Annotated in this window: 44 protein-coding genes and 6 pseudogenes (2 of these 50 cut by a window edge); 24 read left to right on the forward strand and 26 right to left on the reverse strand. The window is 70.7% G+C overall.

What is annotated here, in order from left to right; translation table 11 throughout:
* The 9 genes in view from ACF09C_RS29065 to ACF09C_RS29105 are tightly spaced (at most 55 nt apart) and all read right to left on the reverse strand, a layout consistent with a single transcriptional unit that may run on beyond the window.
* Nucleotides 1-536, reverse strand: partial view of a PDR/VanB family oxidoreductase gene (locus tag ACF09C_RS29065; protein ID WP_392095728.1) — the 5' portion only. It extends 418 nt beyond the left edge of the window; 536 of the gene's 954 nt are visible here — the first part of the coding sequence; its start codon is at nt 534-536; the stop codon falls past the left edge of the window.
* 44 nt (nt 537-580) lie between these two features.
* Nucleotides 581-2,206: a thiamine pyrophosphate-binding protein gene (locus ACF09C_RS29070; RefSeq protein ID WP_392095730.1), complete on the reverse strand. Its 1,626-nt coding sequence runs from the start codon at nt 2,204-2,206 to the stop codon at nt 581-583.
* A 9-nt stretch (nt 2,207-2,215) separates the two neighbouring features.
* Complete coding sequence (locus tag ACF09C_RS29075) at nt 2,216-3,004, reverse strand: SDR family oxidoreductase (protein ID WP_392095732.1); 789 nt, start codon at nt 3,002-3,004, stop codon at nt 2,216-2,218.
* Between the two features lie 19 nt (nt 3,005-3,023).
* Nucleotides 3,024-3,764: an SDR family oxidoreductase gene (locus tag ACF09C_RS29080; RefSeq protein ID WP_392095733.1), complete on the reverse strand. Its 741-nt coding sequence runs from the start codon at nt 3,762-3,764 to the stop codon at nt 3,024-3,026.
* Complete coding sequence (locus ACF09C_RS29085; RefSeq protein WP_392095735.1) at nt 3,757-4,278, reverse strand: cupin domain-containing protein; 522 nt, start codon at nt 4,276-4,278, stop codon at nt 3,757-3,759. The genes ACF09C_RS29080 and ACF09C_RS29085 overlap by 8 nt, the downstream gene beginning before the upstream one ends.
* Complete coding sequence (locus ACF09C_RS29090) at nt 4,269-5,087, reverse strand: alpha/beta fold hydrolase (RefSeq protein ID WP_392095737.1); 819 nt, start codon at nt 5,085-5,087, stop codon at nt 4,269-4,271. Before ACF09C_RS29090 ends, ACF09C_RS29085 begins: the two co-directional genes overlap by 10 nt.
* On the reverse strand, nt 5,084-5,881 hold the full coding sequence (locus ACF09C_RS29095; RefSeq protein ID WP_392095738.1) for an aspartate dehydrogenase domain-containing protein: 798 nt from the start codon (nt 5,879-5,881) through the stop codon (nt 5,084-5,086). The genes ACF09C_RS29090 and ACF09C_RS29095 overlap by 4 nt, the downstream gene beginning before the upstream one ends.
* Complete coding sequence (locus ACF09C_RS29100; RefSeq protein ID WP_392095739.1) at nt 5,878-6,834, reverse strand: VOC family protein; 957 nt, start codon at nt 6,832-6,834, stop codon at nt 5,878-5,880. Before ACF09C_RS29100 ends, ACF09C_RS29095 begins: the two co-directional genes overlap by 4 nt.
* 55 nt (nt 6,835-6,889) lie before the next feature.
* Nucleotides 6,890-8,374, reverse strand: a complete 1,485-nt coding sequence (locus ACF09C_RS29105) for an aldehyde dehydrogenase (protein WP_392095740.1) — start codon at nt 8,372-8,374, stop codon at nt 6,890-6,892.
* 271 nt (nt 8,375-8,645) lie between these two features.
* Here ACF09C_RS29105 and ACF09C_RS29110 point away from each other — a divergent pair, with 271 nt between their 5' ends.
* Nucleotides 8,646-10,013, forward strand: a complete 1,368-nt coding sequence (locus ACF09C_RS29110; protein ID WP_392095742.1) for an MFS transporter — start codon at nt 8,646-8,648, stop codon at nt 10,011-10,013.
* Between the two features lie 120 nt (nt 10,014-10,133).
* Nucleotides 10,134-10,664 carry a MarR family winged helix-turn-helix transcriptional regulator gene (locus ACF09C_RS29115; protein WP_392095744.1) on the forward strand — a complete coding sequence of 177 codons (531 nt, stop codon included), beginning with the start codon at nt 10,134-10,136 and terminating at the stop codon, nt 10,662-10,664.
* 60 nt (nt 10,665-10,724) lie between these two features.
* Here ACF09C_RS29115 and ACF09C_RS29120 read toward each other — a convergent pair.
* Nucleotides 10,725-11,134, reverse strand: a pseudogene (locus ACF09C_RS29120) (lysophospholipid acyltransferase family protein); the annotation flags it as partial.
* A gap of 1 nt (nt 11,135) precedes the next feature.
* Between ACF09C_RS29120 and ACF09C_RS29125 the strand changes: the two are divergent.
* A pseudogene (locus ACF09C_RS29125) lies at nt 11,136-11,372 on the forward strand (phosphatidate cytidylyltransferase); the annotation flags it as partial.
* Between the two features lie 78 nt (nt 11,373-11,450).
* Here ACF09C_RS29125 and ACF09C_RS29130 read toward each other — a convergent pair.
* Both ACF09C_RS29130 and ACF09C_RS29135 read right to left on the reverse strand, forming a co-directional pair.
* Complete coding sequence (locus ACF09C_RS29130; protein ID WP_392095746.1) at nt 11,451-11,855, reverse strand: FKBP-type peptidyl-prolyl cis-trans isomerase; 405 nt, start codon at nt 11,853-11,855, stop codon at nt 11,451-11,453.
* 55 nt (nt 11,856-11,910) lie between these two features.
* Nucleotides 11,911-12,480, reverse strand: coding sequence for a HutD family protein (locus ACF09C_RS29135; protein ID WP_392095747.1), 570 nt, complete (start codon nt 12,478-12,480; stop codon nt 11,911-11,913).
* 384 nt (nt 12,481-12,864) lie between these two features.
* Between ACF09C_RS29135 and ACF09C_RS29140 the strand changes: the two genes are divergently transcribed.
* Together ACF09C_RS29140 and ACF09C_RS29145 are read left to right on the forward strand one after the other, a co-directional pair.
* Nucleotides 12,865-14,001 (forward strand): PQQ-dependent sugar dehydrogenase, encoded by a 1,137-nt coding sequence (locus ACF09C_RS29140; RefSeq protein WP_392095749.1) that lies wholly within the window; start codon nt 12,865-12,867, stop codon nt 13,999-14,001.
* Nucleotides 14,002-14,070: 69 nt separating this feature from the next.
* Entirely contained in the window at nt 14,071-15,405 is a 1,335-nt protein-coding gene (locus tag ACF09C_RS29145; RefSeq protein ID WP_392095750.1) for a geranylgeranyl reductase family protein, read from the forward strand.
* Between the two features lie 40 nt (nt 15,406-15,445).
* Here the strand turns inward: ACF09C_RS29145 and ACF09C_RS29150 are convergent, their stop codons facing one another.
* On the reverse strand, nt 15,446-16,687 hold the full coding sequence (locus ACF09C_RS29150) for a PP2C family protein-serine/threonine phosphatase (RefSeq protein WP_392095752.1): 1,242 nt from the start codon (nt 16,685-16,687) through the stop codon (nt 15,446-15,448).
* 199 nt (nt 16,688-16,886) lie between these two features.
* Between ACF09C_RS29150 and ACF09C_RS29155 the strand changes: the two genes are divergently transcribed.
* Nucleotides 16,887-19,013, forward strand: a complete 2,127-nt coding sequence (locus ACF09C_RS29155; protein ID WP_392095754.1) for a SpoIIE family protein phosphatase — start codon at nt 16,887-16,889, stop codon at nt 19,011-19,013.
* A 93-nt stretch (nt 19,014-19,106) separates the two neighbouring features.
* Here the strand turns inward: ACF09C_RS29155 and ACF09C_RS29160 are convergent, their stop codons facing one another.
* A complete protein-coding gene (locus ACF09C_RS29160) occupies nt 19,107-20,249 on the reverse strand; it encodes a tryptophan 7-halogenase (RefSeq protein WP_392095756.1) in 1,143 nt (380 codons plus the stop codon).
* On the reverse strand, nt 20,246-23,248 hold the full coding sequence (locus ACF09C_RS29165) for a LodA/GoxA family CTQ-dependent oxidase (RefSeq protein WP_392095757.1): 3,003 nt from the start codon (nt 23,246-23,248) through the stop codon (nt 20,246-20,248). The genes ACF09C_RS29160 and ACF09C_RS29165 overlap by 4 nt, the downstream gene beginning before the upstream one ends.
* Nucleotides 23,249-23,428: 180 nt before the next feature.
* On the opposite strand from ACF09C_RS29165, the gene ACF09C_RS29170 reads away from it, so the two are divergent.
* The 4 genes from ACF09C_RS29170 (at nt 23,429) to ACF09C_RS29185 (ending at nt 29,603) form a co-directional block, all read left to right on the forward strand.
* Nucleotides 23,429-23,878 (forward strand): hypothetical protein, encoded by a 450-nt coding sequence (locus tag ACF09C_RS29170; RefSeq protein WP_392095759.1) that lies wholly within the window; start codon nt 23,429-23,431, stop codon nt 23,876-23,878.
* Nucleotides 23,879-24,092: 214 nt separating this feature from the next.
* A complete protein-coding gene (locus ACF09C_RS29175; protein WP_392095761.1) occupies nt 24,093-25,952 on the forward strand; it encodes a hypothetical protein in 1,860 nt (619 codons plus the stop codon).
* 876 nt (nt 25,953-26,828) lie between these two features.
* Nucleotides 26,829-28,862: an RICIN domain-containing protein gene (locus tag ACF09C_RS29180; RefSeq protein ID WP_392095763.1), complete on the forward strand. Its 2,034-nt coding sequence runs from the start codon at nt 26,829-26,831 to the stop codon at nt 28,860-28,862.
* Between the two features lie 114 nt (nt 28,863-28,976).
* Nucleotides 28,977-29,603, forward strand: a complete 627-nt coding sequence (locus ACF09C_RS29185; RefSeq protein WP_392095765.1) for a hypothetical protein — start codon at nt 28,977-28,979, stop codon at nt 29,601-29,603.
* A 509-nt stretch (nt 29,604-30,112) separates the two neighbouring features.
* Here the strand turns inward: ACF09C_RS29185 and ACF09C_RS29190 are convergent.
* Together ACF09C_RS29190 and ACF09C_RS29195 are read right to left on the reverse strand one after the other, a co-directional pair.
* Nucleotides 30,113-32,146 carry a S8 family serine peptidase gene (locus ACF09C_RS29190; protein WP_392095767.1) on the reverse strand — a complete coding sequence of 678 codons (2,034 nt, stop codon included), beginning with the start codon at nt 32,144-32,146 and terminating at the stop codon, nt 30,113-30,115.
* Between the two features lie 457 nt (nt 32,147-32,603).
* A complete protein-coding gene (locus ACF09C_RS29195; protein ID WP_392095769.1) occupies nt 32,604-34,994 on the reverse strand; it encodes a PEP/pyruvate-binding domain-containing protein in 2,391 nt (796 codons plus the stop codon).
* 109 nt (nt 34,995-35,103) lie between these two features.
* On the opposite strand from ACF09C_RS29195, the gene ACF09C_RS29200 reads away from it, so the two are divergent.
* Complete coding sequence (locus ACF09C_RS29200) at nt 35,104-35,688, forward strand: TetR/AcrR family transcriptional regulator (RefSeq protein WP_392095771.1); 585 nt, start codon at nt 35,104-35,106, stop codon at nt 35,686-35,688.
* A gap of 100 nt (nt 35,689-35,788) precedes the next feature.
* On the opposite strand, the pseudogene ACF09C_RS29205 reads toward ACF09C_RS29200, so the two are convergent.
* Nucleotides 35,789-38,211 (reverse strand): annotated as a pseudogene (locus ACF09C_RS29205) (phosphoketolase).
* Here ACF09C_RS29205 and ACF09C_RS29210 point away from each other — a divergent pair.
* The 3 genes from ACF09C_RS29210 to ACF09C_RS29220 all read left to right on the forward strand — a co-directional run bounded on the left by ACF09C_RS29210 (nt 38,183) and on the right by ACF09C_RS29220 (nt 40,013).
* Nucleotides 38,183-38,572, forward strand: a complete 390-nt coding sequence (locus tag ACF09C_RS29210) for a hypothetical protein (protein ID WP_392095773.1) — start codon at nt 38,183-38,185, stop codon at nt 38,570-38,572. The pseudogene ACF09C_RS29205 and the gene ACF09C_RS29210 overlap by 29 nt on opposite strands.
* Before the next feature lie 292 nt (nt 38,573-38,864).
* Nucleotides 38,865-39,086: a hotdog domain-containing protein gene (locus ACF09C_RS29215; RefSeq protein ID WP_392095774.1), complete on the forward strand. Its 222-nt coding sequence runs from the start codon at nt 38,865-38,867 to the stop codon at nt 39,084-39,086.
* Between the two features lie 321 nt (nt 39,087-39,407).
* Nucleotides 39,408-40,013 (forward strand): dihydrofolate reductase family protein, encoded by a 606-nt coding sequence (locus tag ACF09C_RS29220; RefSeq protein WP_392095776.1) that lies wholly within the window; start codon nt 39,408-39,410, stop codon nt 40,011-40,013.
* Between the two features lie 1,190 nt (nt 40,014-41,203).
* Here ACF09C_RS29220 and ACF09C_RS29225 read toward each other — a convergent pair.
* Nucleotides 41,204-43,189, reverse strand: a complete 1,986-nt coding sequence (locus ACF09C_RS29225) for a PIG-L family deacetylase (protein WP_392095778.1) — start codon at nt 43,187-43,189, stop codon at nt 41,204-41,206.
* Between the two features lie 484 nt (nt 43,190-43,673).
* Here ACF09C_RS29225 and ACF09C_RS29230 point away from each other — a divergent pair, with 484 nt between their 5' ends.
* From ACF09C_RS29230 to ACF09C_RS29240, 3 genes and pseudogenes are all read left to right on the forward strand, one after another.
* A complete protein-coding gene (locus ACF09C_RS29230; RefSeq protein ID WP_392095780.1) occupies nt 43,674-44,312 on the forward strand; it encodes a hypothetical protein in 639 nt (212 codons plus the stop codon).
* Between the two features lie 97 nt (nt 44,313-44,409).
* Nucleotides 44,410-45,084, forward strand: a complete 675-nt coding sequence (locus ACF09C_RS29235; protein ID WP_392095781.1) for a 2,4'-dihydroxyacetophenone dioxygenase family protein — start codon at nt 44,410-44,412, stop codon at nt 45,082-45,084.
* Nucleotides 45,015-45,727: pseudogene (locus ACF09C_RS29240) on the forward strand (SDR family NAD(P)-dependent oxidoreductase). Before ACF09C_RS29235 ends, ACF09C_RS29240 begins: the two are co-directional and overlap by 70 nt.
* Here the strand turns inward: ACF09C_RS29240 and ACF09C_RS29245 are convergent.
* Together ACF09C_RS29245 and ACF09C_RS29250 are read right to left on the reverse strand one after the other, a co-directional pair.
* Nucleotides 45,724-46,164 carry a transposase gene (locus tag ACF09C_RS29245; RefSeq protein ID WP_392095782.1) on the reverse strand — a complete coding sequence of 147 codons (441 nt, stop codon included), beginning with the start codon at nt 46,162-46,164 and terminating at the stop codon, nt 45,724-45,726. The pseudogene ACF09C_RS29240 and the gene ACF09C_RS29245 sit on opposite strands and share 4 nt — an antisense overlap.
* Entirely contained in the window at nt 46,146-46,559 is a 414-nt protein-coding gene (locus tag ACF09C_RS29250) for a MarR family winged helix-turn-helix transcriptional regulator (protein ID WP_392095783.1), read from the reverse strand. Before ACF09C_RS29250 ends, ACF09C_RS29245 begins: the two co-directional genes overlap by 19 nt.
* 203 nt (nt 46,560-46,762) lie before the next feature.
* On the opposite strand from ACF09C_RS29250, the gene ACF09C_RS29255 reads away from it, so the two are divergent.
* From ACF09C_RS29255 to ACF09C_RS29270, 4 genes and pseudogenes are all read left to right on the forward strand, one after another.
* Nucleotides 46,763-47,674 carry an SDR family oxidoreductase gene (locus ACF09C_RS29255; protein WP_392095785.1) on the forward strand — a complete coding sequence of 304 codons (912 nt, stop codon included), beginning with the start codon at nt 46,763-46,765 and terminating at the stop codon, nt 47,672-47,674.
* Between the two features lie 124 nt (nt 47,675-47,798).
* Nucleotides 47,799-48,641: an amidohydrolase family protein gene (locus tag ACF09C_RS29260; protein ID WP_392096057.1), complete on the forward strand. Its 843-nt coding sequence runs from the start codon at nt 47,799-47,801 to the stop codon at nt 48,639-48,641.
* Between the two features lie 11 nt (nt 48,642-48,652).
* A pseudogene (locus ACF09C_RS29265) lies at nt 48,653-50,185 on the forward strand (long-chain fatty acid--CoA ligase); the annotation flags it as partial.
* A 75-nt stretch (nt 50,186-50,260) separates the two neighbouring features.
* Nucleotides 50,261-50,719, forward strand: a complete 459-nt coding sequence (locus tag ACF09C_RS29270) for a MaoC family dehydratase (protein WP_362009522.1) — start codon at nt 50,261-50,263, stop codon at nt 50,717-50,719.
* Here the strand turns inward: ACF09C_RS29270 and ACF09C_RS29275 are convergent.
* The gene (locus tag ACF09C_RS29275) at nt 50,710-50,901 is read right to left on the reverse strand and encodes a hypothetical protein (RefSeq protein ID WP_392095787.1); all 192 of its coding nucleotides are present in this window, start codon (nt 50,899-50,901) and stop codon (nt 50,710-50,712) included. The two genes, ACF09C_RS29270 and ACF09C_RS29275, sit on opposite strands and share 10 nt — an antisense overlap.
* Before the next feature lie 49 nt (nt 50,902-50,950).
* On the opposite strand from ACF09C_RS29275, the pseudogene ACF09C_RS29280 reads away from it, so the two are divergent.
* The 3 genes and pseudogenes from ACF09C_RS29280 to ACF09C_RS29290 form a co-directional block, all read left to right on the forward strand.
* Nucleotides 50,951-51,121: pseudogene (locus ACF09C_RS29280) on the forward strand (transcriptional regulator); the annotation flags it as partial.
* 223 nt (nt 51,122-51,344) lie between these two features.
* Nucleotides 51,345-52,145 (forward strand): DUF4389 domain-containing protein, encoded by an 801-nt coding sequence (locus ACF09C_RS29285; RefSeq protein ID WP_392095789.1) that lies wholly within the window; start codon nt 51,345-51,347, stop codon nt 52,143-52,145.
* 167 nt (nt 52,146-52,312) lie between these two features.
* Nucleotides 52,313-53,812 (forward strand): DHA2 family efflux MFS transporter permease subunit, encoded by a 1,500-nt coding sequence (locus tag ACF09C_RS29290; protein WP_392095790.1) that lies wholly within the window; start codon nt 52,313-52,315, stop codon nt 53,810-53,812.
* A gap of 85 nt (nt 53,813-53,897) precedes the next feature.
* Here the strand turns inward: ACF09C_RS29290 and ACF09C_RS29295 are convergent, their stop codons facing one another.
* The 4 genes from ACF09C_RS29295 to ACF09C_RS29310 form a co-directional block, all read right to left on the reverse strand.
* A complete protein-coding gene (locus ACF09C_RS29295) occupies nt 53,898-54,554 on the reverse strand; it encodes a hypothetical protein (RefSeq protein WP_392095792.1) in 657 nt (218 codons plus the stop codon).
* Between the two features lie 228 nt (nt 54,555-54,782).
* Nucleotides 54,783-55,523, reverse strand: a complete 741-nt coding sequence (locus tag ACF09C_RS29300) for a class I SAM-dependent DNA methyltransferase (RefSeq protein ID WP_392095793.1) — start codon at nt 55,521-55,523, stop codon at nt 54,783-54,785.
* A gap of 334 nt (nt 55,524-55,857) precedes the next feature.
* Nucleotides 55,858-57,381, reverse strand: a complete 1,524-nt coding sequence (gene adh, locus ACF09C_RS29305; protein ID WP_392095795.1) for an aldehyde dehydrogenase — start codon at nt 57,379-57,381, stop codon at nt 55,858-55,860.
* Nucleotides 57,382-57,426: 45 nt separating this feature from the next.
* Nucleotides 57,427-57,671, reverse strand: partial view of a GAF domain-containing protein gene (locus ACF09C_RS29310; protein ID WP_392095797.1) — the 3' end only. It continues 1,036 nt past the right edge of the window; the window shows 245 of its 1,281 coding nt (coding positions 1,037-1,281); its start codon lies beyond the right edge, outside the window — the gene reads right to left on this strand; its stop codon occupies nt 57,427-57,429.

Genomic DNA, 57,671 nt, shown 5'->3' on the forward strand with positions numbered 1-57,671 from the left:
TCCAGGTCGATGTGGCCGGCCTCGTCCTGCGGTACGAACGTCACATCGCCGCCGAGTGCGGTGAGTTCGGAGACGAACGCCATCGACGCCCGGCTCCGGCCGCCGTAGACCATGCGCCAGGGGGCGCCGCGCCGCGCGGCCTCCCGGGCCATCGCGAGGAGCGGTGTGATCCCGATGCCGCCAGCGACGAAGACGTAGGCGTCGGCGTCCTCCAGGGCGAAGTGGTTGCGCGGCTCGGAGACAGTGACGGTCTGGCCGGGACGGAGCGTCGTGTGCACGTAGCGCGAACCTCCGCGTGAGGAGGGCTCGTTGAGCACCCCGATTCGGTACGCACCCACGTCCTGCGGGTCGCCGCACAGGCTGTACTGGCGGACCTGGCCGCCGACGTGGACGTCGACGTGGGCGCCTGTCGTCCAGGCGGGCAGGGGCTTGCCGTCGGCGTCGGCGAGGTCGACGGACAGGACGCCCTCGGCTTCCCAGGTCATACGGCGGACGATCAGCCGCAGCGCGTTCTCGTTCAGTGCGTTCTCACTCATGGTCTGTGCCTCCTTCCGGTGAGGGAGCGGTACGGGGGTGCGGACTACTGGCCCGGAATCCGCACCGGCGGGGTGAACGGGTTCTTCATCGGCCCCAGGGCCGCGAGGTCGACCTCGACGAGCGTCGGTCCGTCCGAGGCCACGGCCTGACGGACGACGGGATCGGCGTGCTCCTCGGCGGTGATCCGCAGATAGGGCAACCCGCAGGCGCGCGCGAGGAGTTCGAAGTCGGGGGTCGTGAGGTCGACGCCCGAACGCCGCTCGCCGTAGCGGTCCTGCATGTTGCGCAGCACGCCGTAGCCGCCGTCGTTGAAGACGATCAGGGTGAGCCGGGGCCGTTCCTGGGCGAGGGTGAGGAGTTCGCCGAGGTGTACGGCGAGCCCGCCGTCCCCCGCCATGACGACCGTCGGCGTGTCGGGCCGGGCGAGCGCCGCGCCGATGCCCATGCCGAGGCCCTGCCCGATGCCGCCGCCCCGGGGGAAGACGTTGTCCCGCGTGCCGTACATCTCCAGGAGCCGGTTGCCCCAGCTGCTGGAGGCGATCGTGACATCGCGAGCGACGACCGCCTCGCGCGGAAGAGCGGCGCGGATGGCGTCGCAGATCGCGGCCTGGGGGCCGATGGAGGTGTGGAGTGCCTCTCGTACCTCGGTACGCACGGACGCGACGCGCTCGCGCCAGCCGTCCTCGGCGGGCCGGGCGTACGCGGCCAGACCGGCGAGGGTGGTCGCGGCGTCCCCGTGCAGCGGGTGCGCGACCGGGTACACGCGGCCGAGCGCCGCCGCGTCGACGTCGATCTGGATGTGTGCGGCGGGGAGACCGAGCGTGTAGTCGGCGGTCTCGTTGGAGCGGAAGTGCGTGCCGATGGTGACCAGCACGTCCGCGTCGGCGAGCAGGGCGCGCACGGCCGGGGTGGTGGCGAAGTTGCCGATGACCTGCTCATGGTCCTCGGGCACCGTGCCCCGCCCGGAGTTGGAGGTGAGGAGTCCCGCCCCGGTCGCCTCAAGCAGGGGCGTGAGCTGGTCGCGGGCGCCGGCGGCGCCTCCGCCCGCCCAGATCAGCGGGCGACGGGCCGAGGCCAGGAGGGTGCCGGCGGCCGCGAGCTCACCCGCCGTGGGCGCGGGACGGACCTGGGATGAAAGCTCCACGGGAGCGTCCGTCTGCGCCGCGTACTGGAGGTCGATCGGCCACTCGACGCTGACCGGACCGCCCGGCGCGGCAAGCGCCGCCCGCGCCGCCTCGCGCAGGATCCGGCCCGCCTGCTCGGCGTCGGGGACGCTCGCCGCGTACGCCGAGACGGCCGTGAGCATGCCCAGCTGGTCCTTGGTCTCGTGGATGAACCCCCGCCCGCTGCCCAGGAATTCGCTCTCCACCTGGCCGGTGACGTGGAGGACGGAGCTGCCCGCGCTGAGCGATTCGATCAGCGAACCGGCGGCGTTGCCCGCCCCCGTACCGGTCGACGTCAGCGCGCAGCCGATCGAGCCGCGGGCCCTCCCGTAGGCGTCCGCCGCGTTGACGGCCGAGGCCTCGTGCCGCACGGGCACGAACCGCAGTTCGCGGTCGACGGCCTCCACCAGCGGCAGGTTGTGCACGCTGACGATGCCGAAGACGGTGTCGACGCCGAGCTCGCGCAGAACGGCGACGAGGAGGTCTCCTCCGTTGTCGTAACGCATGGTGTCTCCTCAGAGGATGGAGCGGCCGACGCCGCCGCAGACGTCGATGCCGGTGCCGGTGATGTACGAGGCGCGGGACGAGAGCAGGGTCACGACCGCGTACGCGACCTCCTCGGCCCGGCCGAGGCGGCCGAGCGCGATCCCGCGGTCGGCGGCCAGTTCGGCCTGCCAGTCCTCGTAGCTCTCCCCGGTGCCGGCCGCGGCGTGGCGGCGGGTCCACTGGCCGGTGTCGATGAGGCCCAGGCACACGGAGTTGACCCGGATGCCGTCGCCGGCCAGCTCGATCGACAGGGACTTGGAGAGGTTGAGGATGCCGGCGCGTGCGGCGCTGGTGGTGATCAGACGGGTCTCGGGCTGCTTCGAGAGAACCGCGTTGATGTTGACGACGCTCGCCGCGTCGGAGGCGGTGAGGTACGGGCGCGCGGCGTGCAGCGGGTTGAGGACCCCGGCGAACTTGAGCTCCAGCTCGTCGCGCCAGTCCTCGGGCGTCGCTTCGTCGAGCCCCTTCATCCGGGACTGCCCGGCGTTGTTGACGAGCCCGTCGACGCCCCCGAACTCCTCGGCCGTCCGGCGTACGAAACGGTCGACCGCGTCACGGTCCCGTACGTCGCAGACCTCGGTCATCAGCCGGTCACGTCCGGCGCCGAGCCCTGCGGCGGCCTTGTCCATCCGGTCGGCGTCACGCCCGCAGGTGGCGACGCGGGCTCCTTCGTCGAGCAGGGCCCGGACCGTGGCCAGGCCGACACCCGAGCTGCCGCCGGTGACCACGATCGTGCGGTCGGCGAGGCCCAGATCCATAAGTCGTCACTCCTACAGCTCAGTTCATGGTGAATCCGCCGTTGACGGCGATCACCTGTCCGGTCAGATAGCGGGACTCCTCGCCGAGCAGGAAGGAGACGACGCCGATGAGGTCCTCAGGCTGCTGCGGCCGGGAGACGGCCCGGTTCGCGCGGTAGAGGTCGTGCCGCTCGGCGGGCACGGTCTCGGTGGCCTCGCACTCGGTGAGCCCGGGGGCGAGCGCGTTCACGGTGATCCCCTTGTCGCCGAGCTCGCGGGCCATCGCCCGGGTCAGCGCGAGGACCGCGCCCTTGGAGGCGATGTAGTGGGCCAGCCGCGGCGAGCCGTAGAGGGCCGCGTCCGACGCGATGTTGACGATCCGGCCCGGCGAGCCGAAGAGGGGGTACAGGGCCTTCGACACCAGCCAGGGACCGCGGGCGTTGACCGCCATCAGCCGGTCCCACACCTGGATGTCGATGTCCTGGAACTCCTTTCCGCCGACTCCGTTGGCGAGCGCCGCGTTGTTGACGAGTCCGTACAGCGGTCCGGTCTCGCGCACGGCCGCCGCGAGCCCGTCCACCGACGCGGGGTCGGCGACGTCGCAGCGTACGAAGCGCGCGTCGACGCCCTCCGCGCGGAGCAGTGCGGCGGCCCGCTCTCCCCGCTCCCGCTCCAGCTCGGCGACGACGACCCGGAAGCCGTCCTCGCCGGCCCGGCGGGCCATGGCCATGCCCAGGCCACGGCCCGCCCCGGTGACGACGACGACCCTCGGGTCAGTCACGGGTGACACCGTGCATCGGCGAGTACTCGGGGTACGTCGGCACCTGCGGCTTCCGCGTGCCGATGACGACGCAGAACAGGGCGTCGGTGTCGCCCTCGTTCTTCAGCGAACGGGTCACGCCGGCCGGGACGACGATCATGTCGCGGTAGCCGAGCGTGCGGTACTCGACCTCGTCGGGCCCGCGGTGGATGCCGACCTTGACCTCGCCCTCCAGGACGAAGAAGGCCTCCTCGACGTCGTGATGGGTGTGGGCCGGGCCCTCGGCGCCGGGCGGGAGCAGCATGTTGGAGAAGGTGAAGCCGCCGGACGGGAGGATGCGGCTGTCGCTCTCGTGGTTGCCGGTGGCGCCCGAACCGACGTAGCGGATCTGGCCGCGGCGGTACTGCGGTCCTGCCTTCTCCTGGAAGGACAGGGTGCCGAAGTCCGCCACGCGGGATGCCTTGGTGGCGATGAGCGAGTCGGTGTACGCGGCGAGGTCGCCGCCGTTGTCGTACGCGGCGGTGGTCAGAGGCATGGGAATGGGCTCCTGTTCGGGGATTCGGGGATGCGTGCGGTGATACGGAGGTGGGAGAGGACCCAGGCGTTGAAGCGCCCGGGCTGCTCCTGATTGGCCAGGTGACCGGCGTCCTTGACGATCACGAAGGCGGTCCTGCGGAGGGCTCCGGCGATGGTCTGACTCGCCTCGATGCCGGTGACCCGGTCCTGATCGCCGCAGAGCACCAGCGAGGGTGCGGCGACCGAGGGAAGTTCGGCGCGGAGGTCGGCCGAGGCCATGGACTCGGCGGCGTACGCGTAACCCGGCAGCCGCACCGAGGCCGCCATGGTGTCCACGACCCGCCGGACCAGCTCGTCCGGGGCGTCGGGCGACACCAGGCGCGGACCGCGTGCCTCGGCGAAGGCTCGCGGGCCGCGTTCGGCCAGCTCGGTGACGCGGGCCCGCATGCCCGCGGCCGTCTCCTCGTCCGTGCCCGAGCCGGGGCTGGAGTCGGCGACGATCACCGAGGCGACGAGCTCCGGGTGGCGGGCCGCGAGCCGCAGGGCGATGACGCCGCCCCACGAGACACCGAGCACGTGGCCGCGTCCGCCGCGCTCCCGGATGAGGCCCGCCGCCGTGTCCGCGAAGTCGTCGAGGGTGAGCGGGACTTCGGGGTCGGGCGACTTGGCGTATCCGGGGGCGTCCCAGGCCACGACTCGCGCGTACGACGAGAGTTCGGCGAGCTGCGGCGCGAACGCGGCCGACGACGAGCCGATGCCGTGCAGGCACAGCAGGAGCGGACCGTGATCGCCCGCCTCCTCGACATGCACGTCGAAGCGGCCGCTCACAGGATCTGCCCCGTGCGCCCGGCGATCGCGGCGAGGCTGCGCAGCACCGCGTACGGCACGACCTGGCTGGTCGCGGGGTTGTCCGCGTCCGGCACGTGCTCCATCTCGAAGCGGTACGCCCCGTGGGGTCCGGACGCCTCGATCACGTGCCGCGTGCGGTGCGCCGCCGGGTCGGCGACGACCCGGACCCGCACAGCGTCCAGGTCGCCGACGGCGAGCGCGACGGAGGCGGCGACGTTCGTCGACCGGGGGAACTTCACCGGAACCTCGCGCGCGGTGCCCGACATGACCTCGACCGGACCGGTCGCCGTCCGCATCCGGAGGAGCAACTCCTCGCCCATCCACGGCTGTTCGAGTGTCGAGGGCAACTTGGTGGTGGTCAGCCGGACCTCGTCCACGGGACCGAGGGACCGTACGGCCTGGAGCAGGTCGAGGCCCCCCACCGCGCCGCCTGTGAAGTACACCCGGCCGGGGCCCGCCGCGAGCAGCCGCTTCGCGAGCTCCTCGTCGGTGAGCGCCCCGGTCGAGGCGACCAGCAGATCGGTGCCGGAGGCGAGGACCCGCTCGCCCCACTCCCGTACGACACCCTGGCCCGCGGCCTCCACGATGAGGTCGCACTGTTCCAGGGCCTCCTCGAAGGTGACCTGAGGGGCGGGCGCGGCCTCGCCCAGTGGGCGGTTGTCGACGACGCACACCAGCTCGGCGCCGCTCACCTCTCCTTGCGTGAGCGCGGTGCCGACGACGCGGCCGATCGCGCCCCAGCCGACGATGCCCACCTGGCGTACGGTGCTCATGCGAAATCCTTCCGGGAGTCGGTGACGGTGGGGGCAGCGGCGAGCGGGCCGGGGTCCGGCGTGCCCGCCATGTGGCAGCGGATCTCCTTCGACGGCGGGCCGGCCGTCCCCCACAGGTCGGACAGCTCCGGCACGCGGCGCCACACCCTGGCGATCCAGGCGTCCTCGACGATCTGGGCCACCTCGGAGGTGTACTCGCAGACAAGGCCGGACGGATCGGTGAAGTAGGAGAACGTGTTGTTGCCGGGGCCGTGCCGGCCGGGGCCCCACTGAGGGGTGATGCCGTGGTGGCGCAGCCGCCCCAGGCCCCGCATGAAGTGGTCGACCGAGTTCATCTCGTACGCGACGTGGTTGAGGGAGGTCCACTCGGCCTGGTTGAAGGCGATGCAGTGGTGGTCGGCGTTGCACCGCAGGAACGCCATCTGGTGCTCGGACCAGTCCGAGACGCGCAGCCCGAGGACGTCGCAGTAGAAGGCGACCGCCGCGTCGATGTCGACGGTGTTGAGCACCGCGTGGGTGACGCCGACCGGTACCGAGCCGTCCCGGCCGCGCGGGGCCACCGCCTCCACCTGGGCGCTGATCTCGATCAGGCGCCGCTCGGGGTCGGTGAACCGCAGCCCGTAGCCGCCGCCCGCCTGGTCCAGCGGTCCGGGGCCGAGGACGGGGACGATGCCCCGGGCTTCGAGGCGCCGCGCGGCCTCGTCGACCTCGGCGGGCGTGGCGACGGAGAACGCGATCCGGCCGAGGCCCACGCGCTCGCTCTCCGTGAGGTGCAGGACATGGTGCTCGTCGCCGGTCCCGCGCAGCCAGCGCGCGCCGGTGTCGGACGCGACGGTCTCGAGCCCCCACACCTCCTCGTAGAAGTCGGCGGCCTCCGTGAAGGCGGGCGTGTGCAGCTCGACGTAGCGCAGGGAACGGAGCCGGGCGATCGGACCGGGCGGTGTGCGGTGCATGAGTCTCTCCAGAGGGCGGGCGTGCCGGGACAGGTGGCCCAGGGAACGTGCCGGGTCAGTTGGCCCAGGGAAGGGGAGCGTCGGAGGTGCCCCAGTACAGGGACTTCTGCCGTTGGTAGGCGCGGATCGCGTCACGGCCCTTCTCCGTCCCGAGGCCGCTCTCCTTCCAGCCGCTGAACGGGGTGGCGGCGCTGAACTGCTTGTACGTGTTGATCCAGACCGTGCCCGCGTCGATCCGGCTGGCCAGCCGCCAGGCCGCTCGCGCGTCGCGGGTCCAGATGCCGCAGGCGAGGCCGTAGACGGAGTCGTTGGCCTGGCGGACCAGGTCGTCCTCGTCGTCGAAGGGGAGCGCCACGAGGACCGGGCCGAAGATCTCCTCCTGGCAGGTACGGGAGGAGTTCGGCAGGCCGTCGAGGACGGTCGGCAGGTAGTACGCGCCGTCCCGGTAGCGCTCACCGTCCGGCGCGGATCCGCCGCACAGCACCCGCCCGCCCTCGGACCGGGCGAGGTCGACGTAGGCGGCGACGGCGTCGCGGTGGCGGTGGTGCACGAGGGGGCCGACCTGGGTGGACGGGTCGGTGCCGGGCCCTACGCGCAGTTTCCGGACGCGCTTGACGAGCTCGCCGACGAAGGAGTCGTAGATCGCGCGGGCCACGAAGAGCCGAGAGCCCGCGATGCAGGACTGGCCGCTGGACGAGAAGATCCCGAACAGCACACCGGCCAGGGCCTGTTCGACGTCGGCGTCGGCCCGGACGATGGTCGGCGACTTGCCGCCCAGCTCCAGCGAGGCGGGGATCAGCTTCTGTGCCGCGATCGCGGCGATCGAGCGGCCCGTCGAGGTGCCCCCGGTGAACCCGATACGGGCGACGAGGGGGTGGCGTACGAGGGCGTCACCGACCACCCGGCCGCTGCCAGGCAGCACGGACAGGAGCGCGGTGGGCAGGCCGAACTCGTCGAGCGCCCGGGTGATCAGCCGGCCGAGAGCGAGGGAGACCAGGGGCGTCCAGGCGGCCGGCTTGAGGAGGACGGCGTTCCCGGCGGCCAGGGCCGGGGCGATCTTCTGCGCGTCGCTGGCGATGGGGGAGTTCCACGGGTTGATCGCCCCGACGACACCGATCGGCTCGTGCACGCTCATCGTCAGGTACGCCCCGCGCGGCGGGGTGAGCGCGTCCTCGGCCGTCTCCAGGGCCGCCGCGATGTACCGGAAGGTGCCCGCGGCACTGAGGGCGAGCGCGCGGGTCTCGGCGAGGGTCTTGCCGGTGTCGGCGGTCTGGAGGGCGGAAAGCTCGCCTGCGGCCTCCTCGGTCAGCTCGGCGATCCGGTGCAGCAGCCGGGCGCGCTCGTGGGGGAGGAGGTTCCGCCAGGCCGGGTCCGCCACCGCCGCCGCGGCGGCCTCGGCCGCTTCGGCGACCTCCTCGGCCGATGCGGAGTGGACGGTGGCGACGATCCGTCCGGTCGCCGGGTCGACGGTGTCGACCGGGTCGCCGGCACCGCGCCGCCACTGGCCCGCTATGAGGATGTCGGTGGGGAACTGAGGCACGGCAGAACCTCCGGTGAGGCGGCGGACGTTGGGCTTCGGCGGAGGGGGACTCCCGGATTGCCGAAGCGCTTGAAATCTAAGGGCTTAAATATCTCCGCGCAAGAGTCGAAGGGAAAGTCGTTACTGTGGTGGCCCTGAGCGGGGTGTCGATCGCGCAGCGGGTCGATGGCGGTCAGGTAACGGGGAGATTCCTAAGGCCTTAACCATTGACCCCTTAGGTAGTGCCCCTTACTGTCTCGGCAACTCCTCTGTTCGCGGAAGGACTCCCTCCATGACGACTGTGGCCGGCAAGCCAGGCCTCGGCTCCATAGCCGCGCGACTCGAACGGCTGCCCCACTCGCGCTGGCACGTCAAGGTCCGCTTCCTCATCGGCGCCGTCACCTTCTTCGAGGCGTTCGACCAGCTGCTCGCCGCCTCCGCGCTGCCCGTGCTGATGAAGGAATGGCACCTGACCACGGGCCAGGCCACCCTCGCGGTGACCTCCGCCTCCCTCGGCATGCTCATCGGCGCCCTGGCCGCCGGATGGATGGGCGACCGGATCGGCCGTGTGCGTACGGTCGCCCTCGGCGTCGCCGTCACCGGTCTCGCCAGCCTCGCCGTCGCCTTCTCCGGCACCATCGAGACTTTCTCGCTCTTCCGGTTCGTCCAGGGCCTCGGCATCGGCGGAGTCGTACCCGTCGCCGCCACCTACATCAACGAGATCGCCCGCTCCGACAAGCGCGGACGCTTCGTCCTGCTGTACGAGATGATCTTCCCGGCCGGCCTCGCCGCGGCGACGCTGGTCGCGGTGTGGGTGGTACCGAACTTCGGCTGGCGTGCGATGTTCGTCATCGGCACCCTTCCCGTACTGATCGCCGCCCTGCTGCCCCGCCATGTCGCCGAGTCGCCGCGCTGGCTCCTCTCCCGAGGGCGGACCCAGGAGGCCGAGGAGACCATCGCCCGCATCGAGGCGGAGGTCGCCCGCGCCACCGCACAGCCGCTGCCCGCGCCGGACCCGCACGTACGAGAGGAGTGCACGACCCCGGGGCGCTGGGGCGACCTCTTCCGCGGGCGCTATCTGCGGCGCACGGCGGTCCTGTCCGGCCTCTGGTTCGTCGCCTACTACGTCAACCACGGCATCTCGACCTGGCTGCCGTCCCTGTACACGAAGCAGTTCGGCCTCGACCTGACCACGGCACTCGTCTACACCCTGCTCAGCAACGTCACCGGCCTGCTCGGCACCCTGATCGTCGCGCTGCTGGTCGACCGGATCGGCCGCAGGCCCGCACTGATCGCCGCGCTCACCGGCGGCGGGCTCTCCCTGGGGGCGCTCGCCCTGGCGGGCGCGACCTCGGGCGGCCAGGTCGCCGTCTTCGCGTCCTGCACGACCTTCTTCCTCTACGCGATCAACGCGGGGCTCTACCTGTACTCGCCCGAGCTGTACCCCACCGCCAACCGGGCCAAGGGGGCGGCCTTCGGCGGCCTGTGGAACCGCCTCGGCGTGATCATCGGCCCGGTCACCGTCGGTGCGGTCATCGCCGCGGGCGGCAGCCTCTCGGTGGTCTTCGCGCAGCTCGCCGTGGTCGCCACGGTCGGTGCGGTGATCGCCTGGTTCGCGGTCGAGACGAAGGGCAGGACGCTGGAGGAGATGAACGCCTGACGTACCCGGAAGGGGGTGGCGGTCCGAGCGGAGATCACCGCTCGGGCCGCCACCCCCTTCCGCCCAACCCCTCAGGGGTAAGATTCTCAGCACCGTGAGAACTCGCACGAGGGGCTGGGGATGGCTGCATCGAAGTCGGCGGACCAGGACGCCGTGGCGAAGGTGATCGAGGACTGGGCGCGCGAACGCCCGGACCTGGACACGAGCCCGCTCGAAGTACTGGCCCGGCTGCACCGCTCCTTCCTCCGCTACAGCACCCGGCTCACCACCTCCATCGAGCGGCACGGCCTGTCGGTGGCCGGCTTCGACGTGCTCACCGCCCTGCGACGGGCGGGCGAGCCCTACCGGCTCACCGCGGGACAGCTCGCCGACTCCGGCCTCGTCTCCTCGGCCGGCGTGACCCTGCGGATCGACCGGCTGGAGAAGGACGGCCTGATCGTCCGCGAACGCGACGCCGACGACCGCAGGATCGTTTACTCCCGTCTCACCGACAAGGGCCTGGCGACGGTGGACGCCGTCTTCGCCGAGCACCTCGACAACGAACGCAGGATGCTCGCGGGCCTGTCACCGGCCGAGCGTCGCCAGATCGCCCGCCTCCTGGGCAAGCTGGAGACGTCCATCCTGGCCTCGGACGAGCCCCAGGCCCAGTGAGCCCGCGGTGGCAGGTGGTGGGTCAAGCAATCAGGGACTTGCGCCACGCGGTGGTCACGGGAGGCCGGCGAGCTGCTTGGCCGTACCACCCGAGACCACCCGGTGCGTGCCTGCCTGGCCGACCGGCACGACGGGCGCGCCGGTACGGAGCGACAGCCGGGCGATGCCGGTGCGGAAGGCTTCCGGCGGCTCTTCGCCGCGTTCCTGCGGGTGGACAGGCCGCCTTCGCCGTAGATGAGGACGAGCCGCCCGGCGCGCAGGGCCTCGGCGGCGAGGTCGAGGGCGTCGGCGGCGCGGGCACTGTTGCGGTACACCGGGATATGGCCCTCGCGGGTGAGCGCCCGGCCCAGCCACGGGATGCGCCACAGGCCGGCCATGGCGGCGACGACCGGCTCGATGCCGAGGCGGTGCAGCGCGGTGAGGACGATCGCCGGGTCGGCGAGCGAGGTGTAGTTCGCGACGACGATGCTCGGCACTCTGGCCGAGGCGGCGGCCGGCCTCTGCGCGCTCGCCGTCCTGTCCTCCCTGACGTGGCGGACGGCGCTGGCGGTGGCGGTCGGTGGGCCATTCGGCGACCTGCTGGAATCGAAGGTCAAGCGGGGTGCCCGCGCGAAGGACGCGGGTAGTTGGCTGGCCGGGGCGGGCGGTCTCCTGGACCGAATCGACTCCCTCCTCGTCGCCCTGGCGGTGCTGCTGGTGCTGGGCTGAGTCCCACGCCGTGGAGGCGGAAACCGGAGATGCGGCGAAGGGCCCGGCATGATCGGCGAGACACACCCTAGAAAAAAACTAGGTGTTGCTCCACCCGGCCGTGCTGGAATACGAGTCCAGCAGATCCACCACGAAGACCAGGGGCGAGCCGGCCGGGATCAGTGGCGAGGGTGACTGATTGCCGTAGCCGAGACGCGGGGGAACGATGATCTCGCGCCGGCCGCCGCCCTTCATCCCCCTCACCCCCCGGTCCCAGCCCTTGATGACCCGGCCGCTGCCCAGGGCGAACGTGAACGGCTCACCTCGGTCCCAGGAGGCGTCGAACTCCTTGCCCGACTCGAAGGCCACCCCGACGTAGTGGACCCTGACCACCATGCCCGGCTTCACCTCGGCCCCGTCCCCGACGACCAGGTCCCGGACGGTCAACTCGGTAGGAGCGTCACCGTGCGGAGCGACGACCTCGGGCTTCGTCAGTTCTCCCATTGCTGCCTCATCACGCGGTGACGGGGAAGTCCGCCTGCTCCCCGCACCCGCGTGGTCATCCCGTCGGCGCGATGTCAGCCCACAGGGCGGCGCCGTCGGGTGAGAGCGGCGCGGCCGCTCCGCCCGGCGCGCTGTCGTCCCGGTCCCACCACAGGCCCTGGCCGGCCGTCAGGACACGCCCGTCCGTGCTCGTCCGCCAGCGGCCGTGCAGCACATGGAGCACCCCGGCGTGCCCGGCGGGTGGCACGACTGGGCCGGCGACCTGGTCCACGCGGATGGTCCAGCGGCCGCGCCGCACCATGATGTTGAGTACCCGGCACGCGCCGCCGGGCAGTTCGGCGGCCGGCTCGTCGTCGCCGGAGAACGCGAACGGCTCGCCCGCGCGCGCCACCAGCCGGTCGAACACGCCGGGGCAGGTGAGCCGCACGCCGTCGCCTGTGAGCAGGGTGAGTGTCCGGTCGATGCCCGGGAACGCCGAGAACGGTCCGTCCCGGTCGATGTCGGCGACGCTCGCGCGCCATCCGAACTCCTCCGTGCCCGCCGGCCACGCGGCGATCTCCCTGGTCGCGCCCCCGCCGTTGCGCCACGGGCTGACCGGCAGTGTCTCGACATCGAAGTGGTGCACGTGCGGGCTCCCTGGGGGTGTGCGGTACGCGTGTGGATCATATGTGCGTGGGCGACCTCGGCCGCGCGTGTGCGCCGTAGCCGCCGACCGCGGCGTGGTGGCGGCCGGCCGTCGTACGTCCCGGTGCCATGTGAGCGCGATGCCGCACCCCGCAACACCCAGAGGCTCCCGTCCGCCTCGCTGACGGGGCTGCCCGCCACCTCCACTCCGTCATTCCCTCGCACGTGCTTGGCCTATACCAATTGCTCAGGTCCCAGTAGTCTCGTCCGTGGCCAGTGGTACGGACTTCCCCCCACCCCGGTTGTGCGCTGGCACGGGCCACGCCGACTCACCACCGCCTCGAGCAGCCGGGTGCCCCCGTTCGCCGCCTCCAGGAGGATCACGGTGAAAGTTCGCACGACAAGCTCGGCGATCATCGGCGCCGTCTGCCTCGTCGCCTCCCTCGCCCTGAGCACCGCGTCCGCAGAAGACCGCGCACCCCGGCACAAGGTCACCAAGATCGCGCTCACGAAGGTGGCCACGGCACAGAACCCGATCGCGGGGGCCGCCGGTCCCGGCGGCAAGGTCTGGATCGCCGAGCGGGCCGGCACGGTCCGGGTGTTGGGCGACCAAGGGCTCGGCGAGCCCGTGCTCGACATCTCCGCCGAAACCACCACCGACGGTGAACGCGGCCTCCTCGGCATCGCGTTCGACAACGCACGCGCGCACTTCTACATCTCGTACACGAATCTCGAAGGCACCAGCACCATCGACGAGTTCGCCGTACGGAACGGCAAGCTGCGGCCGGACACCCGGCGCACGGTCCTCACACAGACGCAGCCGTACTCGAACCACAACGGCGGCGACATCAAGTTCGGGCCCGACGGATACCTCTACATCGCGTTCGGCGACGGCGGCGCGGGCGGCGACCCGCACGGCAACGGACAGAACCTCGACACGCTGCTCGGCAAAATGCTGCGGATCGACCCGCGCGGCGGAACGCCGTACGCGATTCCTGCGGACAACCCGTTCGTGAACGACCCGAACGCGAAGGACGAGATCTGGGCCTACGGGCTGCGCAACCCCTGGCGGTTCTCCTTCGACGCGAGCACCGGCGACCTGCTCATCGGCGACGTCGGCCAGAACGACTGGGAGGAGATCGACTGGGCACCGGCGCGCGACAAGGGCGGCGAGAACTACGGCTGGTCCCAGATGGAGGGCAACCATCCCTTCCGGGGCGGCACGGAGCCGGCGAACCATGTGCGCCCGGTCCACGAGTACGCCCGCGGCGGCCTCGGGTGCGTGGTGACCGGTGGATTCGTCTATCGAGGGGACGCGATCCCGGCCCTGAAGGGCCAGTACGTGTTCAGCGACTACTGCGACGGCACCCTCCGCTCGCTCACGATGAAGAACGGCACGGTGACCGCGGTGAACGACCTCGTCGTCAACGCCGGCGAGGTCGTCTCGTTCGTGCAGGGCCGCAAGGGCGAGTTGTACGTGCTGGCGCAGGGCGGCACCATCGCCCGCATCGACCCGGCGTGACGTCCCGCGCCGTGCCGGTTCGGCCGTGCCGCGCGTTCCACCGACTCCCACCCTGGGCATAGTGCTGGGGTGATCACCAAAAGTGGCGAGGCCGGCGACGGCCGCGACGCCGGCAGGTCGGGTCCTGAAGGCGCCGGTGACGAAGAGGCACAGGTCATCGTGGTGGGGGCGGGGCCGGCGGGTTCCGCCGCCGCGGTGCACCTCGCGCGAGCGGGTGTGGACGTGCTGCTCCTGGAGAAGTCCGGTTTCCCCCGGGAGAAGGTGTGTGGCGACGGGCTGACACCGCGCAGCGTGTACCAGTTGGTGCGGATGGGCATCGACATCGACGCACCGGGGTGGATGCGCAACAAGGGCATGCGCTGGGTCTGCGGCGGCCACCAGGCGGAGATCGACTGGCCGCGTCTGGGTGCCCTGCCCGATTTCGGACTCACCCGCAGCCGGCACGACTTCGACGACCTGCTCGCCGCTCACGCCCGCGCCACCGGAGCGCGCCTCCGTACCCACGTGAAGGTGACGGGCCCGCTGACCGACCGGGCAGGGCACGTCATCGGCGTGTCCGCCTCCCGCGGACCGGAGAAAGAGCCGGTCCGCTACCGGGCGCCGTTGGTGATCGCCGCCGACGGCGCCTCGGCGCGCACGACTCTCGGCCTGGGGTTCGAACGAGACGACACGAGGCCCGTCGCGGCCGCTGCCCGCCGGTACTACCGCAGTGAGGCCCGTACGCACGACCCCTACCTGGAACTCTGGGCAGACCTGCGCTGTCCTCGCACCGGACGGGATCTGCCCGGATACGGATGGGTGTTCCCCCTGGGGGACGGGCGTGTCAACGTGGGCCTCGGTGTCCTGCCGCAGGGACGGCGGCGCAGGCCGGTGGACCTGCGAGCGGCACTGGACCACTGGCTGCCCCGCCTGCCCGCGGACTGGGGGCTGGACGAAGAGACCGCCGACTCGCCCCTGCGCAGCGCGCCGCTGCCGATGGGACTGAACCGACGCCCGCAGTACCGACGGGGCGTGCTGCTCGTGGGCGACAGCGCCGGCATGGTCAGTCCGTGGAGCGGCGAGGGCATCGCGCAGGCCATGGAGGCCGCCGAGGTGGCGGCGGACATCATCGCCCTGGCACTGGTCCGCCCGGCCGGACCGCGCCGGGAACACGCGTTGCACCAGTACCCGGCCGAGATCCGGCGCCTATGGGCGCGCTACTACCGGCTGGGCAACCTCGCCGGGGATCTGGTCTTCTCGCGCTACGGCTTCCGGCCCGTCCTGCACCCCCGTGTGATGGCCTCACCCCACGTGCTGCGCACCCTGGCCCGCCTGCTCACCCATGTGACCGATGAGCCAGCACAGGACACCATCGACGCAGTCCTCCACGGGCTGCTGCGCCTCGTCCCCGCTCCACGGATGTAGACCGCTCGCCGGCGCCCCCGGACTCCGGCGCTCCCGGGGCTCAGACGCGGACGATGACGAGGGCGATGTCGTCGCGGGCTCCGCTGGCGACGCCGAGGCGCACGAGCAGCGCGTCGGCCAGCTGATCCGGGCCGAGGTCGGCGAGGTCGCCCAGGGCGGTGGTGAGCCGGTCCAGGCTGGTGTCGATGTCCTCCTCGCGGCGTTCGATCAGCCCGTCGGTGTAGAGGACGAGGGTGTCACCCGCGCGGTACGGGGTGCCGGCCTGCGGCCGGGGAACGTGCTCGGGTCGGGCTCCCAGTGGCGGGTCGGTGGCCTGGTCCAACAGCTCACACGTGCCGTCCGCGTGCAGCAGCACCGGCGGAGGGTGCCCCGCACTGGAGTAGACGAGCAGCTTGGAGCGGGTGTCCACGAGCACGCTGACCGCGGTCGCGGCCAGCGCGCCGTCCACGGAGCGGGCGTACATGCCCAGCACTTCCAGGGCCCCGGCCGGCCCGGCCACCGCCCGACTGGCCGCGGACAGCGCGCTGCGGAGCATGCCCATGACGGTGGCAGCCTCAAGCCCGTGCCCGACGACGTCGCCCACGGCGACGGTGAACCGCCCCTCGGCCAGGTCGACGGCGTCGTACCAGTCGCCGCACACGTTGAGCGAACCGACAGCCGGTAGATAGCGCACCGCCACGTCACTGTGCCGAGCCAGATCCGGGGAGTGCAGCATCGCCTCCTGCAAGGTGACGGCGACCTCCCGCTCCCGGGCGTGCGCCGCCCGCAGCTGCTCGTTCAGCCGCTGCAGCTCCCGCGAGCGGGCATACAGCTCGGCCTCCATCCCCTCGCGCTCCGTGGTCCGGCGCCCCTCGTTCCGGCCCCGGAACCGGCGGGAGCGCATGAACGCCGTCACGTCCTCCACGCGGTGGATGATCCACGCGACCCGCCCGTCCGCGTTCTTGACCGGGGTGTTCACGGGGGACCACCAGCGTTCCTCGAACACACCGGGCTGCGAGGCGACGGGGATGTCGTACTTCTGCACCGCCATGGTGTCGGCCTCACCGGTGGCCAGCACCCGCCCCAGCGACGCCCCGAGGTTCCTCACCCCGTCCGCGCCCGGGTCGGCGGGATTGTCGGGGAACGCGTCGAAGACGTGCTGCCCGAGCAGATCCTCCCGGGTGCGGCCGGTCGCCCGCAGGTACGCCTCGTTGACATCCACGATCACCAGATCCGGTGCCAGCACCAGATACGGGCTGGGCGTCGCGGCGAACAACGCACCGTGGTCGATCTCCGGCCTCACAGACCTTCCGATCCTCGTTCTGAGAGGGCCCCCTCCGTCCAGCGTACGTAGCGCTCCGACCGACCGCGCCTCAGCAGCCCGTCCGGCGGGACCGGCCGCCGTCACCCGGCCACTCCACTGCGGTGGCCGGGTCGGTGGGGTGGGCGTTGCATGGGAGGCAGCGCGGTCCACCCGTCTCGTCGAAATGGGCGTTCACACAGTGGCTGGTGAAGATCACCCGGACAGCCGGTCCGCCCCCGAGGGGCTGGAGCGCGCTGTACTGGACGCGCTCTTCTCCCAGTCGCCCATGGGCCTGCACGTGTACGACCAGGAGCTGCGTCTGGTACGGGTGAACACGGCGGCCCGGCTGATGCCGGGGTTCCCGTTCGACCAGTTGCTCGGCCTTACGCTGCCGGAGATCCTGCGGACCTTCGACATCACCGACCCCGCGGCCGTGGAACGGGCCGTTCACCGGGTGCTGGAGACCGGCGTGCCCGAGCTCGACATGACCATCCGGTTCCGCGACCGCAGTGTCCCTCCGGTCGAGACCGTCACCTCGGCGTCAGCGTTCCGCCTGCAGCGGGCCGACGGCACCGTGCTGGGGCTGGCCGCCGCGCTGACCGACATCACCGCCCGGGTGCGGGCCGAAGCGGAGGTGCGCCTGCAGAACGAGGCGGCCGCGCGGATCGGGACGACGCTCGACATCTTCCGTACGGCGGCCGAGTTCTGCGAGGTCGTCTCACCGGCTCTGGCCGACACCGTGACCGTCGACGTCTACGACGTGGTCCTGTGCGGCCGGGCTCCCCTCGCGGACGCCCTCGAACGGGATCAGACCGTTCGACGCGTGGGATACCGCTCGGTCGCCGGACCGGACCAGCAGGGCGTCCCCGCCGTCGGCGAGGTGGACGTGTACCCACCCGGCACGCCGTACCGAACCGCCCTGGACACCCTGGCCCCGAAGCTGATCCGGCGACTGCGCCCGGACGCCCCCTGGCTCGATCCGCGACGCCGGCGGCATGCCCGGATCCTGAGCGCGGGGGCGCATTCCATGCTGCTGGTTCCGATCCGAGCGCGGGGTGTGGTGCTCGGCCTGGCCTGTTTCTACCGCTGGCGCGAACCGGCGCCGTTCGACGACCGGCACCTGAGGCTCGCGCAGCAGCTCACCCTGCTCGCGGGCCAGTGCCTGGACAACGCTCGCCTCTACGGGCGTGAGCGCTCGGCCGCCCGCGTTCTCTCCGGTGGATTCGCCCAGGCACAGGCATCCGTCGTGACGGCCGTCGAACTCGCCCGCACCCACCTGCCCGTCGGCACGGGCGGCGGCTGGTCCGACGCCATCTCCCTGTCCGGGTCCAGGGTCGCCCTCGTGGCCGGAGACACCACGTCCGGGACGTCGTGTCCGGCGGCGATGAGCGAGCTTCGCGCGGCGATCGAGGCGCTGGCCGACCTCGACCTGCCGCCGGACGACATCCTCCAGCGCCTTCACGACCTCGCCAGTCGCCCGAACACCCCGCCGGACACGGCCGCACCCGAAACCGGTGACGGAACGCCCGCCACCTGCCTCTGCCTCGTCTACGATCCGGTCACCCGCCTGTGCACCGCGGCGAGCGCGGGACACCCGTCACCGGTTCTGGTGCATCCGGGCGGCGCCGTCGAACTGCTGGATGTCGCGGCCGGACCACCTCTCGGGCAGGGCCTCGCGGAGTACGCGCTCACGGAGCGCGTCCTGCCCGAAGGGAGCACCCTGCTGATCTGCAACACCGCTCTGCTGGCCGCGGCCGGCGGCCGTGAGTCGCTCCTGAGCCGGCTGACCGAGCTGTTCGCCGAACCGCAGCCCTCGCTTCAGGCCGCGTGCGACAGGTCTGCCGAGGCCCTCACGACCGAGCGGCCGCTTCGCGACGCCTATCTGTTGCTGGCCCGCACCCGTACGTTGGGCGACTCCCGGACGAAGGCGTGGACGTTTCCCAACAGCCCGGAGAGCGCCGGGCAGGCGCGCAGGAGAGCCGTGGACCAACTCGCGGCATGGGGACTGGCCCAGGACGTCATCGACGACACCGCCCTCGTCGTCAGTGAGCTGGTCACCAACTCCGTGCGCTACGCGAAGGGGCCGATCCAGTTGCGCCTCATCCGCGACGGCACGCTCGTGTGCGAGGTCACCGACGACAGCAGCGCCAGTCCGCACCTTCGCCGCGCCCTCGGCACGGACGAGAACGGCCGGGGTCTGTTCATCACCGCCCACCTCACCCAGCGCTGGGGCGTGAGGCCCTCAGGACGAGGCAAGACCCTCTGGGCGGCACGCACCCTCGCAACGCCTCCGCCCCTCGGGCCCGCCCCCGCTGCCGAGGCGTGAGTTCCGACCGTACGCGGGACAGCGGTCCGCGGTGCTCCGACCACCCAGGGCCCTGCGCGCAAGGGCGGCTGAGGATGCGTCGGCTCTGCCTCGTCACGCCCAGCTCTGACGACGGCGCCAGAAAGCGTGCCCACGCCAGCGCTGCTCCTGGCTATAGGCCTCGGTTCGATTGCGCTGGTAGGCGTTCGCAATGCGGTCCAGGAACGCGCCGTAGGCCGCGAGGGAGTCCGTTGCGTCGGCCAGGCACCGGTCCACCGTTGCGCCGGCGGCCGCTCCTGTGTGAAGGGCCGTCAGGATGCCCTGGGAAGAGAGCGGGTCGAAAGCGATGGCGGCGTCTCCCGTGGCCAGCCATCCAGGGCCTGCGGGCGGGGACAGCCGCAGTCCGTGCGCAGCGGTCCAGTGCGGGGGCGGGGCGTGGGCGGGGTCGTAGCCGTCGACGCGAGCGCGGATGTGGCGGGTGCGTGCGACTTCGCCGAGGAACCCCTCGGCGGTGCGCAGAACGGTGTCGGCGAGATCGACGTCGGTCAGATGGGCGACCACCCGTCCGGCAGGCACCCTGGCGGTGTACCACCAGCCGTTGGGCGCCGCCTCGACCAGCGTCCTGAGCTCGCTGTCGTCGCCTGCACGGCCGGGCAGGCGACGGCTGAACAGGGCGAACACGGCCACCAGCCGGTCCTGCCTGCTGCGATGAGCGAGGCGGCGACCGATCACCGCACGGCGTCCGGTGGCGTCCACGACCCAGTCGCAGGACACCTCCTTCAGGCGACCCTGTTCACGGACCAGCAGGCGCCGCTCTCCGGCGTCGGTGACATTCCGCGACACGACGTCGGCCTCTCGCAGCCGGGCACCAGCCGCGACCGCGGCATCGCGCAGGAAAGTGTCGAACCGGATCCGGTCGAGATGCCAGCCGTGTCCGTGCGGGTCGTAGAGGTGACTTCGGCCGTGAAGTGCCTCCGACCCCCAGGACGCACACGTGCCCGGGCAGCGGAGGTGGGCATCGGCGGCGAAGGCCGGCCACAGGCCCAGATCGTGCAGCAACGGCCGGGCCGCGGGAGGCAGCGTCTCCCCGACCTTGAACGCGGCCGTCGCCGACTCTCCCGTACGCCTGTCGACAAGGAGGACGCGCCGGCCCGCCCGCGCCAGTACGAGGGCCGCCACGGCGCCTGCCGGACCGCCTCCCGCCACGACCGCCTCGACGCGCTCGGTCACCGTGGTCGCGTCGGTCGTCGCGGTCACCGTGCGTCCGGGAAGCGTACGACCTTCTCGAAGTAGCCCGCCATCACCTCCTCGTCCGGCGCGTCCGTCTGGGCGATCGCGGCGGCCACGGCGGCGTCGCTCAGCTCGTGGTCGGCGGCCTCCGGTACGTGCAGGCACCGCAGATTCCGCAGAAGGGGCGGGGGCTGCTCGGAGCGGAAGCCCACCTCGGACTCCACCAGCATCGTCGCAGGCAGGTCCGGATCGGCGCCTGGTGCTGCGCGCCGTTCCACGAGGCCGAGTCTGCCGAAGTCCTTGACCATGGCGTTCATCTGCTCGATGCGGTCGGCGGGCAGCCACCGGTCCCAGACGGCCCGGCGTTCGAAAGCCGTCTGACGTTCCTCGGGGGTCAGGTCGGGGTCGACGGCCTTGTCGTAGTCCTCCTGGGTCAGCACATGATTGGGGACCCGCGCGGGCCAGAAGGTGGGGAGATACGGGTCGTACCGCGGACCGAAGCCGAGGTAGTACCCGGATCGGCAACGGGCGGTGTCCGTCTGCCAGGGCACGGCCATCCAGCGGGTCAGATCACCCGGCCCCTGCGCGTACAGCGGACCGTCGACCGCGAGCGCCGTCTGGGGGGTGAGCACACTGCCGTACGCCGGTTCGGGCTGGCTGTGGTCGCGATGCCGCAGCCGGAACGGAGCGGAGTACATGGTGGAGTGGCGCATGGGCCAGGAGAGTTCGCAGCCGGGATGGAAGGCATCGGCCAGACAGAAGGAAAGGGCAGCCCGGTCGAGCGTCCCGGGGCGTTCCACGAGCGGAACGTCCTCAAGGCTGGAGGGGGCCACCGCCTCCGGATCGTAGTCGGCGTCGAAGTTCCCGTCCGCCCAGCGGGCCAGCAACGCGTACTGCACCGAAGTCAGCGTCAGATGCTGCCGCGTGGACGTGGGCCGCACGCTCATCGCGTCGCCGTAGAGCGGTGGCCACGGTACGGGGGACAGGCCGTCACGGTCGGGGTCCCGCATCGTGGCCCAGATCTGATGGCGCAGCTCTGCGTGGCGCGGTCCGGGATCGGCGAGCCTGGCGAGCCGCTCGGGAGCCAGAAGGTGTTCGCGTCCGCCGTGTCCGAACTGGGCCGCGATTCCACGGTTGACCCACTGCAGGTCGCACATGCGCCGCAGGATGGGCAGGACGTCGCGGGTGAACGAGACGCGGTGCGGGGTGGGCAGCATGCCCACGGTCACGAAGGTGTCGCGCATCAGGTCGTACATCGTGCGCACGGACTTGAGCTCCGGCGCGAAGTTCGGCGGCGCCACCACCACCCAGGCCGGATCGACTGGTACGACGCGGCCGTCGATGCGGACCTGCGCGGTCACCGGTCCGTCGGAGATGTCGTCGTGCCAGCCGTTGTTGTTGGCGAAATGCGTGGCCTGGGTGTGGTCCTTGGAGGCAGAGGCACCACGCCCCCCGAGGAAGATCAGCCGGCCGGCGCCGTCGGTGCGCAGCTCACCCAGGTAGACGCGCTTCCCCAGGAATGAGCCCGTGTCGAACCGGTGCTCCGGTCGTCCTGCCCGGTCCCGGCCACGGATCGACCTCGGACCGGGGTCGATGACCAGCTTGCCGCGCTCCTCCGGGCCGGTCACCATGGCGTTGCGCAGTGAACTCGGCTCCGCCTGGGCCGCCTCGGGGATGTCCAGGGCCAGTTGGAACTGGTACCAGGCGGCCTTCTTGTTGGCCACATGCACGGTCCAGCGCAGGTCGGCGTTGTCCGCCGTCAGCTCGGCGACCGGCTCACCCGCCGCGTTGTAGCCGTAGACACGAAAGCGCGCGGCTTGACGCTTGATGGCTCCCGTCGCGTCCTTGTAGGTGCCGGTGGGCAGTGGCGGGGGATCGTCGACCTCGGGGGCGAAGAAGAACTCGTCGGAGCTGTCGCCGATCCGGGCGATACCGATCGCGGGGTGGACAGCGGCCCGTACGATCCGGGTGTCCCGCCCGTGCGGTTCGACAGACGTCGGCCGTGCGGGACCGGGTTCGGTCGCCGGAATGCCGTTGGCGTCGCGCCGCCGTGCCGCCGACGCCCGGTACACGACTCTGCGCGCCTCGGCGACGCTGCCGATCGGCCGGTGTTCGGGCAGGCTGTGCCAGGGGCTGTAGGCGAGGTTGTCGCCGTAGACGTCCTGGCCGCGCGCCAGGACGTCCTGCCGGTGCAGGGTCAGTCGCGCCACGCGGACGGGCGCGCTCTGCGTCTCCTCCCAGCGCACGGTGGCGCGGTCCAGAGGCATACGGTCAGGGTCCGTACGGAATTGGACCATCAGGTCGAAGGCGGCCTCACCGGCGGAGAGACGGTGCCGCAGGTCCCCGCGCAGAAACGAGGGATCCTCTTCCGGCGGCGCCGCTTGAGGGTCTCCCGGCGCGCAGACGACAGGCTCGAGCTTGTACTTCACGTAGCGGTCGGATCCGAACGCGTACGGCAGCACACCCCAGTACGTGGCCTTCAGCGTACTTTCCTCGTGCTTTCGCATCTCCTGGAGAATGCGGCGAGTGAGAGGGTGGGCGTCTTGGTACGCCACGGGATCCTGCTGGAACTCGCAGAAGTCCCGAGCGGTGTCGACGAAGAAGACGTCGTGGTTCTGGACCACGAGGTCCTGTGTGTCCGCTTGGCCTTCGTCTTCCAGCAGCTTGGCTCCAGGAACCCCGAAGAGCTTGATGCCCATGCCGACGGTTCGGCGGAAGCCCGTGCGGTCCGGCAGGGTGTCGCTGGAGAAGCGGACCCAAGCGGTCAGGCCGCCTTCCCGTTCCTGTGCGACCTTGAGGAAGCCGACACGAAGTTCCACGGGCAGATCGGGGTCGACGGTGAGAACGCCACGGGCGGCACCGTGGTATTTGACGAAGACCGGTCGCAGGACCGGATCCTGCCCCTGGGCGATCCTGCTCCCCATGCGCTCACCCACGAACTCGGCCAGGATCCCGGCGATGGGCTCGTTGGCACAGTCGGTGGAGGCCGTGGCGGTGTTCCGGTGTGGGGTGGGTGTGCCCGTCATGCCATGCTCTCCCGTTGGTCGGCCGATTCCGTGTCTTTTGCTCATGACTGGAGCAAACCCGGCCCGAATATTCCTCGCGGGACGCAAGCCGCGCGGATGGCGGCACGGCGGCTCGCCATCAACGATGTCGTTACGTACGGTGATGAGTGATTACTCATCGTGGCGGCGTGTGAGGTGTTCATGGGTCAACAAGTGGTGGACATCAGCCAGCTGAAGCTGGAGGACAATCCCAAGCTGCTCTCGCCGCCACGTCTGGTCGAGCTGTACCAATGCGCCATCGCCGTCACGGTGTTCGACTTCCTCCCCCATGCGGAGATCGACATCGAGGTCGACGGGACCGTCGAGGTCACCCAGCAGGTGGGCTTCCCCGAGCCGGTCGGGGCGACGCTCCCGCTCCCCGCAGCGTTGGTGGCCGGACAGACCGTGCGTGCCCGGCAACGCCTGAGCGGCCTGGAGAGCGACTGGAGTCAGCCGTCGACCGTCCTCGACCACACGAGGGAGTTCCCGGCCGGGCCTCCCCGGCCCCAGATCAACCCCGCTCCGCAGTCCGCCTTCGGTCGAGCATCTCGTCCAACCCGGCCCCGCCCCGCTGCCGACCCCGGCGATCGATCCAGGTTACGAGGGCAGTGAGCAGCTACGCATCACCGGCATCGCCAACGGCGCCCGGGTCTCGCTCACCCGCAACGGCGTGCCGGCCGGCACCTACCGATGCTGGGGCGGCGCCCTGCTCGTCTCGTTCGGCACACCGTTCACGGCCGGAGAGACGGTCACCGCGACTCAGCGACTCTGTGACTCCAGCCCGCCGAGCCCGCCCGGAGACGTCACGATCCAACCGTGCTCCGCGATGCCGGCCCCCGGCGTCGGCCCGCTCCAGGGCGGTGACCAGAGCGTCTCCATCACGAGCTCCGTACCCGGCGCCCAGATCAAGGTCTATCGCAACGGTGTTCAGATCGGACTCGGCAGCGCTCCCCGTGTCCAGCTCAGCCAGCCGGTCGCGGTCGGGGACACCGTAGTGGTCACCCAGTCGCTGCCGCCGGCCTGCCCCGCCCACCTCGGGCTTCAGGTGACGGTGGCCTGCGTGGACCCGCCGTTCACCCACGATCCATCGGCGCTGGACCTGTTCCCGGTCGGCTCCGACGAGTACTCCGACGGGCCCGTCCACGGAAGCGTCCGCTACCCGGCGGAGGACGACGGTCCGGGACAGCCGTTCAACGCACGGCTGGCCGGGAGGGGACGGGTGCCGATCGTGGTGCTCGCCCACGGCAACCACGACCCGGCCGATCCCAGCTATCTCGGCTACGACTACTTCCAGGACAGCCTCGCCCGGATGGGGATCATCGCCGTCTCGGTCGACTGCAACGCGCTCAACGGCGGCTCGGCCGGGGTCGGCAACATCGAGGCCCGGGCCGACCTGATCATCGACTCCATCCGCCACTTCCAGACCCTCGACGCGGACGCGGGGTCCCGCTTCTTCGAACGGATCGACTTCGACCGACTGGGCCTGATGGGCCACTCCCGCGGCGGGGACGCGGTAGTCACCCTCCCGACGGTCCTCCCCCCGATCGGGGTCACCATCCTGGCCGTGCTCGCGCTGGCACCGACCAACTTCCGCTACTGGGCCGGCATGTCCACGATCGAGCCGGACGGCTACGCCTTCATGACGATCCTTCCCGCCTCGGACGGCGATGTGCGCGACAACAACGGGGCGCAGTTCTACGACCGCGCCAGGCCGAGCCCGTACAAGTCCCAGCGGTACGTGCACAGCACCAACCACAACTTCTTCAACCGTCAGTGGCTCTTCGACGAGGGTGCGACGCCGGTGGTCTCCCGAGGCGAGCACGAACGCGCCCTCGACGTCTACGGGACGGCCTTCTTCCGCTCCCGGCTACTCGGCCACGGCACGCACGTCTTCCTCGACGGGCGGCAACGGCCGGCCGGAGTCCTCACCTCCCTCGTCCAGCTGTCCTTCGCTTACGAGGGTTCCCCCACCATTGACGACCACGAGGACGGCAACGGCATCGGCACCAACTCACTCGGGCTGCCGACGGCGCAGTCCGGAGGCATGGTCGCCGACGAGTTTCCGTTCGACCAGGTGCCCGCTGCCTTCAACCAGTCCTTCTTCGGGCTGAGTGTCGGGATGGTCATGGAGCCGAAGGAGACAGGCGGGATCTTCCGCTCGTCCGTACGGTCCTTGGACTTCAGTGGTGTCGAGCTCTGGTTGCGCGTCGCTGAAGTCGCCGAGGGGCAACTGCCGTCGGACGCCACTGAGTTCCGGCTGGGGCTCGAGGACAGCACGGGGGCCAGGGCTTGGGTCGATTCCGACTCCGTGGGTGGTGTCCCGCGCCCGTTCGATCGCCCGGACATGATCAAGACCATGCTCAAGACCCTGCGGTTCCGCCCCGAGTGCTTCCTGGCCGCGAACCCTGCCCTCCGGCTTGATCGCATCCAGGCCCGGCCCTGCACATCGGCACCACGCTCGAGGTCGAGGTCGTCGAGGTGGACTCCACCCACTACCGCTTCCTTGCTTTCGACCCCGAACGCCTGGCACCGGGAGCCCGGATCGGCCTCTGCTGGAGCGGAGACCCCGAGACCGTTCGGTCGACCTCGTTCCGTTACGAGGGAGTTGGCTGAGCCGCCATCAGGCCTTGCCCGGGCGCAAGCGTTCGGACCGCCGGGAACCGGAGCGGGACGGCTCGGTCCGTGAAGGCGTGCCGTCCCCCGGCGGCGAAGCGCACGGAACCCGAGAGGGTAGCGCCGGCCGACACGATGACGAGGAGGGTCCCTCCGATGGACTGGGCCCTCCGTTTGACGTAGCACCTTCTGCCACAGCGGCTGCACCCGTGTGTAATGCGGACTGAGCCGGGTTTTTGGCCCGTGACTGGTTCGGAAGCGCTGGTCAGCAGTGGGACATCGGTGGGATGAAGTGGGAGTTTCGGCGTAAACGCAACCCCTCCTTGGGTGAGGCTCGCGAGAGGCGCCTGGCGGGCAAAAGCCCAGGCCAGGCGCCTTTTCGTGGCTTTAGAAGAAGCCGAGCCTCTTCGGGGAGTACGAGACGAGGAGGTTCTTGGTGTGCTGGCGGGGCGGGCAGCCCGGCCCCTGTGAGCACAGACCGTGGTGTGGCTCTCGGCGGCGGTGCCTACCAGTCGCCGAGGGCGAGGCGTTCGCCGAGGTTGTAGGTGCCGCCGGTCCCTTTCTTGCTGAAGCACCCCTCGTGCCCGGGAGGTTGAGCGCGCGCGGCGGAGGCGGAGTCTTCGGCTGCTGCACGGGGGCCGAGATCCCTTACGGCTGGTGACGAAGGGAATTCACGAGGTAGTAAATAGGTGAATCCCAAACTGAATCGCCGTCAATAGGCTCGGTGCGTGTATCTCGATTCTATAACGAGATCCCTGGAAAGGCCTGGACCTTTCGACGCCGAGTCTCCAACTCTCCTTCCTTTTAAGGAAAGTGATTGTTCATCAGATCGACCGCGAAAGTAACGGTCTGATATCTCGACGGCCATTCCCGTTTGCCCGAATTCTCCACCGTGCGCGTCTGGCAGGCTTCCGCCACCCACTCCTCCGACCAAGGATTTGAGGTGCGCATGACCAGACATCGCAGGAAGCGTGAACACAGACGCAAGCCCAGGGGGTTGATGTTCGCCACCGTCGCCGTGGCGTCAGCGGCGGTGATCGCGGCAGGTTTCGCCTACGCCGGCATAGGGGGTGACGCTCAGGTAGGGACGCCCGCAGGGGGCATACCCGCGCAGGCCGGGGCCGCGACGGCACCCCTCGCGCCGGCCGCCGTGCCGGCCAGGGACGAGGAGCCGGAGCCCATTGTCGGGAAGCCCGCCAACGACACTCGGCGGGGCATGGTCTACGACGGGCTCAAGGCGGCCGCCGAGGGCGACCGTTGTACGGGCGTCTACCGTACGGACGCCGGACTGTGCACCCATGGGCCCGACGCTCCGCCCAAGGGCGTGGACATCAAGGCGGACGTGGCTCCGGCCGTGCGCGCCAAGACGCCCCCGCCCGGACGCCCGCAGGACGCGCCCGCCGCCGACGCCGCCGGGGCCAGGCCCGCAGCCGCCGCGGCTCCGGAGCCGGCCGCGACGTCCGGAAGTCAGGCCGTCGCCGCGGGCCCCGCGGGTCAGACCGTCCAGTGCGACGGTGACGGCAGCACCGGCAACCGCGTGCAGGTCGTGTACGTACACGGCCCCGACCGCGACCGGTACGCCGAGTACGTCGCCTCGTTCCGCAAGTGGGCGGCCGACGCCGACCTCATCTACGCGGCGAGCGCCAAGGAGACCGGCGGTGTACGGCACATCCGCTATGTGACCGCGGCCGACTGCACGCCGACCGTGCTCAACATCGAGCTTTCGGCGTCCGCGCTCGCCGAGTTCAGCGCCACCAACAGGGCGCTCGCCGACAAGGGCCTCAACCGGCGCGACCGCAAGTACATGATCTTCGCGGACGCCAAGGTCTACTGTGGCATCGGTACCTTCGCGGGTGACGAACGACCGGGCCAGAACAACCAGAGCAACTTCGGCCCCTCCTACGGACGCACCGACGCGGGCTGCTGGGGCGGCCATACCGCGGCCCACGAACTGGGGCACAATCTCGGCGCGGTCAACAACAGCGCGCCCAACACCAGTCGCGGCGCGCACTGCACGGACGAGTACGACGTCATGTGCTACTCGGACACCCCGTACTACCCCCAGATGCGGTACGTGTGCGCCAACCAGGCGGCCGAGAACATCCTGGACTGCCATCACGACGACTACTTCCACACCAACCCCAGGGCCGGCAGCTATCTGGCCACGCACTGGAACATCGCCGACAACCAGTTCCTGATGCGGTCCGGGGGCGGCTCCGGCCCGAACCCCAGCCCGACGCCCACCCCGACGCCCACCCCGACGCCTACGCCGACACCCACCCGGCAGCCCACCGGCGGCCCGGACGTGAAGGTCGGCCAGATCCAGTCCACGGCCGCCGTCGCGAGCTGGCCCCGGGTCGAAGGCGCCGCCTGGTACCAGGTCCTGCTGAACGGCAGGCACCTGACTTGGGTCCAGTCGCAGTCGCTGCGCATCTACAACCTCCGGCCCGGCACCGAGTACAAGGTCGCCGTCTCGATCCGCGACCGGTCCGGCCGCGACAGCGGGGCAGGAAAGGCGACCTCCTTCCGTACGGCCGACGCGAGCGGCGGCACGACCACGCCCGGCAGCCGCTACACCCTCGGCAACGCGGGTACCGGCATGGCCGCCGAGGTCTGGGGCGGGCGCTCCGCCGACGGCACGGTGCTCGTCGGGGCGGGGGCCACCGGCTACGCCCAGCAGCAGTGGCTGTTCGACGACGCGGGCAGCGGCCTCGTCCGTATCCGCTCCGCCGTCTCCGGAAAGTGCCTGCAGACAGGCGGAGCCCCGGCCCAGGGCATGTGGATCGCCCAGCAGGCGTGCGGCAACGCCGCCACGCAGCGGTGGAAGCTGTCCAGCCGCAACGGAGCGATCACCGTGACCGACCCGAGCGGCGGCTACGCCCTGACGGTGAGCAACCGCCCGTACTACGGGAGCTGGCTGCTCGACATGCAGCGCACCAACGGCGGTGCGACCCAGTCGTGGACAGTCCAGAAGGTCGCCTGACTTCGGCCTGAATCTTGACGTCGATCTTCGGGTCGACCTGGCGCCGGTGGACGGCCACCGCGGCCGTTCACCGGCGCCACCGCACCGCACCCACGTACCAGGAGCACCGCAACGATGCGTACACACCGCGGATTCCGCGCCGGCACGGGCCTCGGCCTCCTGCTCATGCTCTTCGCCCAGGTCCTGGCCCTGCCGACCACTGCCCAGGCCCACGGCGACACCATCAAGGTGGTGGTGACCGGCCAGCGAGACGGTCATGTCACGACCGAGATCACCTGGGAGAACGACGGAGACGCCGTCGACGAGACCGTCGCCGCCACGGTGAACGCGACCAGCCCCGACGGATCTCGTTCCATGGGTCCGTGGCCGCTGGTCCGCGACCCCGGCACACGTACGGGCTGGAGCACCGCCGATGTCCTCACCCCCGGCACGTGGAAGGTCACCGTCGACGTGGGCTTCCCCTCCCTCGGCCATGGAGAGGGGGAGGTTTCGGTCCCCGTGGTCGACCCATCGCCGCCCGGTCCCCACACGACTCCCACCACGTCCGCTCCGGTCCCGACGACGACCGCCGCTCCGGTCCCGTCCGTGTCGGCGCCCGCGCCGTCCTCTCCCTCCGCGAGCCCGGCGGACGAGCGGGAAGACCATACGGTCGGCTGGTCCGTGGCCGCTCTGGCCGGGCTCGCCCTTCTCGGCGCCGCAGTCGGCGTGCTCGTACGGCGGACCGTGCCCCGCAGGCGTTGAACGGGCCCCGGTCGGCCAGTGCGGCTCGATCGCGGCCCAGGGGAGATGCGGCCCCCTCCCTCAACAGGGCGAGCGAGAGGCGGCTGACGGGCCAAAGCCCAGGTCAGGCGCCTCTCTTCGGGCCCCTAGAAAAAGCCGAGCTTCTTCGGTGAGTACGACACCAGCAGGTTCTTCGTGTGCTGGTGGTACAGCAGCTGCACCCGCGCTGACCTGGGGAAACGGTGCCTCGTAGGGATTTCGCGCCGGGGCTGGTCCGGAACTGGTCCGGATCTTGGTCCGGCGGGCACCCGCCCAGGCCCCGTCTCGCCTGGTGGCAGTGATTGGGGAGAGATCGTGGCCGGACGGGTCAGGTGGCGTCTGGCCGGAAGCCCGTGCAGGATCAACGTCCGGTCGCGGGCAGAGGGTCCATGGTCGTGCGTGGCGCTCAGCCCGGCACCTTCTCCGCCCTGCCGAGGTCATCGGCCGACACCTGTCCGGGTACGTCCCCGAAGTCCTCGCCCAGGCCCATTTCAGAGGATGCGCCAGGCGACGGCGTAGGGCTGGGGGAACAGAGTGATCCGGTGAGCGCTCACGACGACCTCGGTCTCCCCGGCGGGGATGTCTCGCCAGTGGACCTGCTCGACGTTGTTGACGCGGTCGAAGCCGGAACCTGTGCCCATGTTGCCGTGGCGTTCCTGACCGTCCGCGCGGACGATCAGGTCGAGGTCGTTCTGCAGGGCCGCCCCCGGGGGGTCAGTCCAGACGAGGGTCACCTTCAGCGTGCGCGCCGCTCCCTCCGGAATGGTGATGACGAAGGCGCGCTCCTCTCCCTGGTCCAGTTCCTTGGCGTCGGTGAAGCCCGCCCGGCCGGCGTCGGTCGGCAGGACGACGGCACGCATGAGGTTGACGAGGCCGAAGCCGGAGTTGTTGTTCGGCGACGGGCCCGCCTCGGTGGGGACGTACTGACCGGGCAGTTCGTCGGCGCCGTTGATCAGCATGGCCTTGATGAGCGCGGCGCTGGGCTTCGGGGTGCCGTTCTTCACAAGCGTCTCGCGCAGCACCGCCACACAGCCGGCCACCAGCGGGGTGGCCATGCTGGTACCGCTGATGAAGGAGAACGCGGGGTCCGTGGAGACACCGAAGTCCGTGATCGCCGGCGCCAGCCGAGAGCGGGCGGACAGGATCGACGTACCGGGGGCGACGACATCGGGCTTGAAGCGCCCCTCCTGGGACGGGCCCCGGCTGCTGAAGGCCGCCATCCCGCGGGGGTTGTCCGCCATCTTGTCGCCGTTGATCGGCGGGACCGGCCAACGGAACTGTCCGCCCTTGAGCTGACCGTACGTCTTGGAGATCTCGGGGCGGTGGCCCTCGCTGGCTCCCACGGTGATGACGTTCTTGGCCGCGGTCTCCCCGCTGACGGACCTCATGTTGATGCGTCCGTCCCCGTCCTGGTCCGTGCCGGAATTGCCCGCGGCGAAGAGGATGACGAACTCCCTGTTGTCCCAGACCATCCGATCGGCCTCTTTGGCGGCCTGGTTGTAGGGCAGCCCCGGGGTGATCGGGCCCCACGAATTGGTGTGGATCCGTGCCCCGTCCTCCAGGAAGGGCGGTTCGAACAGCTTGCGGAGGTTGCTCGGGATGCCGCCGAGATCACCGTTCTCGTCCATCACGGACTGCAGGACCAGTCTCGCCTCCGGCGCCGTCCCGGTGACGGGTTCGCCCATCGCCGCCGACGTGCCGTCGCCGAGGACCGAGCCCGCTACATGGGTGCCGTGCCCGTCGGGGTCGTCCGCCCGCGGGGGGCTGGTACGGCCCAGGGCGACCAGCCGCTTGACCCGGCCGGTGAAGGCGGGGTGCACATTGGTGTTCAAGCCCTTGTCGAAGCCGGTGTCGGCGACGCACACGATCTGGCCCTCGCCCCGGAACTTCGTGCCGTTGAGTGACACGTGGGCGTTGAGCAGGGTGCCCGAGACCGTGTTGTACAGGACCCGCTCGGGAACCTCCTCGATCTGCTTCACCTCGTCGAGCGAGGCGAGGGCGGACAGGTCCTCGTCGCGGATCGTGATGCGGACCTTCTCGCCGTCGGGCTGTACGTCGCCGTGGCTGACTCCGGCCGCCGCCGCGATCCGGTCCCTCAGTCCGTCCTCGCTCATGTCGACGTCCTCGTGCAGGACGATGTCGACGAGGCGGGGCCGCGGACCCCCACCGCCCAGAGGCTCGGCCAGTTCGGCGACGCCCGTGCGCAGCCGGGTCGACCGGAGAGACTGGCCGATCTTGAAGCCCTTGAGGTACACGTCCGCCCAGGCCACGAAGGGCAGTGCGCGTACGGCGTCCAGATCGCTCGGCCGGTAGCCGCACAGATAGGTGTCGTCCGGAACATATTCCTGGATCACCACGCCGAGCTCCGAGAGTTGTTCCTTCTCTTCGGCTGTGGGTGGGTGTGTGGTCTGTACGAGCAGATAGTTGGACGCGGAGGCGTCCTCGGACACCAGCGATGCGGCGACCATCTCATCGGACTGGACCAGTGGGTCCACCGTCACGCCGTTGATGGTGATACGGGCCATGCTGAACTCCCGGTGGATGTGGGGGGATGCTGACCGGCGCGCACCCGGCAGCCGTGGCGCGCCCCGGCGCAGGCCGCGCCGATGCCCACATGGCCGAAGCCCGTCTGGACCGATGGCACGCCGGGCTGCGTGGTTGTTCCGTTCGGCGATCACGCTAGGCGGGCGACCGTCCCCCTGCACTCCGAGCCCGCCCGGAGACCCCCATCCGGGCTCGGCATTGCTCCGGCAGGGCGCTCGACCACAGCGCCGGCCTGGGCATCCGCGCCTGTGCGGGGCGCGCGGAGGCGTGGTCTGTGGTGTCCCCTGATGTTCCGGAGCGGGGCGAACTCGAAGTTCTGGTCGCTGCTCGTGCCGGGGGTGCTGTTGGGGCCGTCCGAGACGGGCCGGATCGCCGAGAGGCGGCGCCGAACTGATCGAGCTCTTGCAGGTGCTCGACGGAATGGCTGGGTTTGGCCCTTCAGTCATCCAGCGTGACCGTGCCCGTGGCGCCGTCGACGGTGAGCAGCTGACCGTTGCGGATGCGTGTGGTGGCGTCCGTGACGCAGATGACAGCCGGGATGCCGTACTCGCGGGCGACCGTCGGGCCGTGTGCCATCACGGCGCCGGTCTCCGTGACGAGGCCGCCGGCCGTGAGGAACAGCGGGGTCCAGCCCGGGTCGGTCGTCGAGGCGACGAGGATCTCCCCGGGTTCGATGGACGCGTCGGCGAGGTCACGGACCACACGGGCGCGGCCGGTGACGCGGCCGGAGGCTGCGCCCGTACCGGTGAGCGTCCGGCCGTCGGACGGTGGGACCGGCAGGAGCGTCTCCACATCCGTACCGTCCGAGAGGAGGGCAACCGGAACCGTGCGCCGGCGTAGTTCGCGCTCGTACGTCGCACGCCGGGCGGCGATCGTGTCACCAAGGTCGGTACCGGTCTCCACTACGGTCCGCAGCTCGGGGAGTTCGAGGAACATGACGTCTCCAGCGTCCGCGAGCAAGCCCTTCGCCTGCAACTCCGCACCGATCAGGAGCAGGTGGCGGCGACGGTCGCGCAGGGCGTAGAGCCCGGCGAACTTGCCCGCCTCGCGCAGCCCGGACAACTCTCGTGAGCGGCGCAGGAAGAAGCCGGTGAGGCGGCCACGCAGCGCCTGCTTGCGGCGGGCCCGCAGGGTGAGGTCGGTGAGCATCGACTCCGCCCGGTCCGCGGCGCGGGCGAACCGATGGTCGGGGGCCTGCTCGGGGTCGGTGACCCGCAGGTAGTTGGCGAGCATCGTGAACACCGGCGTCGGGTTCTCGGCCCAGCGCGGGACGCCGACGTCGACTTCGGCGGCCGACCGGGTGCCGTACCGCTGGAGGAACTCGGCGAGGCCGAAGTCCCGGAGGTTGCCCGCCAGGTGGGCCTCGGCGAGTTCCGATGAGGGGGTGTGGAGCAGCGTCTCCCGGTGGGGCTCCGCCCGCCGGGCGACCTCCCACAGCGCGAGGTCCATCTCGATCGTCACGTTGTGCGGCATGCCGCCGAGGACCGTGTGGATCTCGTCCTCGCTCGCGATGCCCTTGAGCAGTGGCGGCAGTGCGGCGGATACGGCGAGTCCGCTGACGACGGGCCAGATGATCGCGTCGGCGAGCGTGCTCGACTCGGCGTCCCGCTCGACCAGGTCCAGCAGCTCCGCCGTCGTGGCCGGATCGGTGACCGGCTGCCGGTGGAGGCGTTCGATCTCCCCGAAGACGCGGGCCCGCGCCCGTGCCGGACGGGCCAGCGCTGCGAGGATCCCGGCGGCCGCTTTCGGGCCGGCCTTCATGGCAGCGGCGTTGCGCTTACGGGGAGTCTTCCGCGGCGCGAACCGCGGATCGTCCAGGAGGTGCTCCACCGCCTTCTGCGCACGCGGCCCGAAGTCGACCGCCATCAGCTTGACGAGCCGCTGCCTCGTCGAGGGGTCGCGCAGCGCGTCTGTCAGGTCGCCGTACAGCCGCCCGCCGATGTCGACGATCTCGACCGTCAGGCCGAACGCCGCGAGCATGCCCGCCAGCATCGACTTCAGCGTCGACATGCCCATCGGTGTCGCGGGCTGCAGCATGCCCTGGACGTGGCCGAACTCGACGTACAGCCGCGTGCCCGGCTTGTCGCTCGGCGGGGGCACCGGGAAGAGGGTGGTGATCGGGCGTGCCTGCAGCAGCCACAGCGTGCCGTCGCGGTCATAGGCCCACTCGATGTCCTGTTCCGTGCCGAGCTGGTCCCTGATCCGCTCACCGGCGGCGCGCAGTTCCTTGCGGCGGGCCGGAGTGAGGCAGCCGCGCTCCTCGTCCCGTGTGCCGTCGAGCACGTAGTGGTCGGCCGAGGCCGTCCCGTCGACGACCGCCGTCCCGAGGCCCGGCGCGGCGTCGACCACGCTCGCGCTGCGTGAGCCGGTCAGTGGGTCGGCGGTGAACAGCACACCCGCTACGTCGGCGTCGACCATGCGCTGCACGACGACCGCCATCCGTACGGAATCGTGCGGGATGCCGTTGGTCTCGCGGTAGGCGGTCGCGCGCTCGGAGTGCAGCGAGGACCAGCAGGCCTCGATCGCCTCGATCAGCGCCTCCTCGCCCGTGATGCCGAGGTACGTGTCCTGCTGGCCGGCGAAGCTCGCGTGCGGCAGGTCCTCGGCGGTGGCGCTGGAGCGGACCGCGACCGGTCCGCCGCCGAGGCGTTCGTACGCCGCCAGCACCCTGCCGCGCGGCACCTCCCCGCTCCCGTACGCCTCGGTCGTCACGCAGAAGCCGTCCGGCACCCGCTCGCCGAGCCGGATCAGTCCGGCGAGACCGGCGGCCTTGCCGCCCACCAGCTCCTGCTGCCCGCTGCCGATCGCCGTCAGCTCGAGCACGTCCATACGGCCACCTCTTCCGAGTCGACCACGTCCTCCATGACCGACCGCACCAGTTTCCAATACGACTGCAATGTATAGCCATGACAATACAGGTGCAATGTAAAGTGGGCGCATGCCCCGCAAGGTCGACCACCGTGAACGCCGAGAGCTGCTCGCCGACGCACTGATGCGGCTTGCCGCCACGCAAGGGCTGGAAGGCGTGAGCCTGCGCCAGGTGGCGGCCGAAGCGGGTGTGTCGACCGGGATGGTGCAGCACTACTTCCGTACCAAGGACGAGATGATGACGTTCGCGCTCGGCATGGTCGCGGACCGGATCCGCGCCCGCTCCGAGGCGGCGGCCGCGCCCGCGACACCGCGCGAACTCGTCCGCGGTGTCCTGCTTCAGATCCTGCCGCTCGACGAGACCCGGCGGCTCGAGGGCCACGTCGGGCTCGCGTTCCTCGCGTACGCCGCGGTGAAGCCGGCGATCCAGGCAGGACTGCGCGAGGACTCGCGCGGGATGCGCGGTTTCGTCGCACAGCAGCTGCGGGCGGCCGGAGCGGACGGCACCGACCCTGAACTCGCGGCGATCGGACTGATGGCACTCGTCGACGGCCTCGGGATCCAACTCCTGTCACGGCAGTACGCAGAGAAGGACGCTGTTGCCGCGCTGGACGCCCAACTCGCCCTGCTCTTCGGCTCATGCCGGCTTCACTGATCGAGGCCCACACTCATGCCGATGCCCTCGCCCGGGGGCCCGACGAGGTCCCAGAGGTGGAAGCCGGCGGAGCCTGCAGTGGCGACGGGCACGTTGCCGGTCATCCGGGCCACCTCCATTCGGTGATCCCGGCGGGGTCCACCCCGGTGCTTCGGAGTTCGCGCCGCAGTTCGTCGCGGTGGTGGGCGTAGCGCTCGGCGAGCTGCCGATTCCGGCCGGACGGCGGGCCGAGGTGGCGCAGGAGGGTGATGGCGAGGTCGTGGCGGCTGGTTCCGTTGAGGGCGAGAAGGTCGTACGGGGTGGTGGTCGTGCCCTCCTCGACGTATCCGCGGACGTGGAACCGTGGGGGCGGCCGTGCAGGAGCTGGTGCACGGCCGACGGGTAGCCGTGGAAGTCGAGGACGACCGGTGTCTCCTCGCCGAAGAGGGCACGGAACTGCTCGTCCGGCATCCCGTTGGGGTGGCGGTCCGGCGGGGCGAGGGAGCACAGGTCGACGATGTTCACGAAGCGGATCCGGGCGTCCGGCAGGTCGCGGCGCAGGAGGTCGGCCGCTGCGAGGGATTCGACGGTCGGGATGCCCCCGGCGCAGGCCAGGACGGCTTCGGGTGGTCCGCCGCCGGCCGTGCCGGCCCATGCCCACTCGGAGGCGCCGGCGTCGCAGTGCGCGCGAGCGGTGCCGAGGTCGAGCCACTGGGCGGCGTCGTGCTTGCCGGCCACGACCGCGTTGATCTTCCCGGTCTCGTCGAGAAGGCGTTCCATGGTGACGAGCAGGGTGTTGGCGTCGGGCGGCGGGTAGACGCCGGTCACGGTGCTCTTGCGGTCGAGCAGGTTGCTGATGAATCCGGGGCCCTGGTGGCTGTAGCCATTGTGTTCCTGGCGCCACCCTTCGCTGCTGAGGAGGTAGGTGATGCTGCTGACCGGAGCCCGCCAGGGGACCTCGCGGGACATCTTCAGCCACTTCGCGTACTGGTTGGCCATGCTGTCGACGATCGATGCGAACGCCTCGTACGTGGGGAAGAGGCCGTGCCGGCCGGTGAGCAGGTAAGCCTGCAGCCAGCCGTGGCAGTTGTGCTCGGACAGCACCTCCATCACGCGGCCGTCCCGGGCCAGGTCCTCGGCGTACTCCTCGACGGGCTAGGCGTAGCCGCGGCCGCTGGCCGACAGGACCGCATCGAGCTTGTTCGAGGCCGGCTCGTCCGGGGAGAAGATACGGAAGTCCCTGCGGGTGTCCGTCGCTTCCATGAGATCGGCCAGCCACTCACCCAGCACCCGGGTGGGGCTTGCCGTCGCCGACCCCGGACCCTCGGGCAGCGGTACGGCGTGCGGTTCGAGAGAGGGGAGCGGAAGCGGCTCACGGAGCCGCCCTCCGTTCGCCGCCGGCTGCCTGCCGATCCGAGCGTCCGGCTCGGGGACACCGATCAGTACCTCGGCCGTCGGCCGTCCCTCGGCGTCGAACAAGTCCTGGGGACGGTAGGACCGCGGCCAGGACTCCAGGGTCTTGAACTGTTCGTGGTTCTCGCTTGCGTCGGGCAGGGGCACCTGGTGTGCATGGAAGGTGCCCTCGATGACCGTTCCTCCGACCTCTGCGGGTGCTCCCTGTCCCTTGAGGCTGCGGAGCACGATCAAAGGCCAGGCGGGGCGTACGGGCAGGTCGCCCGCGCGGGCCCTGCGTTGGAGGCCGCGGATGGTGTCGTGGGCGTCGAGGACGGCGGCGGTGAGGGGATCCGCGGGCGGGTCGTCGGTGACGTCCACGATGAGGGGGTCCCAGCCGTAGCCGCGGAACAGGGAGGCGAGTTCGGCGTCGGTCATCGTCGCGAAGATCGTCGGGGAGGAGATCTTGTAGCCGTTGAGGTGGAGAATCGGCAGGACCGTTCCAGAGGTCACCGGGTCGAGGTACCTGGTGGAGTGCCAAGCTCCCGCGGTGGGCCCGGTCTCCGCCTCCCCGTCGCCGACGATGCACGCCACGATCCGGTCGGGGGCGTCCAGGGCGGCACCGAACGCGGTCGCCAGGGCGTAGCCGAGCTCCCCGCCCTCATGCAGGGTGCCCGGTACCGAAGGGGAGAGGTGGCTGGGGAAGCCGTCCGGAGCAACCTCGACGCCGACCCGCGGTCCGCGTACTGGAAGGACCGGGACCTGGCACGGCTCGCCAAGGGCAGCGACACCCCGCTCCTCTTCACGCAGGGCTTCATCGAGTCCAACACCAAGCCCGAGGAGATGCAGGAGTGTCTCGGGCTCAAGGAGGTCATGTCCTTCTACGGCCAGCATCTGAAGGGCATCGAGCCGAAGACCGCCTATCCCGCGTACGCGATCCAGGACGGCGACGGATCCTGGCGCGCGCAGGAAACCTGGCCCGTCGTGGACCGGACCGCCGAGGTCGCGCTGCGTGACGGCTCGTACGTCGATGGCGGCGCACCCGGCGACAAGGCCTCGTACTTCACCTGGTCGGGGCCGGTCGAGCGGGGACGTCCGGATCACCGGCACGCCGCGGATCGAGATGGACACCGCGGGCCACGGCAACGTCATGGTCAAGCTGTACGACGTCGCGAAGGGCGGCTCGGCCGTGATGTTCGACGAGCAGGTCGCGCTCGTGGACTCCTCGGGACGCGTGGCCGTGGATCTCAAGTCGACCGACTGGACCCTGGCGGCCGGGCACCGGCTGGCCGTGGAGATCGGCACCGTGCAGGACGGGATGTGGGTCGACACCCCCAGTGGCGAAGGCATCGAGGTGACCGACGCGCGGCTGCGGCTGAGCGTCGACGACCCCGCTGACGACAAGGCCACCGAGGGTGAGCGCACGCCGTACCTCGACACGTATCTGAAGGCCAACACGAAGCAACTCGCCTTGAGGCCGGGGACGTTCACGATGCCTTCGGCCCGCGGCTGACACCGAACCGGGCGTTGCGGTCCCCCACGGAAGGAAGGACCGTGGAATCCATCAAGGCCCTCGACGAGTTGGCCCACCGGCTGCGGAGGGGGTGGGTCCGGATCGCGCGGTCGGCAGGCGAGCGCGCGGGCGGTGCGAGCGATCGGCGCGGCCATGGCGAGCAGGGTCCGGAGGCGTTCGCCGGGGACCTCGCCCGGCCGACCGCGAACGCCTCGGTGCGCGCCCTGCTCGCCTTCGAGGCCGACCGCGCACCCTCGACGGCCACGAGAGTCTGTTCGCCGGGTACGCGCCGGTGGAGTTCCTCGCCCCGGTCCGCGGCGGTGACGTCGTCGAGGTGGAGGCGCGCCTGGCGTCGAAGGGTAGGCGCAGCCGGACCGTCGACTTCGAGCTGCGGATCATCTGCCGATCCGTCGACGACAGCGGCCGGGCCGAGGCGCTTGCCGAACCCGTAGTCGCCACCCGTGCCCGAGGGACGGCCGTCGTTCCGGCCGATGTGGCAACTGCGGCGGGGTGATCGTCGGGGCGATGTCGGCCAACGATGAGCAGCCCCCGAGCCGGTCCGCTTCCTTCCTAGTGCGCGCCTCCTGCTGCACTCACGTGTTCGACGTCGGCGTGAACCTCCCCGGTGCTGATGGGGCCACTCAGGGGGCAGCATCATTGCCCGACTGCATGCGTATGGAAGTCATGAAGGCCCTCCGGCCTCCGAGGCGGTGCCGCTCCGTTGACCTGATCGGACGCAGCGTCATGGGTTCTCTCGTCACTCCACAGCGCGGCCGATGAGTTTGTGGGTCCCGGCTGGTCCAAGCTCGTGACACCCCTAGGAAAGGACACCGCCATGTCGGAGCTTCTCGTCGACTTCATCACCTCCCTCGACGGTTACGCGTCTGGAGAGGGGTGGCCCGGGTTCTGGGGCCTCGAGGGCCCGGAGTACCTCGCATGGCTCGGCGATCAGCCCGAGGTCACCTACCTGATGGGAGCGAACACCTATCGTCTGATGTCGGGCTTCGCCGCAGGCGAGGTCCCGAATGGCCAAGACGAGTTCAGGCCCGAAGAAGAGGCATCCGTCGACGAGCTCACGCAAGCGTCCAAGGTGGTGTTCTCCTCCTCACTGGCGGAGCCACTGACGTGGGCCAACTCCACGCTCGTCCGCGACGACGCCGTCGAGGCGGTCCGCGCCATGAAGTCGAGCGGCTCGGGGCTCCTCAGCACGATCGGCAGCCTCAGCCTGAGCCGGTCCCTGCTACGTGCCGGACTCGTCGACCGATTCCGGGTCGTGATGTTCCCGGTGATCACCGGGGCCACGGGCGAAGAACGCATCTACGACGGCTATCCGGACGTTGCCCTCGAGATGATCGAGCACCGCACCTTCGACGGCAGCATCCAGCTGGTCGAGTACAAGCCCCGCGTGCTCGAGCACCCGCCGCTCCCCGTCCCTGCGTGAGGTCGCCCCGTCCGCCGGTCTGGACGGCCCGCCAGGCCGGCGCACCGGCGGACGCGGAGCGAGACCCAATCGGGGGGCGAACGGCCAACGTCAGGACGCCCGGTCCAGGGCTGGCTTGGCGGTCAGGTAGCCGCGTGGCTCGCTGGCCAGAATCCTGGTGGGACAACCTCGGCTGAGCGGACTGGCGCCGGTGGGCCGCGTTGCGGTTCCCATGCGAACTCCGGCTGCGAGCGGTCTGGTTGTGGGAGGATCAGGTCGAGCGCCGGCGTCCTCTTGAAGGTTGGCAGGAGGTCCTCCGGCCGCTGGTGCTTCGTATGCCTGGGGGAGGGGCGGGAGCAGTCGGGGATGCTGAGGTCGTGTCGATCAGTCGGCGTCCGGTCGGCGTCGTTTCTGGAGGACGTCCCGCACCTGGTTCGGCCTCGTCTGATGTTGGTCAAGGTCACCATGGCTTCGGCCCCGCACGCACAGCTCCAGAGCCACCGGTCGCTGGTTCTTCCGGGATCGGTCTCCAGGGGTTCGAGCCCGGCCTGGCGGACCGCGGCGGCGGCCTTCGCCGGATCAGTCCGGCCGCGGTCCGGGGACACTTCTTACACCCAGTCGTTCCCTGACCGGACGAAGGACAGACGCGTCATGACGTCGTTCCCACAGGAACAGCGGCAGCGCCACGGGTCCGTGGCTCGGCCGGGGTAGGGCTCCAGCGGCTCGAACCCGGCCGCCCGCGTGTCGGCCGCGCACGCCGCGCGGTCGAGCGGTGCCCTACCCGCGCAGTGGCCGCAACGGTGCCTGCGGCCCTTGACCCCGGACGGGCTGCCCAGAACCCCTTCCATGCCGCGTTTGTCGCCAGGTGGGGGACGTCACCGACTGCGATGTCCAGCCGTGGTCGGACGAACCGCGGGGTACCGGCGTCCATCGCGCGGAGGGACCGGCCCGTGGCAGGGCGGCTGGAAGGCCGCGCGAGTGGGGAGGGGATGGTACGACCCGCGGTCCAAGCGCCCACGGGACGACTAGGGCCTGTCCGACCCTGATCCGCCGGACAGGCCCTAGGTGCCGAACGGACCTGACGCGACGAGGCGGTTTTTGGCGAGGTCTTCGAGCTGCCAGTCGAGGCCGAGGCCTTCCGCCGTCTGGTCTTGAGGTCCGCGGCGCGGTGCCCCCCCGCCGGGGTCAGGAATTCCGGGCCCACGACGTTCCTACGGGCGCCAGACCCACGGCCGGGCGTCCGCGCCGAGGCCCACCGCCGTCGCCCCGCGCACCAGCACCGCGTCGCCGACCGGCACCACCCCTTGGGTTCGGGTGTGCAGTCGGCCGTCGCCGTACAACTGGACCCGATGGCCCGGGTCGCGGCCCAGGAGGACCGGGCCGGGAGCGGCGGACAAGAGGCCGTAGCCCTCGAAGTCCGGGGCCGGGCCGGTCGTCGCGCGCAGCAGCCCGTCGGCGGGTGCGCGGTAGAAGACCCGGACGCGGTCCGGGCCAGGGTCCGGGACCGCCGCGACCGGGCCGCCCGCGAGGGGGAACGGGGCGGCGGGGACGCCGTCGACCCAGCGGCGTACGGCCGTGCGGCCCGCGGCCAGGACATGCACCCTGCCGGTGGCGTCGACCAGCGCCGTCAGGCCGTCCTGCAGCTCCTCCTGGGCCGCCAGCGGCTGCCATGGGCGCCAACTGCCGTCAGCTGCCCGTACCCGGGTCGAGACGCCCTTGTCCGCGTTGCGTACGAAGAGGTGGACTCGTCCGTCCGGAGCGGTGACCGCCACCGGGGCGCCGATACGGCGACCCCGGTCGTCGCTGCGGTCGGGGTTGCCCAGGCCCTGCCAGGCGAGGAAGGGGCCGCCCGGGAAGCGCTGCTCCAGGAAGACGAGTTCGCGCCGGTTGTCGCCCTGGCCGGAGAGGGCCGCGAAGCGGATGCCGAAGAGGAGCAGGCGGCCGTCGGGGAGGGATGCGGAGGCGAGGGCGGGCGCCAACGGGCCGCCGCCCAGGTCCTCCGACTTGGCCCACCGGCCGGACGCCCGGGCCGTCTCCCGCCAGCGGACCACGCGCAGACCCAGTACCGCGTAGGCGGCCAGTCGGCCGCCCGGCTCCTCGGCGACGGCGGGTGCCGGGGCGGGCCAGCGGTAGTGGGTGGAGCGCACCCATCCCTTCCGGTTGGTCAGCGGACGATCGCCGCCGACGCTGTAGTCACCGCAGCCGGAGGGGTTGCCGCAGTCCCAGGTCGGGTCGCCGCCGTACGGTACGAGGTGCGCGGCCTTCTCGGCGAGGACGCCGGGCGGGAGGTTCTTCGGCCAGTGCCGGTTGTAGTAGCCGCGGAAGGCGCTCACGGTGAACGCCGGCACCGCCCCTCCCCCCGCGGTCGCGGCGGCGACCCAGCGCAGCAGCGCGGCCCAGGTGAAGGACGCGACGGCGGTGTGATCGCCGTGGTCGGAGTAGCCGGGTTGCTCGCTGTCGCTCTTGCGGGTGGCCTCGTCGCTGATCTGGATGTCAGGGTCGGGGTCGAGCGTGTGCACGACGGTCGGCCGGTAGGCGGCCAGGAGCCCGGCAAGGACCTCGATGAGCTGCTCGTGGTCGTAGCTGTCGGCGCGGGTGACGGGGGAGTCGGCGGACAGGTGGGTCTGAAGTTCGAAGGCGGGCTCCTTCCACAGCGCGGGCACGGCCATGTAGCGGCGGGGGGTGTGCATGGGCAGGTTGAGGAAGACAAGCTCGACCCGCCGTCCCCTGTGGACGAGCGTGTTGACCTCGGCACCGCGCCCACCGGCGAGGGTGGTCACCCGCCGGTCCCAGGCGGTGAACTTGTCGGCGCCGAGTGCGTCCGCGTACGCCTGCCGCAGGCCCTGTCGGCGTGCGGAGGAGTACGCCGCCTTGTCGGGCGGGGTCACGGACATGCCCTTGATCCAGTTCTTGCCGGTGTGCTCGCCGGCGGTCATGAACACGGAGACGATCGGGACCCCGGCGTCGAGCAGCCGCTGCGTGTCAGGGTTCATGAAGTACAGGTCGTCGTCAGGGTGCGCGGTGAACTGCATGAGCAGCGCCCGCCGACCTGTCGCGCTGGGCCGGCCCGGTGCCGGGTCGGCCCGTCGCGCCGGGTCGGCGGGCGGCTCGGGAAGGCGGAATCCGGCGATGGCCGCGGCGGCCGGCCCTGCAGCAGCCGCGAAAACCGTGCGCCGCGCCACTCTACTGTCGTCCACGGGTCGTGCATCCTCCGTCCGGCTGTGCCCCTCATGCGTGGCCGGCCCGCTGGACGGGCTTCGGCTCACCGGTTCAACCGAGTTCGAAGGCACCCGTTCCGCCCGGCACAGCCGCTCTCACCCGAATGGGGCCGAGCAGGACGAGCCGCCGGGCACGCGGCACCGATGGTGCCCCTAGAAGAAGCCGAGCTTCTTCGGGGAGTAGCTCACCAGCAGACTCTTCGCGTGCTGGTGGTACACGCATCGCGTGGCCGCTGACCAGCGGAAACGGCCATGACTCGCCAAGCTGCAGGCCGCTGGCCCGCGTACGGCCCGGATTTTGGTCGGCAGGGAAAGGGGCCCCTGAGCGATGGCCCGTGGCGTCGGCGAGCCAGCACACAAACGAGGGGCGGGCAGACAGGTCTTCACGGCGGACGGGTTCTGCGCCGTGGCGTATTGCCCACGGACGACGTCGTTTTGCCTTCATGCGCCACGGCGGCTGCTCGTGGAGCCGAGAACGTTCGGCAAGGTGCCGCGCCTGGTCAGCGAGCTGGTCGGCCGCCCGCGCGTCGGCGACCCCCGCAGGGTCACCCTCTACCCGGGCATGCGCCACCTGAACGAGAACACCCTGCCCGACACCAAGAACCGCTCCTGGACGCTGACCACCGAGATCGAGGTCGGCGAGGGCGTGGAGCAGGCCGACGGCGTGATCGCCGCCCAGGGCGGCAAGTTCGGCGGCTGGTCGCTGTATCTGCACGGCGGCGCGCCGGAGTTCGCCTACAGCTGTCTGAACAAGCAGCACTTCTCGATCACCGGCACCGAGCGGCTCGCACCCGGAAAGCCCACGGTGTGCTACGAGTTCGCGTACGACGGCGGCGGAGTCGGCCAGGGCGGCACGGGCGAGATATTCGTCGACGACAAGCCTGTCGGCTCGGTGCGCATCGAGCGCACGGTGCCGTTCATCTACCACGCCACCGACTGGCAGGTCATCGGCGAGGACAACGGCGCCCCCGTCACCGAGCGCTACACCACGCCGAACGGCACGTTCACCGGCGGCACCATCGGCAAGGTCGTCCTTGAGGTCGGCGAGGCCCAGGGCGCGAACCCGGCAGCCGCCGCCAAGGCGCATGCCTCCGTGCAGTGACCGCCCTCTGACCACCTCCGGCCGGGGTGGACCCCGCTACCCCGGCCACCCCACCGAGAGCCGACCCCGCCGGCACCCCCATGAAAGGAAGAGCATCATGCCGAACACCCCCTCCCCCGTGGGCCACAAGACCCGCGCGGGCGCCGACCTGCCCATCGTCGCTCTGCCGCAGGGTGAGCTGCTGACCGTCAGCGACACCGAGCTGCCGCTGCTCAAGGACGCCATGGGCCCCGGCATCGACGTGCAGATCCAGCGCCTGGACGTGGAGCGCGGCGAGTGGGTCGTGAAGGTCACCTACCAGCCCGGCGTCGCGATACCGATGCACCACCACACCGGCATCGCCGAGGTGTGGACGCTGGCGGGCAGCTGGCACTACGCCGAGTACCCGGACCAGCCGCAGACTGCCGGCTCCTACCTGTACGAGCCCGGCGGCTCCGTGCACACCCTGATCGTCCCCGAGACGAACAACGAGGCGACCGTGCAGCTCGTCCGCGTCTCCGGTGCCAACGTCAACTTCAACGAGGACGGCACGTTCCACTCCATCCTCGACGCGGTCTCCATCCGCTTCCTCGGTGAGCTGCTGGCCGCGGGCCAGGGCGTCGAGAGCCTCGGCCACATCGACGGCGGGGCGGCCGGGAAGGGACCACGGGCGAGAGCCTGCTCATCACCGGCGCGGCGAAGGGCATCGGGCGGGAGACCGTCCTGCTCTTCGCCCGCCAGGGATGGCGGATCGGCGCCACCGACATCAGCCAGGACGGCCTGGACCTGCTGAAGCAGGAGCTCGGCGACGAGCACTTCTACCGCAGGGTCGATGTCACCGATGCCGACGACGTGGCCGCTGCGCTCGCCGCGTTCGCGAAGACCACCGGCGGTGCGATCGACCTGCTGGTCAACAATGCGGGTCTGATCGACATGGCGCACTTCGAGGACATCCCGCTGGCCCGCCAGCACGCTGTCACCAGCGTCAATGTGCACGGCGTCCTCAACTGCGCCCACCACGGGCTGCCGTATCTGAAGAAGTCGCCACGGGCCACATGGTGAACCTGTGCTCGGCGGCCTCCGATTACGGCGTGCCCAGCGAGGCCGTCTACTCGGCGACCAAGTTCTATGTGAAGGGCCTGACCGAGGCCCTGAACATCGAGTGGGAGCGGCACGGCATCCATGTCTGCGACGTGATGCCGAACTTCGTCGCCACCGACATGACGGCTGACCAGAACGGCAAGATCATCGACACGGTCGGGATCAAGCTGACCGCGGCGGATGTCGCCCGTGTGACTCAGAAGGCCGTGGACAAGCGGGGCACGAAGCCGCACTGGTGGGTGGACACCACGTGGGGCACGTTCCTGCGCGGCGCCCTCGGCCTGCTCCCGGCGCGCGGCCGGCGGGCCATGATGAAGAACGTGTCCGGCTACTAAGCAGTCTTCTGTAAGTCTGTTGCTGTTCCCCGGAGTTGACTGCTGCGGTGGGTGAGGGCTTGATCGACGGTGGCCTGCGGTTCTTCGATCCAGGGGTAGGCGCGGATGGAGATGCCTTCGTACTTCACCGACCGCCACACGCGTTTGATCCGATTCAGTTCCGGGCTGTAGGGCGGCAGGTAGTGCAGGGTGATCCCGTGGGCCTGCAGCTGCGGTCGGGCTGGCTTTACCACCCGGCTGACGTGGGCGGATGCGTGACCTGCAAAAAATCTGGGTGCTTCTCCAGGCCAGAGCCCTGATCGGTGCCTCGGTGTCAGCGAAGGGTCAGCATGGGGCCGGACGGTGTCCAGCTTTGTGGGCCGCCCGGCGTGCCTTCCACCGGCCGATGCTTCGCACGCACTGCTGACGGACGACGCCTCTACGACAGGGACCGCCATGCCCTGTTCAGCGCCTCACGGAAGCCGTGGATCTCCTCGGCGCTCAGGTCGGCGACCATGCGTTCCTCGAGTTGCCGAGCCGGCTCGGCGTACTCGGCGAGCAGCTGCCGCCCGGCGGACGCGAGCAGGATCAGGCGTTCGCGGCGATTGGCGGGGTTGGGCTCGCGGCGGATCAGGTCGCGGCTCTCCAGCGCGCGGACCATGTCGGCCATCGACTGGGCGGTGACGAAGGAGTCACGCGCGAGCTGCGCGGCGGAGACGCCGTCACGCCGCTCCAGGACCGTGAGAGCCGTGTACTGCAGGGCCGTGATCCCGGCGGGTCTGACCAGCTCCTCCAGGCGGGCGCGCACCGCCAGCTCCGTCCTCTTGACCAGGTAGAGCAGTGAGGTGCTCACGTTCGTCCTTCCGTGGTGGCGGTCCCTGTGCCGGGTGCCGGGTGCGGGGGTGCCGCCGGGATGCGGCTGTCCCACCCTAGGGCATTGACAGGAATCCTGTTGATTATCCAGACTGGCATTCATCAGGATTCCTGTCGATCCCGGCGTGTCCCGCCGGTGCTCTCGGCATCCCTTCCCCCGTCCCCTCACGAGAGGCCCCTCTCATGGATCTCCAGGGCAAAGTCGCCGTCGTCACCGGCAGCGGACGCGGTCTCGGACTGGCGTACGCCCGCGCAATCGCAGCGGCGGGCGCGGCCGTCGTCGTCAACGACGTCGACCAGGCCGCCGTCGACGCCGCCGTCGCCCTGATCACCTCCGAAGGCGGCACGGCGACCGGTGTCGTCGAGGCGGTGGGCGACAGCGCGGCCGCCCAGAGCCTGGTGGACACGGCGGTGCGCGAGTTCGGGCGCCTGGACGTGCTCGTCACCAACGCCGGTATCCTGCGCGACCGCGTGCTCTGGAAGATGACCGACGACGACTTCGACGCCGTCGTACGTGTCCACCTGCGCGGCACCTTCACCTGCGCCCGCGCGGCCGCCGTCCGCATGCGGGAGCAGGGCACCGGCGGTCGGCTCGTCCTGATCTCCTCCCCGGCCGGGCAGCGCGGGAACTTCGGCCAGACCAACTACGCGGCCGCCAAGGCGGGCATCGTCGCCATGGCCCGCACCTGGGCCATGGAACTGGGCCGGGCCGGCATCACCGTCAACGCCGTCGTACCCGTCGCCGCCACCGAGATGACCAAGACCGTCCCGGCGTTCGGCCCGGTCATCGAGGAGAGCGAGCGCACCGGCGAGCCGCTACCGGAGTGGCTGCGCAAGGGCGAAGGCCTCGGCACGGTCGAGGACGTCGCGGCGCTGATCACCTTCCTGGCCTCGGACGACTCCGACGGAGTCACCGGGCAGGCCATCGGTATCGGCGGCGACCGGCTGGCCCTGTGGGCACACCCCAAGGAGAAGGCGGTCGCCTTCGCCGACGGCGGCTGGAGCGCCGACGCCATCGCCGCGGAGTGGCCGAACGGCATCGGAGCCGAGCCCGAGACCTACGGGATCCCCGCGCCCCAGACCCCGGAGGCATGAGATGAGCGACCTCCCGCGCGGCCGTGACCTCGACCCCGGCATCGGCATCGACCCCGGCCCCGACCGTGACCCTGACCTCGGCATCGCCCCCGCCATCGACATCCACCAGATCACCGCCATCGACATGCACACGCACGCGGAGATCTCCAAGGACGGCCACGGGGCCCTGAGCCCGGAGCTGTTCGGTGCCTCCGAGAAGTACTTCAAGGTCCACGGCCACCGGCAGCCGACCATCGAGGAGATGGCCGACCACTACCGCGAGCGTGCCATGGCGGCCGTGGTGTTCACCGTCGACGCCGAGCACGCCACCGGACACCCGCGGATCCCCAACGAGGAGATCGCCGAGAGCTGCGCCGCCCACCGCGACGTCCTGATCCCCTTCGCCAGCATCGACCCGCACAAGGGGCGCGCGGGCGTGCGGGAAGCCCGGCGTCTCGTCCGGGACCACGGCGTCCGCGGGTTCAAGTTCCACCCCAGCATCCAGGCGTTCTCCCCGAACGACCCGCTCGCCTACCCGCTGTACGAGGCCATCGAGGAACTCGGCGTCCCCGCGCTGTTCCACACCGGGCAGACCGGCATCGGCGCCGGTGTCCCGGGCGGCGGCGGCATCCGCCTCTCGTACTCGAACCCGATGCTGGTCGACGACGTCGCCGTGGACTTCCCCGAGCTGCGGATCATCCTGGCCCACCCTTCCTTCCCCTGGCAGGACGAGGCCCTGGCGGTCGCCACCCACAAGCCGTACGTCTACATCGACCTGTCCGGCTGGTCGCCGAAGTACTTCCCTCCGCAACTCGTGCGCTACGCCAACACCCAGCTCCAGGACAAGGTCCTCTTCGGCTCCGACTACCCCGTCCTGACCCCCGACCGGTGGCTCGCCGACTTCGACAGGCTCGACATCAAGCCCGAGGTCCGGCCGAAGATCCTCAAGGAGAACGCCGCCCGTCTGCTCGGCCTGCTCACCGACTGAAGGAGCCGTTCGTGTTGAACCAAGGCATCGGCTCCTGGCCGGCGCGCCGGGCCCGCAAGACCCCCGACCGGATCGCCGTCGTCCACGAGGACCGCACCTGGACCTACCGCGAGCTGCACCAGCGCGTTCTGCGCCTCGCCCACGCCCTGCGCGCCCTCGGTACGGGACACGGTGACCGCATCGCGTATCTGGGGCCCAACCATCCGGCGTTCCTGGAGACGCTGTTCGCCGCCGGCGCGCTCGGAGCGGTCTTCGTCCCCCTCAACACCCGGCTCGCCGCGCCCGAACTGGCCCACAACCTGGCCGACTCGGGCAGCACCGTCCTGGTCCACGCGCCCGAACAGGCCGAGGCGGCCCGTACCGCGGCGGCCGAAGCCGGAGTGCGGCACCGGATCGCCCTCGCCGGGCCCGACGCCGACGGCGCCACCGGCTACGAGGAGTTCCTCTCCGGCGGCGCGACCACACCGCTGGACGAGGCCGTCGAGCCGGAGCACCCGTGCATGATCATGTACACCTCCGGAACCACCGGCCGCCCCAAGGGCGCCGTCCTCTCCCACGCCAACATCACTTGGAACAGCGTCAACGTCCTCGTCGACACCGACCTCACCGGCGACGAGGTGACCCTCGTCGTGGCCCCGCTGTTCCACACGGCCGGTCTCAACATGACGTGCCTGCCCACCCTGTTGAAGGGCGGCCGGGTCGTGCTGCTCGGGGCGTTCGACGCCGACCGCGTCCTCGATGTCATCGAGAGCCGACGGGTGACGTACATGTTCGGTGTCCCCACGATGTACGACGCGATGGCCGCCCGGCCCCGCTGGGCGACCGCCGACGTGTCCAGCCTGCGTACCCTCACCTGCGGCGGCGCCCCCGTACCCGCCCGCACCATCGACACCTACCTCGCCCGTGTTCTCGCCTTCAGCCAGGGGTACGGCATGACGGAGGCGTCCCCAGGAGTCCTCTTCCTGGACAGGGAGCGGACCTCGGCCAAGGCGGGCTCCGCCGGCGTGCCGCACTTCTTCACCGACACGCGGGTGGTCCTGCCCGACGGCCGCGAGGCCGGCCCGGGGGAGCGCGGTGAGATCCTCGTCCACGGCCCCCATGTCATGAGCGGCTACTGGGGCCGCCCCGACGCCACCGCGGACGCCTTCACCGACGGCGGCTGGCTGCGCACCGGCGACATCGCCAGGACCGACGCCGACGGGTTCGCGTACATCGTCGACCGGATCAAGGACATGTACGTCTCGGGCGGCGAGAACGTCTACCCGGCCGAGGTCGAGGACGTGCTCCTCGCCCACGCCGCCGTCGCCGAATGCGCGGTCGTCGGTGTCCCCGACCCGGTCTGGGGCGAGGTCGGCCACGCCGTCGTCGTCCTCGGGCCCGGCGCGCGAGCCGACGAGACCCTCGACCACGTCCTCGCGGACATCCACGACCACCTGCGGGCCCGGCTCGCCAAGTACAAGGTCCCCAAGTCCCTCGTCGTGACGGACACCCTGCCCCGTACGGCCTCCGGAAAGATCGTCAAGTCCGCCGTACGCGACATCTACCCGCCCGCACCCCAGGAACACACCCTCACCACCGGCCGCACCCACCAGCGGCCCGTGCCGTCGAAAGGATCCCCCATGCCCGCGATCGCCCACGGCCTCGACGGACTCAAGGCACTCGGCGGAGCCGACCTCGGCCGCACCGAATGGCGCGAGATCACCCAGGACCGGGTGAACACCTTCGCCGATGCCACCGACGACCACCAGTGGATCCACACGGACCCGGAGAAGGCCAAGAACGGACCCTTCGGCGGTGCCATCGCCCACGGCTACCTCACGCTGTCCCTGATCATCCCGCTCTTCGGCGAACTGCTGACCATCGACGGCATCGGGATGAGCGTCAACTACGGCCTGGACAAGGTCCGCTTCCCCAGCCCCGTACCCGTCGGCGCGCGGATCCGCCTCCACGGTGCGGTCGGCACCGTGGAGGCGGTCAAGGGCGACGGCGTGCAGATGCCGTTGGCGTTCACCGTGGAGGTCGAGGGCAGCGACAAGCCGGCCTGCGTCGCCCAGGCCGTCTACCGCCACTACGCCTGACCGCTCCCACGGGGGTGGGCGTGAGCCCCGCGGTCGATGCCCATGCGCAGGTAGTCGGACTGGGCGGTGCAATCGGTGCGCATCACGCCGACTCGGGTCTGCGGGTACTGCACGGAGGTGTGGCCCGGATCGCCGCCGACCTTCAGGTCCGGGTCGTCGAGCAGGTCGGCCAGGTAGTCCATCGCCTCGCGTCTGTCGACGTAGCCGCTGTCGCCGTATTTCGGCGCGTAGGCGTTCGGCGACCTCGCCGATCTGTGCCGTCTGCTGGGCGACCTTCTGCGCCGCGGCGGCCGTACCGAGGCCGCGCTGGACGCGTACCGCACGGGGCTGGGCCATCGGTCGCCTCCTGGCACGACGACGCTCGGGCCGGCTCCGACGGCAAGGGCGTTCCCGAGGCACTGAACGAGCGGCCGACAGCGCGCTTGCGGCCTGTACGTCTCTACGTCGTCAGCCCCCAGGGGCCGAGCCGCCTACGGCATCGCAGGGTGGAACCACGACACCCTTCACGGCGTGTGCGGCGTCTCCTGTGGTCCCAGTGGCCCTGCCGCGGTGCGAAGGGCGGCCGGCTGCGGCAGCATCGACGTGACCCCGGGAAGCACGGGAAGCGGGAGAGACGGAGGCGGCCATGGCGGCAAACTGGGGGCCCCGGCCCTCGGCCGGCGCCGATGCCGACGGCGTGGAGTGGCGGCCGGCTCTGGACGTGCCCCCGCCGGGGCAGCAGCGTCGCTGGACGGTGTTCCTGCGCTGGCTGCTGCTCCTGCCGCAGTTCATCGTCGTCGCCGTGCTGTCGTTCGCCGCGTTCTTCGTCACGATCGCGGGTTGGTTCAGCGCCCTGGTCCTGGGCCGTCTGCCCGAGTCGATCGCGTCCTTCCTCGGCTCGGTCCTCGCCTACCAGACCCGGGTGTCGGCCAGTGCGGCTCTTCTCGTCGACCGGTACCCGCCGTTCTCCTTCGACGCTCCCGACTACCCGGTGCGCATCGAGCTGCGCGCCACCCCGCTCAACCGGCTCGCCGTGCTGTTCCGCCTGATCCTGATGATTCCGGCGGCGATCATCAGCAGCCTCGCGCAGTCCGGCTGGTTCGCGATCAGCTGGGTGTTCTGGCTGATCGGCATCGTCCTGGGCCGCCTGCCCGAGCCGGTCTTCGGCGCCACGGCGGCCGTCGTCCGGTACCGGATGCGACTGGCGGCCTACGTGACGATGCTGACGCCGGTGTATCCCAAGGGGCTCCTGGGCGACGCCCCCGAGGCAGTCGCTCAGCCCGCGCACTCCGCGACGCGCCCACTCCGTCTGAGCACGGCCGCGCAGGTCCTGGTCTGGCTCTTCCTGCTCCTCGGGCTCGCGGGTCACGTGACCTCGGGCGCGATCGACCACGACGACACGGGATACGACAGTACGGGGGCGTCCACCGTACGGGTCGCGGGGTGACCGCACCGTTAGGGCACGGACCTCTACGGGATGCGACGAGCGCAAAATGGTTTGTGCTCGGGTGCAGGCGCCGACAGGATCGGGGAGACCTATGACTTCTTCCCGGCGCCGCCTTCTGTCAGTGTGAGCTGCCGCGTGTGGAGGACACACATATGACGGAAGGCGCCATGCCCGCACCACACGCAACGCCCACCCTCTCACCCGCCCGCGTCACCGCCGTGCTGCGGATTCTCGTCCTGTCCACGTTCGTCGTCCTCCTCAACGAGACGATCATGGTCAACGCGATCCCGCGGCTCATGCGCGAGTTCGAGGTCACCGCGGCGGCCGCCGGTTGGCTGTCCACGGCCTTCATGCTCACCATGGCTGTCGTCATTCCGGTGACAGGGTGGTTCCTGCAGCGCGTGACGACCCGGACCGCCTTCAGCCTGGCCATGGCACTGTTCCTCGCCGGCACTGCTCTGGCCGCCGCCGCGCCCTCCTTCCCCGTACTGCTGGCCGCCCGCGTCATCCAGGCCAGCGGCACCGCCGTGATGATGCCGCTGCTCATGACGACGCTGATGACCCTCGTGCCCCCGCACCAGCGCGGCCGTGTCATGGGCAACATCACCCTCGTCATCTCCGTCGCACCCGCCCTCGGCCCCGCGGTCTCCGGGGTGCTGCTGCAACTGGGGACGTGGCGCCTGCTGTTCCTGGCCGTGCTGCCCATCGCCGGAGCGATGGCCGTGTTCGGTCGGCGCAAACTGGTCAACATCGGCGAGCCGCAGGCAGGCCCCATCGACTGGTTGTCCGTACCCCTGGCGGCGGCGGGCTTCGGCTCCCTGGTCTACGGCCTGAGCGGGCTCGGTGCCGGGAACGCGGCCCAGGCCCCCATGTCGCCGCCGGCCATGACCCTGACCGGCGCGGTGCTGGTAGGCATGTTCGTGTGGCGACAGCTGGCACTTCAGCGCTCGTCCACGCCACTGCTGGACCTGCGCGCCCTGACATTCCGTCACTTCTCTGTGGCGCTCGGCCTGATGTGTCTGTCCTTCATGGCTCTCATGGGCGGGTTCATCCTGCTGCCGATCCATCTGCAGGAGGTGCTCGGCCTGACCTCACTGCAGACCGGTCTGCTCCTCATCCCCGGCGGCCTGACCATGGGCCTGCTCGGACCGCAGGTCGGAAAGCTCTACGACCGACTCGGCGCACCACGCCTGGTCGTACCCGGAGCCGTACTCACAGCGCTCTGCCTCGCGCTCTTCGCCCTCATGGGCGAACAGACCTCGCCGTGGCTGGTGCTCGTCCTTCACGTGGCCCTGAGCGCCGGCATGGCGTTCGTCTTCACCCCCGTCTTCACTTCCGGCCTGTCCGTGCTGCCGCCGCATCTCTACCCCCACGGCTCCGCCGTCCTGGGCTCGCTCCAACAGGTCGCGGCCGCCGCAGGCACCGCTCTGGTCATCAGTGTCATGTCGGGACACGCCGCCACGGCGGCAGCCGACGGCGCCGACAGCACCGGCGCACTGGCCACGGGCATCCGGTGGGGATTCGGCATCGGCGCCCTGATCGGCGCCCTGGCCGTACTGGTCGCACTACTGGTCCGCACCCCGCCCGCTCCCCAACAGCCTGCCCCGTCGGAAGCCCAGGACGAAGGCGGCACCACGACGAACAAAGCCGCCCACACGCCCACCTGACACCTGACAGCAGGACGAGCGGGCTGGAGCGGGCGGTGCGGGGCGGGGTCACGGGGGTGCCGCGTCCGTCAGGATCGCAGCCCGCTCAGTGCAGCCCGCTCAGCGCGGCTCCCAGGCGGACTACTCCCTCCGCGTTGACCAGCGAGGTTCCGTGGGCGTCCACCCGGCGCATCAGCGGTGTCATCAGAGGCAGTCCGGAGGGCGGCTGGTCCGCGCCCACGGCGACGTGCAGGCGGGCTACGAACCGGGCGAAGCCGGCAGAGCTCGCCGGGTCGTCCGGATCGCCCGCGAAGAGTTCGGCCCTGGCCATCGCGGCCTCCGACTCCCCGACGCGCCCCGTGGCGCGCAGGACGAGCGCCAGCAGCACGCCCGACATGTGGAGGCGCAGAGCACTGTTGGTCGTCTCCGCCCAGGCGAGCACCTCGCGCGGGTCCGTCTCCGCCGCCGTGTACACCACGGCCGTCCGCAGGGCGTCTGGGACCGACGCCAGTGATTGCTCCACGGCAGAGGTCAGGACGGCGTGCTCCGCGCGGAACCACGCCCGGGCCTCCCGCCGCTCGCCCTTGAACGGGCGGAGGGTGCCCTTGGCATCGTGCCGGGCCCAGAAGGCCCGCTGCTGGGCATCGATACTAGTGGCGGTCCCGTGGACGCCACCGTCCGCGACGCGCGGTGCGGGCGTGGCCGGGCCGTCGGCGTATGCCGACACGGCAGGCAGGGCCGCCGTCAGACTTGCGGCAGCCAAGGCCAGAGAGCGCATGTCTGCGCAATGGATTCTCCATTCGATTCGTGGTGGATCGAGATGCATGGAGAGAGTCGTCCGCCCGAGTCCATGGGGGATTGACAGAAGATAAACGGGTCCCGACTCACCGACCACGGAAGCTGGCGTTACGGGTACGCCTGGAGGGGCTTCTCCACGGACGTCAACGGCGAAGGCGGGCAGTACGACAAGCAGGGCGAGGTGCGGCCGACCTCAGGTTGACCTGCGCCACACGGAGATGTGCTTCGCGGAGTCCTGGGTGAACGGCGCCTCGTCCCAGTCCGCGACACGACGTTCCAGCTCGAGCCCAGCGATCCGTGCCATCAGGTCGAGCTCTGCCGGCCAGGCGTACCGGTGCCGGGAGTTGTCACGACGGTAGCGGCCGTCGTCGCCGTCGCGCGTGAGGTGGTGCGAGACGAGAATCTGCTCGACCAGGTCGAAGGTGTCGAAGCCGAGATGCTGCTCGGAGACATCGAAAGGCACCGCGACCTGGCCGGGCGGCAGGAAGCGCAGCGGCGGCACACCCAGCTCGATGACGAATCGGCCGCCGGGCTGCAGATGCCGTGCGGCGTTGCGGAAACACTCGACCTGCTCGTCCTGAGTGAGCAGGTTCGTGATGGTGTTGTAGACGAGATAGACCAGGGTGAACTCACCAGGAACGACGGTCGTAGCCATGTCCCCGATGACTACCGGGAGCGTGTCCTCGCCGATCTTGCGCCGCAGTACCGCTGCCATGTGCTCGGACAGTTCGATGCCCACTACCGGCACGCCGCGTTCCCGGAGCGGGACTCCCACTCGTCCGGTTCCGATGGCGAACTCCAGTGCCCGGCCGTCTCCGGCGAGCTCGGCGAGGAAGGCGAGAGTCGGTTCGAGAACGGCAGCCGAGGACCTTTCGGTCTCCTCGGCGTCGTAGCGGTCGGCGGTCGCACGGGTCCACAGTTCGCTGCTCGTCACGGACGGCCACTTTGCCGGGGGCGAGGTGCGTTGTCGACGCATTTACGTTCCGCGGCGCAGCGTGCACCGCCCACACCTCTGCAGGAGCATTCCACCCGGCTCATCGAGGAGTCGACGCAGGAGTGGAGCCGGCGCCGTGGGGACGGCCGCTCCACGGGCTGAGCCGCCATCTGACCCGTGTATGGCCCGGAACTGCTGGTCAGGACTGGGATATTGGTGGGATGAATGGGGAGAAGGAGAGTATTTCGGCGCCTCCCTTCTGAGGGGTGCCGGACGCTCCCAGAAGGAGCCTGACCCGAGTGAACCCCCAGGTCAGGCGCCTTCTTTCGGGCCGCTAGAAGAAGCCCAGCTTCTTCGGGGAGTAGCTCACCAGCAGGTTCTTCGTCTGCTGGTAGTGGTCCAGCATCATCTTGTGGGTCTCTCGGCCGATGCCCGACTGCTTGTAGCCGCCGAAGGCCGCGTGGGCCGGGTAGGCGTGGTAGCAGTTCGTCCAGACGCGGCCCGCCTGGATCGCGCGGCCCGCGCGGTAGGCCGTGTTGGTGTCGCGGGTCCAGACTCCCGCGCCGAGGCCGTAGAGGGTGTCGTTGGCCGTGCGGATCGCGTCGTCGAAGTCCGTGAAGGACGTGACCGCGACGACCGGGCCGAAGATCTCCTCCTGGAAGATCCGCATGCGGTTGTCGCCCTCGAAGATGGTCGGCTGGACGTAGTAGCCGCCCGCCAACTCGCCGCCGTACTCGATGCGCTGACCGCCTGTCAGGATCTTCGCGCCCTCCTGCTGGCCGATGTCCAGGTACGAGAGGATCTTCTGCAGCTGGTCGTTGGAGGCCTGGGCGCCGATCATGGTGTCCGTGTCCAGCGGGTGGCCCGGGACGATGCGCTCCGTGCGGGCGACCGCCGCCTCCAGGAACTCGCTGTAGTGGCCGCGCTGGATCAGGGCCCTGGACGGGCAGGTGCAGACCTCGCCCTGGTTCAGGGCGAACATGGTGAAGCCCTCCAGCGCCTTGTCCCTGAAGTCGTCGTCCGACGCCCACACGTCGTCGAAGAAGATGTTCGGGGACTTGCCGCCCAGCTCCAGCGTGACCGGCTTGATGTTCTCGGAGGCGTACTGCATGATCAGCCGCCCCGTCGTCGTCTCGCCCGTGAAGGCGATCTTCGCCACGCGCGGGGACGACGCCAGCGGCTTGCCCGCCTCCGCTCCGAAGCCGTTGACGATGTTGACCACACCCGGCGGCAGCAGATCCGCCACCAGGCTCATCCAGAAGTGCACCGACGCCGGGGTCTGCTCGGCCGGCTTGAGCACCACCGCGTTGCCCGCGGCGAGCGCCGGCGCCAGCTTCCAGACCGCCATGAGGATCGGGAAGTTCCACGGGATGATCTGCGCGACGACGCCCAGCGGCTCGTGGAAGTGGTACGCCACGGTGTCGTCGTCGATCTCGCTCAGCGTGCCTTCCTGGCCGCGCAACGCCCCCGCGAAGTAGCGGAAGTGGTCGATCGCCAGCGGGATGTCGGCGGCCAGCGTCTCGCGGATCGGCTTGCCGTTCTCCCAGCTCTCCGCGACCGCGAGCTCCTCCAGCTTCGCCTCCATCCGGTCGGCGATCCGCAGGAGGACGTTCGCCCGCTCGTTCGGCGCCGTACGACCCCAGGCCGGAGCCGCCGCGTGCGCCGCGTCGAGGGCGCGCTCCACGTCCTCCGCGGTGCCCCGGGCGACCTCGGTGAAGGGGCGGCCGTCGACCGGACTCGGGTTCTCGAAGTACTGGCCCCGCGCGGGCGCCACGTACGCACCGCCGATCCAGTGGTCGTAGCGCGGCAGGTACGACATGAGCGCGCCCTCGGTACCGGGTGCGGCGTAACGGGTCATCGGCATGGCCTCCCTCGAACCGCGCCGGCCGTCCCTGGCCGGCGCTCACCGCCGAGTGTGCGGAGCCCTACGTTGCAACCCCGTTGCGCCCGAGGACAGTTCCTCGTCCAGGGCGCGGAGCCGGGCGAGCACCGGCGCCAGGCCGGAGGCGGGCACCACCTCCGACAGCGCCCGCCACATCTCCACGTCGTCCTCGCCCCAGGCGCTGTACGTCCAGTCCGAGAGCAGTGCCGCGTCGCCCCGGTCCACCAGCGCCGCCCGCAGTCTCCCCGCGAGCCGCTGCCGCAGCC

The sequence above is a fragment of the Streptomyces sp. NPDC014870 genome, from assembly GCF_043081505.1.
Taxonomy (GTDB): domain Bacteria; phylum Actinomycetota; class Actinomycetes; order Streptomycetales; family Streptomycetaceae; genus Streptomyces.

Bases quoted from the DNA above. Each gene is read 5' to 3' on its own strand.
- ACF09C_RS29085 (WP_392095735.1), bottom strand. From the start codon at position 4,278: ATGCCTCTGACCACCGCCGCGTACGACAACGGCGGCGACCTCGCCGCG.
- ACF09C_RS29270 (WP_362009522.1), top strand. From the start codon at position 50,261: ATGCCCGCGATCGCCCACGGCCTCGACGGACTCAAGGCACTCGGCGGA.
- ACF09C_RS29070 (WP_392095730.1), bottom strand. From the start codon at position 2,206: ATGCGTTACGACAACGGAGGAGACCTCCTCGTCGCCGTTCTGCGCGAG.
- ACF09C_RS29100 (WP_392095739.1), bottom strand. From the start codon at position 6,834: ATGCACCGCACACCGCCCGGTCCGATCGCCCGGCTCCGTTCCCTGCGC.
- ACF09C_RS29285 (WP_392095789.1), top strand. From the start codon at position 51,345: ATGGCGGCAAACTGGGGGCCCCGGCCCTCGGCCGGCGCCGATGCCGAC.
- ACF09C_RS29195 (WP_392095769.1), bottom strand. From the start codon at position 34,994: ATGGACGTGCTCGAGCTGACGGCGATCGGCAGCGGGCAGCAGGAGCTG.
- ACF09C_RS29290 (WP_392095790.1), top strand. From the start codon at position 52,313: ATGCCCGCACCACACGCAACGCCCACCCTCTCACCCGCCCGCGTCACC.
- ACF09C_RS29170 (WP_392095759.1), top strand. From the start codon at position 23,429: ATGGGTCAACAAGTGGTGGACATCAGCCAGCTGAAGCTGGAGGACAAT.
- ACF09C_RS29075 (WP_392095732.1), bottom strand. From the start codon at position 3,004: ATGGATCTGGGCCTCGCCGACCGCACGATCGTGGTCACCGGCGGCAGC.
- ACF09C_RS29185 (WP_392095765.1), top strand. From the start codon at position 28,977: ATGCGTACACACCGCGGATTCCGCGCCGGCACGGGCCTCGGCCTCCTG.
- ACF09C_RS29180 (WP_392095763.1), top strand. From the start codon at position 26,829: ATGACCAGACATCGCAGGAAGCGTGAACACAGACGCAAGCCCAGGGGG.
- ACF09C_RS29235 (WP_392095781.1), top strand. From the start codon at position 44,410: ATGCCGAACACCCCCTCCCCCGTGGGCCACAAGACCCGCGCGGGCGCC.
- adh (WP_392095795.1), bottom strand. From the start codon at position 57,381: ATGACCCGTTACGCCGCACCCGGTACCGAGGGCGCGCTCATGTCGTAC.
- ACF09C_RS29245 (WP_392095782.1), bottom strand. From the start codon at position 46,164: ATGGCGGTCCCTGTCGTAGAGGCGTCGTCCGTCAGCAGTGCGTGCGAA.
- ACF09C_RS29200 (WP_392095771.1), top strand. From the start codon at position 35,104: ATGCCCCGCAAGGTCGACCACCGTGAACGCCGAGAGCTGCTCGCCGAC.
- ACF09C_RS29275 (WP_392095787.1), bottom strand. From the start codon at position 50,901: ATGGACTACCTGGCCGACCTGCTCGACGACCCGGACCTGAAGGTCGGC.
- ACF09C_RS29115 (WP_392095744.1), top strand. From the start codon at position 10,134: ATGGCTGCATCGAAGTCGGCGGACCAGGACGCCGTGGCGAAGGTGATC.
- ACF09C_RS29210 (WP_392095773.1), top strand. From the start codon at position 38,183: ATGGACACCGCGGGCCACGGCAACGTCATGGTCAAGCTGTACGACGTC.
- ACF09C_RS29110 (WP_392095742.1), top strand. From the start codon at position 8,646: ATGACGACTGTGGCCGGCAAGCCAGGCCTCGGCTCCATAGCCGCGCGA.
- ACF09C_RS29165 (WP_392095757.1), bottom strand. From the start codon at position 23,248: ATGACGGGCACACCCACCCCACACCGGAACACCGCCACGGCCTCCACC.
- ACF09C_RS29220 (WP_392095776.1), top strand. From the start codon at position 39,408: ATGTCGGAGCTTCTCGTCGACTTCATCACCTCCCTCGACGGTTACGCG.
- ACF09C_RS29260 (WP_392096057.1), top strand. From the start codon at position 47,799: ATGCACACGCACGCGGAGATCTCCAAGGACGGCCACGGGGCCCTGAGC.
- ACF09C_RS29095 (WP_392095738.1), bottom strand. From the start codon at position 5,881: ATGAGCACCGTACGCCAGGTGGGCATCGTCGGCTGGGGCGCGATCGGC.
- ACF09C_RS29175 (WP_392095761.1), top strand. From the start codon at position 24,093: ATGCCGGCCCCCGGCGTCGGCCCGCTCCAGGGCGGTGACCAGAGCGTC.
- ACF09C_RS29130 (WP_392095746.1), bottom strand. From the start codon at position 11,855: ATGGGAGAACTGACGAAGCCCGAGGTCGTCGCTCCGCACGGTGACGCT.
- ACF09C_RS29255 (WP_392095785.1), top strand. From the start codon at position 46,763: ATGGATCTCCAGGGCAAAGTCGCCGTCGTCACCGGCAGCGGACGCGGT.
- ACF09C_RS29190 (WP_392095767.1), bottom strand. From the start codon at position 32,146: ATGGCCCGTATCACCATCAACGGCGTGACGGTGGACCCACTGGTCCAG.